Below are 48,089 nucleotides of genomic sequence, written 5' to 3'. Positions count from 1 at the left end.
GCCGGCCTTTGGCCGGCACACCCCTTTGTAGAGTCGAGCCATGCTCGACTGCAGAAAACACCAAGGTAGCGCCGGGCCATGCCCGGCGTTTTGACCCGAGAAGACAAGGAAACACCCATGGCCGACAAGCCCAAGCAGATGCTGCTCGATCCCGGTTTTGAACTGACCCTGCGCCCGATGCGCTACCCGCAGTTCTATGACATGTACCGGAACGCGATCAAGAACACCTGGACGGTGGAAGAGATCAACTTCCAGATCGACATCACCGATCTGCACAGCAAGATGTCGCCGGGCGAGCGTCACCTGATCCACCGCCTGGTCGCGTTCTTCGCCACCGGCGACTCGATCGTGTCCAACAACCTGGTGCTGAACCTGTACCAGCACTTGAACGCGCCCGAAGCGCGCATGTACCTGTCGCGCCAGCTGTACGAAGAAGCGCTGCACGTGCAGTTCTACCTGACCCTGCTCGACAACTACCTGCCGGATCCGGAAGAGCGCGTCAAAGCCTTCGCCGCGGTGGAGAACATCGACTCGATCAAGAAGAAGGCCGACTTCTGCTTCAAGTGGATCGACTCGATCCAGGACCTGAAGCGCATCGAGACCCGTGCCGAGCGCCGCCAGTTCCTGCTCAACCAGATCTGCTTCGCTGCGTGCATCGAAGGCCTGTTCTTCTTTGCTGCCTTCGCCTACGTGTACTACTTCCGTTCGCGCGGCCTGCTGCCGGGCCTGGCCTCGGGCACCAACTGGGTGTTCCGCGACGAGAGCGCGCACATGGAGTTCGCGTTCGAGTCGGTGCGCGTGGTGCGTGAGGAAGAACCGGACCTGTTCGACGACGAGATGAAGCAGCAGGTCTACGACATGCTGGCAGAAGCCATCGAATGCGAAGTGCAGTTCGCCGAGGACGTGCTGTCCGGTGGCGTGGCCGGCATCTCGACCCGCGACATGCGCCAGTACCTGCAGCACTGTGCCGACCAGCACTTCGCCAAGCTGGGCATGGAAAAGAAGTACAACGTGCGCAACCCGCTGCCGTTCATGGAACTGCAGGACGTGCAGGAGCTGACCAACTTCTTCGAACGCCGCGTCTCGGCCTACCAGGTCGGCGTGCAGGGCGAAGTCGCCTTCGACATGAACTTCTGATCGAACCGGTCAGATCTGTCGCAACGAAAAACCCCGGCCAACGCCGGGGTTTTTTGTTGGTAGCGCCGGGCCATGCCCGGCGGAGCCTGCCTGGTGCTACCGGCCGTCATGCTGCACGCGGGCCTTTGTAGAGTCGAGCTTGCTCGACTGCCGTTCGCGCAAAGCGGTCGAGCAAGCTCGACTCTACAATCAGCGTCGCCCTTCCACCGCCATGCGTACCGCCAGCCCGGCCAGCACCGTGCCCATCAGCCAGCGCTGCACCACCTGCCAGGTCGGGCGCGCGGCCAGGAAACCGGCGATGCTGCCAGCGGTCAGCGCAATCATGCCGTTCACGGTCACACTCACCGCGATCTGGGTGGAGCCCAGCACGATCGACTGCATCAGCACACCGCCTTCGCTGTCCGGGTGCAGGAACTGCGGCAGCAGCGACAGGTACATCACCGCCACTTTCGGGTTCAACAGATTGGTCAGGAAGCCCATCGTGAACAGCTTGCGCGGGCTGTCCTGCGGAAGCTCGCGTACCGCGAACGGCGAGCGGCCGCCGGGCTTGAGCGCCTGCCAGGCCAGGTACAGCAGGTACAGCGCGCCGCCGATGCGCAGCGCGTCGTAGGCGAACGGCACGGTCATCAGCAGGGCGGTGATGCCCAGTGCCGCACACAGCATGTAGAACACGAAGCCCAGCGCCACCCCGCCCAGCGAGATCAGGCCTGCCATCGGCCCCTGGCAGATCGAGCGTGAGATCAGGTAGATCATGTTCGGTCCGGGCGTGAGCACCATGGCCAGTGAAACCAGCGCGAAGGCCAGCAGGTCGGAAGTGGCGGGCATGGGCGGTCCTGGCAGTGGGCGTGGCGCAGTGTAACGCCTGCCGCAGGCGCGGCCTGCGCAGGCACCGCTGCTGGGTGACCGTTGCACGTGCATTCCGATGGCCATCACGCCGGTCGCTTAGAATCCGCAGCACCCCACACCGAAGCCCCCGCCATGACCCCCATCCCCGAGACCGTGCCGCCCACCGAAGTGCGCATGGCCGAAATCGTCTTTCCCAACCACACCAACCACCTTGGCACCCTGTTCGGTGGCCAGGCGCTGGCGTGGATGGACAAGGCCGCCTTCCTGGCCGCCGCCCGTTACTCGCGCCGCACCGTGGTGACCGCGCGCAGCGACCAGGTCGACTTCAAGCTGCCGATCCGCATCGGCCAGATGGTGGAAACCATCGGCCGCATCGTCGAAGTCGGCCGCAGCTCGATGAAGGTGGAGGTGGAACTGGTCGCCGAAGACCTGCACAGCGGCGAGCGCAAGCTGTGCACCCGCGGCCACTTCGTGATGATCGCGCTGGACGAGGAAGGCCACCCGATCGCGGTACCGCCGCTGCCGGCGGCCTGACCCGGCCAACGGACCGGCGCTTGCGGGGGCGCCACCGCGCCCCCATCTGGCAGCCATGACCCTGCCACTGACCGACTTCATCGACCGTGCCCAGCGCCTGTTCGTGCTGACCGGCGCCGGTTGCAGCACCGCCTCGGGCATTCCCGATTACCGGGATACCGACGGCCAGTGGAAACGCACGCCGCCGGTGACCTACCAGGCCTTCATGGGCGAGGCAGCCACCCGCCAGCGCTACTGGGCCCGCAGCCTGCTGGGCTGGCCGCGCTTCGGCCTGGCCCGGCCCAACGGTACCCACCAGGCCCTGGCTGCCCTGGAACGGCGCGGCAAGCTGCAGCTGCTGCTGACCCAGAATGTGGACGGCCTGCACCAGCGTGCCGGCAGCCACAACGTGATCGACCTGCATGGCCGCTTGGATCTGGTGCGCTGCATGGGCTGTGAGCGTCGCAGCGATCGTGAAGACTTCCAGCAGCGCTTGCTGGACGCCAATCCCGGCTGGGACGCGCTGGAGGCCGGCATCGCGCCCGATGGTGATGCCGATCTGGAGACCGATTTCTCCGCGTTCGTGGTGCCCGAGTGCCCGTATTGCAGCGGCCTGTTGAAGCCGGATGTGGTGTTCTTCGGCGAAAACGTGCCGCGGGAGCGCGTGCAGGCGGTGCAGGAGCACCTGCAGCAGGCCGACGCCGTGCTGGTGGTGGGTTCATCGCTGATGGTCTATTCCGGCTTCCGCTTCGTGCAGGCCGCAGCCAAGGCGGGGCTGCCGGTAGCCGCGTTGAACCGTGGCCGCACCCGCGCCGACGACCTGCTGCAGTTCAAGGATGAACGGGACTGCGCCGAGGCGCTGGCCGCGTGGGCCTCATCCTGAGCCGAGCACACGCTCGGCTGCACGCCCTCCGCGAAACAGCGATCCATCCAGACGGTTGATTCGCAGGCCGTGCGGCGGTGCAATACGCACCCCCTACGTCGTTCATCACCGTCTTGAGCCAGCTGTTTTCGCCGATCTCGTTCGGCCCCCTGACCCTGTCCAACCGCATCGTCATCGCGCCGATGTGCCAGTACTCCGCCGAAGACGGTCGCGCCAGCGATTGGCACGCCATGCATCTGGGCAACCTGGCGCAGTCCGGTGCCGGCCTGCTGATCCTGGAAGCCACCGCGGTCGAACCGCGCGGCCGCATCAGCTGGGCCGACCTGGGCCTGTGGGACGACGGCACCGAGGCCGCGCTGGCGCAGGTGCTGGCCAGCGTCCGCCGCTGGTCGCCGATGCCGCTGGGCGTCCAGCTGGGCCATGCCGGCCGCAAGGCCTCGGTGAGGCGTCCGTGGGACGGTGGTGGCCAGTTGCCGGCCGATGATGCGCGTGGCTGGGCCACCGTGGCGCCGTCGCCGCTGCCGTTCCATGCCGCCGATCCGGCACCGCAGGAACTGGACGAGGCCGGCATCGCCGAGGTCATCGCCGCCTTCGCCGCCAGTGCGGTGCGCGCCGAGCGCCTGGGCTTCGAGCTGATCGAGCTGCATGCCGCGCACGGTTATCTGCTGCACCAGTTCCTGTCGCCGCTGAGCAACCGCCGCACCGATGGCTACGGTGGCTCGCTGCCGAACCGCCTGCGCCTGCTGGTGGAGGTGTTCGATGCGGTGCGTGCGGCAGTGTCCGACAAGGTCGCGGTGGGCGTGCGCATCTCCGCCAGCGACTGGGTCGATGGCGGCTGGGATCTGGTGCAGAGCGAAGCGCTGGCGCAGGTGATGGACGCGCGCGGCTGCAACTTCCTGCATGTCTCCAGCGGTGGCCTGGACGAGCGCCAGAAGATCACCGTCGGCCCGGGCTATCAGGTGCCGTTCGCAGCGGCGATCAAGGCCAAGGTGCGCATGCCGGTCATCGCCGTGGGCATGATCACCGAACCGGAGCAGGCCGAATCGATCCTGCGCCATCGCCACGCCGATGCGGTAGCCCTGGCGCGCGGCATCCTCTACGACCCGCGCTGGCCGTGGCATGCCGCCGCCGCATTGCGCGACAGCGTGGAACCGGCGCCGCAGTACCTGCGCTGCGAGCCGCGCGATGCGCGCGGCGTGTTCAAGGCGCGCTGAGGCTCACACCCGCCAGGCAGGCGCCATGCCGGCCTGCAGGTGCTCGAACAGTGCGCGGATCTTGGCAGTGAAATCGCGGCGGTCGCTGACGCAGAAATAGACTTCCATCGGTTCGGGGCGCCATGCAGTGTCGGCGCCGAACACCGCCTGCAGGCGGCCATCGCGCAGGTACGGCTCGGCCACGAATGCGGCCAGCCGGGTGATGCCGGCACCGGCTGCGGCCAGCGTCGCCAGCGCATCGATGTCATCGCAGACCATGCTCGGCGGCAGTGCGGCGTCCACGCGCTGGCCATCCTTCAACAGGCCCCATCGCAGCGGCCGGCCATCGGTGGGGAAGCGGTGCAGCAGCCCGCGATGGCCGCTCAGCTCGGAGGGTTGCTGCGGGGTGCCGTGTGCCTTCAGATAGGCCGGCGAGGCACAGAACACGAACGGCACGCGCGCCAGCTGCCGTGCGACGACACCGTCCTCCAGCTGTGCACCGATGCGGATGCTGGCATCCACCGCTTCCGGGCCGTGTTGCACGGCGCGATCGGTCAGGCGCAGCTCCAGCTGCAGTTGCGGGTAGCGCTGCTGCAGCGACGGCAGCAAGGGGGCAAGCACGTGGCGACCAAAGGCGCTGCTGCTGGCGATGCGCAGTGGCCCGGCCGGTTCGATGTCACCAGAGGTGACCATCGCCTGTGCACGCGCCAGGTCGGCTTCGATGTGGCGCACCTGCGCCAGGTACAGCGCGCCGGCCTCGCTGAGCGCCAGCTGCCGCGTACTTCGGTTCAGCAACCGTACGCCCAGATGCGCCTCCAGCCGGTTGATGTTCTGGCCGACTGCGGTGGCGCTGATGCCAAGGATGCGGGCCGCGGCGGCAATGCTGCCGGTCTCTGCGGTGCGGGTGAAGCTGCGGATCAGTTGCAACAGGTTCATGACCGACCAGCTTGCCATGGAGAAACCCAAGTATCGCTTGGGACTGAACCAAGCAGGGCGGTTGCATCGGTGACCATCGATCCCGAGGACAGGCTGCTGCCCTACACTCGGGCGATGCGCCCCGATTCCATCCTCACCCTGTCCTGCCCCGACCGTACCGGCATCGTCTACCGCGTATCCGGCCTGCTGTTCGACCACGGTTGCAACATTCTCGACGCCCAGCAGTTCGGCGACGAGGAGAGCGGCCGCTTCTTCCTGCGCGTGCATTTCGATCGCGATGTCGGCCTGCCGCTGGAGACCGTGCACGCCGCCATGGCCACGCTCGCCGCCGGCTTCGGCATGGACTGGCAGCTGCATGATGGTCGCCGCCGCGCACGCCTGCTGGTGCTGGTCAGCAAGCAGGGGCACTGCCTCAACGACCTGCTGTTCCGTGCCCACAGCGGCCAGCTGAAGGTGGACATTGCCGCAGTAGCGTCCAACCACGCCGACTTCGCGTCATTGGCCGCGTCCTACCAGGTACCGTTCCACCACCTGCCGGTGACCGCAGATACGCGTGCGGTGCAGGAGCAGCAGATCATCGACCTGGTCGAGCGCGAACGCATCGACCTGGTGGTGCTGGCGCGCTACATGCAGATCCTGTCACCCACGCTGTGCCGCGCGCTGGCCGGCCGTGCGATCAACATCCACCACAGCTTCCTGCCCAGCTTCAAGGGCGCGCAGCCGTACCACCAGGCACACGCGCGCGGGGTCAAGATCATCGGCGCCACCGCGCACTACGTCACCGAGGATCTGGACGAAGGCCCGATCATCGAACAGGACGTGGCCCGCGTGGACCACGCGATGGCGCCGCGCGAGCTGGTGCGGCTGGGCAGCGATACCGAATCGCTGGTGCTGGCCCGCGCCGTTCGGCGCCATGTGGAGCACCGCATCTTGCTCAATGGGCACCGTACAGTCGTGTTCCGGTAGTGCCGGGCCGTTCCCGGCGGTCGCCCATCAGATGATCGCGATCCCCGCCTTGCCCAGCGCCTCGCGCACCATCGCGTCGTTGGCGTCGGTCACCGGCTTGGTCAGCTCCCACAGGAACTTCACCCGGAAGCCGGACTTCACTGCGTCCTGCGCGCTCCACAGCACGCAGTAGTCGCGGGCCAGGCCGCATACGTGCACTTCGCGGATGCGGCGCTCGTGCAGCCAGCCTGCCAGGCCGGTGGCCGGGCGCTCGCCATCGGGGCCATGGTTCTCGCGGAAGGCGCTGTACGAATCCACCTGTTGGCGCGTGCCCTTGCGCAGGATCAGGTCGGCCACGGTCCAGTCCACGCCCGGGTGCAGCGCGGCACCGGCGCTGCCCTGCACGCAGTGGTCCGGCCACAGGGTCTGCGGCTGCGCGTGCAGCAGGATGGTCTCGAAGGGCCGTCGGCCGGCGTGCTGGCTCGCGAACGAGGCGTGGTCGGCCGGGTGCCAGTCCTGTGTCGCCACCACGGTGCGGTAGCGGCGCTGTGCCAGCAGATCGGCGATCGGTGCCACCAGCGCATCGCCCTGGTCGCAGGCCAGCGCGCCACCGGGCATGAAGTCCGGCTGCAGGTCGATCACCAGCAGGGCGACATCGGCGGGCAGGGCGGTCATGGCAGTTCCGGTACAGCAGAAGGGGCGACCAGCGTGGCCGCCCCATGCCCACACGTCAATCGCCCTGCGGCGTCTCAGCGTCCTGCCCGTAGTACAGCAGGCCGATCTTGATCCGTTCGCGGCCATTCTCGCGGCGGTGACGGTTGGCATCGCGCAGCGAGTACACGCAGCCGCAGTATTCCTGCTGGTAGAACTGCTCGCGCTTGCTGATCTCGATCATGCGGCTGGCACCGCCGCCCTTGCGCCAGTTGTAGTCCCAGTACTGCAGGCCTTCATAGCGCGATGCGGCACGGATGCCGCAGTCGTTGATCTGCGCCATGTTCTTCCAGCGCGAGATGCCCAGCGACGAACTGATGGTGTCGTAGCCGTGCTCGTGCGCGTACAGCGCAGTGCGCTCGAAGCGCATGTCGAAGCACATCGTGCAGCGGATGCCGCGTTCGGGCTCGTTTTCCATGCCGCGTGCACGGCTGAACCAGTTGTCGGTGTCGTAGTCGCAGTCGATGAACGGGATGTCGTGCTGTTCGGCGAAGCGGATGTTCTCCTGCTTGCGCAGCTCGTACTCCTTCACCGGGTGGATGTTGGGGTTGTAGAAGAAGATCGCGTAGTCGATCCCGGAGGCGGTGATCGCCTCCATCACTTCGCCGGAGCAGGGGGCGCAGCACGAGTGCAGCAGCAGGCGCTGGCCGTTTTCGGGCAGGGACAGGGCGGGGCGTTGGAGCTCGGTCATCGTCAGGTACCGCATGGACCGCCGGCAACGGCGGTGGCCCATGCATCAGCGCGTGGGTCAACAGGGCTGGCCGGATACCGTGAAAAGGACGCACGCGGCCGCAGCGCCTGCACGCGCAGGACAACGACGGCCCCGGCAACCTCCCCGCGGAGATTCCAGGTCGAGTCAGGGGACGGTCGTGTCCCCCGGCCGGGGCCGGTATTCGGGCTGATGGACACGGGCCGCAGCCCACCTACTACCCACCGCTTCCCAGGCGTGAGCCCAGTGCTGTTGGCAGGATTCGTTTCCATTCACCGCTGCGGGGCAGCTCCGGAATGGGCGCGCGAGGCGCCTTCACCGGATTCCCGTTTAAATCCCTGCCGCCATCAATGCCACGGCAGGGATACCTTCGGCGTGCCCACGGTGGACGCGTCGAGGGCAATGGTCAAGGGCCAATGAAAGCGCAGGGCTGTGGCTCGCTTCTCAGGCTGTGAGAGCGCCTCTTGCCATACTGGGCACCGACAGACGGGAGGTGGCTCGTGGCGGCGAAGTACTGCGATCTGGTCATGAAAGGCGGCATCACCAGCGGCATCGTGTACCCCAATGCGGTACTGGCGCTGGCGCGCGAGTATCGATTCAAGAGCATCGGCGGCACCTCGGCCGGCGCCATCGCCGCGGCGGTGGCGGCCGCGGCGGCGTGCGGTGATCGTCGCCAGCAGGCGGGTGAACACCTGCCCGGCGATGCAGGCTATGGCGGGCTGTCGGCGGTGTCGGCGCAGCTGTCGCGGCGCGGCTTCATCTACAGCCTGTTCCAGCCGGCGCGTGGCGCGCGCGCGGCGTATCGCCTGCTGGTGGTGCTGACCGGCAATGCCCGCCTGCCACGCAAGCTGCTGTGCCTGGCCATCGCGGTGTTCGAGATCGCGCCACTGGAGGTGCTGGTGTCGCTGGCGCTGCTGCTCGGCCTGGGCTGGTGGGGCGGCGGTTGGAGCGGCGTGGCCGCCACGCTGCTGCCATCACTGCTGTGCGCGTACGGTGCCGGCGTGGCCGGTGCTGCGCTGCGGGTAGCGCGGGTGGCGCGCCGTAACCTGCTGGGCCTGTGCAGCGGCCTCGGCCGCGATGCACGCACGCCGGCATTGACCGAATGGTTGCACGAGTGCCTGCAGCAGCTGTCCGGCAAGCCGCTGGATGCACCGCTCACGTTCGCCGATCTGCACGATGCGCCGCGCTATGCCGGCGAGCCGGACAGCCCGCATGCGATCAGCCTGCAGATGATCACCACCTGTGTGTCGCACAACGAGCCGCGCACGCTGCCGCTGGGCGGCGCGCAGTTCTGGTTCCTGCGCGAGGAGTTCGAGCAGCTGTTTCCGGCCAGCGTGGTGCAGTGGCTGGTGACGCAGGCCGGCCCGCCAGTGGAGGTGGAAGGGCGCCGGTACTACCACCTGCCGCAGGGCCCGAAGCTGCCGGTGCTGGTGGCCACGCGCATGAGCCTGAGCTTCCCGCTGCTGATCAGCGCGGTGCCGCTGCACGAGCCCTCTCGCCGCGAGCGTCGCTGCGAACCGACCGCACCTGCGGCCGACCAGGAGCACAATGTGGCCGACAGCATGGAAGGGCTGACCAGTGCCGGGCAGACCTGCGGCCCGGTGATCACCGCCTTCCGCATCTGCTGGTTCTCCGATGGTGGCATCAGCAGCAACTTCCCGATCCACCTGTTCGATGCCGCGTTGCCGCGCTGGCCAACCTTCGCCATCAATCTGGTCTACCCGCAGCACGCCGAAGACGTGAGCCACGGCAGCAGTGGCCGTCAGGCGCAGGAACACGCCGTGTTCCTGCCCACCGAGAACCGCCACGGCTGGCAGCGTACCTACCAGTCGATCGCTACGCCGCTGGCGGCCGCAGAACTGGGCCGTTTCCTGTTCGCGGTGGTGGCGACCATGCAGAACTGGCGCGACCTGCTGCAGGCGCGCGCACCGGGCTACCGCGATCGCATCGTGCACGTCAGCCTGCAGGGCGACGAAGGCGGCATGAACCTGGACATGCCACAGGAGGTGCTGACCCGCATCGCCGACAAGGGCAGCCTGGCCGGTGCGCGCTTCTGTTCGTTCTCGTTCGAGAACCACTATTGGATCCGCTGGCGCAACCTGGCCTCGGCCTACCAGCGCTACACGCTGGAAGTGGCGCGCACCGACGACCCGGCGCAGCAGGTACTGGCCTACCGCGCGGCGTACGCGATGGTTGCCAGTGGCCAGCCGACGCCACCGTCGTACAAGCTGGGCTCGGAAGACAAGCGGCTGGCATCGCAGCAGTTGTGGGGGCTGATGGTCGAGCAGGGACGTACCTGGGAGGACCTCGGCCCGGACCTCACCGACGGCGCACCGCGCCCGCTGCCGCAGATGAAGGTGACGCCGATCTACTGACCCGGTAGTAGATCCACGCCATGCGTGGATGGAACCCCATCGAAATCGAATATTTCGAACATTCATCGAAGAGCATCCACGCACGACGTGGATCCACCGTGTCGACCAAGGTCGACACCTACCCACAGCAGCAAAGGATGCCGTTTCGAGAGCTCGCGGAGACCTGTCGAAGGCGGGGTGGGTCCGGTTGCGGGGGCGTGAGCCGCATGGGCCCGAGGCATGCCTCGGGCGGGTTGGGCAGGACGCCCAACCCCGGTCTTGCCGTGTGCGCAGGACTGCGCACACGAGCAAGCGGCGACCGAGCTTACATGGACGTACTTGCAGCGGCCCCCGCAACCGGGCCCACCCCGCCAACCCTCAGGAAACCCGCTTCTGCTGTTGCTTCGGCCGTTGCCGTTGCTTGCGCGTCTGCGGGTGCAGGGCGCAGCCCTGCCGACCAACCCTATACTTGCCGCCGTGACTGAATTCCCTGCCCTCGTTCCGCTGGATGCGCCGCTGCTGGTGGGCTACAGCGGTGGTGTCGACTCCACCGTGCTGCTGCATTGGCTGTGGCGCTGCGCGCAAGCTTCCGGCACGGCGCTGCGCGCGGTGCACGTGCACCACGGGCTGCAGCCCGATGCGGATGACTGGGTGCTGCACTGCCAGCAGCAATGCGACGCCAGGGGCATCGAACTGGCCGTGCACCGCGTGCAGGTCGAGAACGGCACAGGCCTGGGCACCGAGGGTGCCGCGCGACTGGCACGACGCGCCGCGTTCGCGGCCGAACTGCGCGACGGCGAAACCCTGGCGCTGGCACAGCACCAGGACGACCAGGCCGAGACCTTCCTGTTGCGCGCCCTGCGCGCTTCCGGCGTCGATGGCCTGGCGGCGATGTCCACGCACAGCCGCCTTGGCGAAAAGCCTCTATGGCGACCGCTGCTGGCGGTGCCACGCAGTGCACTCCTCGACTACGCCCGCCAGCATGCACTGCACTGGATCGAAGACCCCAGCAACGCCGACGACCACGCCGATCGCAACTTCCTGCGCCTGAAGGTACTGCCGCTGTTGCGCCAGCGCTGGCCGCATGCCGCTGCGGCGATGGCGGGCAGCGCAACGCACTGCGGGCAGACCCGCGAACTGCTTGACGAGGAAGACGCCGAGCTGATCGCACACCTGGAAGTCGCTCCACGCGTGCTGTCGCTGCAGCTGCTTCGCCAGGTCTCAACGGGCCGTGCCGCACGCGTGCTGCGTGCCTGGGCGGCCGGCCACGACGCGGCACCGCTGCCGGCCACCGTGCTGCAGCAGGCGCTGGACGAGCTGCTGCCGGCCGACAACGATCGCCAGGCGCGGGTGCGCTGGCACGATCACGCGATCCAACAGTGGCGCGACCACGCCTACCTGCTGCCGGCCCGGCTGCCTGCGCTTCCCCACGAGTGGCAGGCCGAATGGGATGGACGCGCACCGCTGGCACTGCCCGATGGCGGACAGCTGCGCCTGCAGGGCACCCCGGCCTTCGATCGCCCGCTGCAGGTCCGTGCACGCGCGGGCGGTGAGCGCATTCTGCTGCCCGGTCGCCAGCATTCGCACGCGTTGAAGGACTGCCTGCAACGCGAACACCTCGCCCCCTGGCGACGCGCGCAGCTGCCGCTGATCTTTGATGGCCCGCAGTTGCTGGCCGCCGCCGACGTGGTCATCGCCGCACCGCTGCAGGCCTGGCTGCAGGCGCATGGCGCACAGTTGCAGTGGCGCCCGGGCGGCTGGTGAATTGACCCCCGCGCGCGGCCCGTCCACACTTGCCGCATGGCCAAGAAGTCCCCCGAAAACGCCTCCCCGGTCGCCCAGTTCGAGCAGTCGCTCGAATCGCTGGAGCAGCTGGTGGAGCAGATGGAAACCGGCGAGCTGAGCCTGGAAGCTTCGCTCAGTGCTTACGAACGTGGCGTCGGTCTGTATCGCCAGTGCCAGCAGGCGCTGGAGCAGGCCGAGCTGCGCGTTCGCCTGCTCAGCGATCCGGCGCAGCCGGAAGCATCCGAGCCTTTCGATCCGCCCAGCCATGACGGCTGAGGTTCTGTTCGCGCGCTGGCGCGACCGTATCGAAAGCCAGCTCGACGCCGCGCTGCCCTCGCCTGCCGAAGCACCGCAGCGCCTGCACCAGGCCATGCGCTATTCGGTGCTGGGCGGTGGCAAACGCATGCGCCCGCTGCTGGTCTACGCCAGTGGCCACCTGTTCGGTACGCAGCCGGAAAGCCTGGATGCGGCCGCCATGTCCGTCGAACTCATCCACGCCTACTCGCTGGTGCATGACGACCTGCCGGCGATGGATGACGACGCGCTGCGTCGCGGCAAGCCGACCACCCACATCGCCTTCGATGAAGCCACCGCGATTCTGGCAGGCGACGCGCTGCAGACCCGTGCCTTCGGCCTGCTGGCCGATGCACCGCTGCCGGCCACGCTACGCGTGGCCTGCCTGCAGACCCTGGCCCACGCGTCCGGCGCCGCTGGCATGTGCGGCGGCCAGGCGCTGGATATCGATGCCACCGGCCAGCAGCAGACGCTGGCGGCATTGACCCGCATGCATGCCCTGAAGACCGGCGCGCTGATCCGTGCGGCGGTGCGCATGGGCGCGCTGTGCGGCCAGGCCCACGAACCTCAGCTGGCCCAGCTGGACAGCTTCGCCGACGCACTCGGCCTGGCCTTCCAGGTACGCGATGACATCCTCGATGTCGAGGCCAGTTCCGAGCAGCTGGGCAAGACCGCCGGCAAGGACCAGGCGCAGGACAAGAGCACCTTCCCTGCCCTGCTCGGCATGGACAGTGCCAAGGCCCAGCTGCACGAACTGGCCGCACGCATGCAGTCGATCCTGGCCGGGTATGGCGAAGAGGCCGATGCACTGCGTGCACTGGCGACGCTGGCGGTCGAACGCGATCATTGATCGCTCGCCGGGCACCGCCCGTCGCTCCCCGCACATGAAAACGCCCGGCAATGCCGGGCGTTTTCAATTCCGCATGCCGCCGGTATTACTTGATCAGGCGCAGTGCGAACGGGTAGCGATAGGCTTCGCCGTTGTTGGCCTTGACCGCTGCGATGATGCTGAACACCAGGCTGATGATGCCCACGATCGGGGCCAGGAACACGCCGATGATCACGATGGTCAGGATCATGCTGATGACCATGGCGATGGTCACGGTGATCTGGAAGTTCAGGGCTTCCTTGGCCTGGTCGGTCACGAAGGCCTTGCCCGCGTCATCCTTGTTGATCAGCCAGATGATCAGCGCGCCGATGAAGCCGGTGAAGATGCCCAGCAGGTGCGCGGCCAGGGCCATGGTGCGCTGGTCGGCCGGCACATCGGTGGTGGCCGGCGGCGGCGGGACGTTATCGAATTCGCTCACGACAAAACTCCTTTTTCATTGGGTGGTCTTGACCCACCAGCACCAAGCTGGTTGCGTCAGGCGGGCATAGCTTACGCCATCAATACCATCAATCATTACCGGCGATGGTCATCCGCCCCAGCAGGATCGAGCCGGTCCGGATGTGCGAGCGCGGGTCGACGTCACTGCCGACCGCCTCGATGCTGCTGAACATCTCGCGCAGGTTGCCGGCGATGGTGATGCCATCCACCGGGTACTGGATCTCACCATTCTCGACGCGGAAGCCGCCGGCACCGCGCGAGTAGTCGCCGGTCACCCCGTTCACGCCCTGCCCCATCAGTTCGGTCACCAGCAGGCCATCGCCCATCTGCCGGGCGATGTCCTGCAGGGAGCCCGCGTTGGCGGCCAGCTGCAGGTTGTGCACGCCACCGGCATTGGCGGTGGTCTGCAGGCCCAGCTTGCGTGCCGAGTAGCTGCCCAGCACATAGCGCTGCAGCACGCCGTCACGGACCAGGGCCGAAGCACGCGTGGCCACGCCGTCACCGTCGAAGGCGGCCGAGCGCAGGCCACGGCGCAGGTGGGGCAGTTCCTCGATCTGCATCCAGTCCGGGAACAGCTGCTGGCCAACGCTGTCCAGCAGGAAGCTGGCCTGGCGGTACAGCGCTCCGCCGGACACCGCCGACAGCAGGTGGCCAACCAGGCTGCGTGCTACTTCCGGGGCGAACAGCACCGGCATGGTGCCGGTGGCCATCGAGCGAGGCTGCAGGCGGGCGACGGTGCGCTCGGCAGCACGACGGCCGACCAGGCCCACCTCTTCCAGGTCCTCCCGGGCCAACGCGCTGGTGTACCAGCCATCGCGCTGCATGCCATCGCCCTGGCCGGCGATCAGCGCACAGCCCACCGAATGATGGGTGCCACGCTCACGGCCGAAAAAGCCATGCGAATTGGCGTACACCGACAGGCTCTGCATGCTCGAAACCGAGGCGCCGTCGGAATTGCGGATCTGCGCATCGGCCTCACGGCCTGCGTTCTCGCAGGCCAGGGCCAGGTCCACCGCCTCGTCGGCCTGCAGCGCCCAGGGGTGCCAGGCATCCAGATCCGGGAAGTCGGTGGCCATCAGCGCGGCCTCGGCCAGGCCGGCAGCCGGGTCATCTTCGGTGTGCCGGGCGATCGCACAGGCCTGCTCGACCGTGGCGGCAAGGCTGGCCTCGTTCAGGTCGCCGGTGCTGGCGCTGCCCTTGCGTTGGCCGAAATAGACGGTGACGGCGATACCGCGGTCACGGGTGGACTGCACGGTCTCCACCTCGCCAAGGCGGACATTGACCTCCAGGCCACGATCCTCGCTGCAGCTGACCTCGGCCTGGCTGGCGCCCAGCGCACGGGCGCGGTCGAGCAGCTGCTGGGAGAGGTCGGCCAGCCGTTCCAGCCGGGCCAGGCTGTCGTCGCCGACAGCGACTTCAGGGGCGATCACGTTCAATGCTTTATCCTGTACGGGTTGGGCCCGGCATCACGCCGGGCGACTTTTTTTGAGATCAGGTAGGAACGATGCGCGGACGCGACGAAGAAACCGGTGAATTCCACGACAAGAGCCGCAGCCAGAACCGGCGCGACGCGCTCGACGTCCTGGCCCTGGGCGAGAAGCTGGTGTCGTTGACCCCGGCGCAGCTGGCACGCCTGCCGATCCCGGAAGACCTGCTGCCGCATATCGCCGAGTGCAAGCGCATCACCGCCCACATCGCCCACAAGCGCCAGCTGGCGTTCCTGGCCAAGCACATGCGCCGCGAAGAAGACGCCACGCTGGATGCGATCCGCGACGCGCTGGACGCCAACAGCGAAACCGGCCGCCGCGAAGTGGCGATGATGCACCGCGCGGAAGACTGGCGCGAGCGCCTGCTGGCCGAGGGTGACAAGGCGCTGGCTGCACTGCTGGACGACTACCCGCAGGCCGACCGCCAGCAGCTGCGCACGCTGGTGCGCAATGCGCAGGCCGAGAAGGCCAAGAACAAGCCGCCGCGCGCCTACCGCGAAATCTTCCAGGTGCTGCGCGCCCTGATGCTGCCGGCCGCGCTGGGCCTGAAGGCCAGCGCCGAAGACGCCGCCCCCGTCGACAGCGACGAAGCCGACGAGGACTGAGTCCGCGCCGGCCTGGGCGGTGGCGCTGGCCATCGCCCGGCTCAGGCCTGGGTACCGCCGACCGTGATGCCCTCGATCAGCAGCGAGGGCTGGCCGACACCCACGGGCACGCTCTGCCCGTCCTTGCCACAGATGCCCACGCCCTCGTCCAGGGCCAGATCGTTGCCGACCATGCGCACCTTCTGCATGGTTTCCGGACCGTTGCCGATCAGCGTCGCACCCTTCACCGGCGTGGTGATGCGGCCATCCTCGATCAGGTAGGCCTCAGTGGCCGAGAACACGTACTTGCCGCTGGTGATGTCGACCTGACCGCCACCGAAGTTGACTGCGTACAGGCCCTTCTTCACCGAACGGATCATTTCCTGTGGGTCGTGCTGGCCGGCGCGCATGTAGGTGTTGGTCATGCGCGGCATGGTCAGGTGCGCGAACGATTCGCGGCGGCCGTTGCCGGTCGGCGCCATGCCCATCAGCCGTGCGTTGAGGCTGTCCTGCATGTAGCCGACCAGGATGCCGTCCTCGATCAGGGTGGTGCACTGGCTCGGGTGGCCTTCATCGTCGATGTTCAACGAACCACGGCGTCCGTCCAGCGTGCCGTCATCGACGATGGTCACGCCCGGGGCGGCAACGCGCTCGCCGATGCGGCCCGCGTAGACGCTGGTGCCCTTGCGGTTGAAGTCGCCTTCCAGGCCATGGCCGACCGCTTCATGCAGCAGCACGCCGGGCCAGCCCGGACCAAGCACCACCGGCATCACCCCGGCCGGTGCCGGAACGGCGTCCAGGTTCACCAGCGCCTGGCGCAGCGCCTCGCGGGCAAAGGCCTCGGGGCGGCCGTCGGCGAACAGCTCCTCATACCCGTAGCGGCCACCACCGCCGGCATAGCCGGACTCGCGGCGGCCGTTGTGCTCGACGATCACCTGCACGTTCAGGCGCACCAGCGGGCGCACGTCAGCGCCCAGCACACCGTCGCTGCGGGCGATAAGTACCGTATCGACGCCGCCGGACAGGCTCACCATCACCTGCTTCACGCGCGGGTCGGCGGCGCGCAGGTAGCCATCCAGGCGCTTGAGCACCTCGACCTTGGCCTCGTTGCCGATGCCATCGATCGGGTCCAGCGCCGGGTACAGCGCGCGCGCGTTGCCGCGCAGCAGCGACCGCCCGGACTGGGCGCCACCTTCACGCGAGATCGCACGCGCCGACTGCGCCGCCGTCAGCAGCGCATCGGCATGGATGTCGTCGGAGTAGGCGAAGCCGGTCTTCTCGCCGGAAATCGCCCGCACGCCCACGCCCTGCTCGATGGAATGGGCGCCGTCCTTGACGATGCCGTCTTCCACGCTCCAGCTCTCGCGGCGGGCATGCTGGAAATAAAGGTCGCCGAAGTCCACACCGGGGCCGAGCAGCTGGCCGAAGGTGCGCTCCAGGCCAGCGGTATCCAGGCCGCCGGGGCGCAGCAGGCGGTCTTGGGCAAGCGTCAGGGCGATATCAGTCATGGTTCTCGATCTGGGGATGCGGGGGCGCTCAGGCAAGCCCCGTGAACAGGAAAGCCGCGCTCAACGCGAGCGCGGCAGGCCGGTGACGGTCGGCGGAATGGCCGGCGCCGGTGCCGGTACGGGTGGCGGAGCCTTGTCGCGGCTGCGCTCGATCACTTCCACCTTCGGTTCCTTCCATGGACCGGTCACCTTGTAGGTACGGGCGCCAATCTCGCCCAATGGCTTGGACAATACCGCATTGGTGGCCGCGCCCAGCGCCGCCCCCACCGGGCCACCGGCGACCGCACCCACCACGGTCAGCAGATTGCCTGCACGCGGGTTGACGTCGATGGTCTGGTCAAACTGCTGGTTGCGCAGGTCGGCCTGGCCGCGGATGGTGATGTTGGCTGCAGGGCCTTCGATCAGCACTTTGTCGGTGCGTGCCATGCCCTGGCCGAACTGCATGCTGCCGTCGATCTGGTTGAACGCGAAGCCCTTGGAGAAGAAGTCGCGGAAGTCGAACATCAGGCGCCGCGGCAGCTGGGTGACACTGAGCAGGCCCAGCACCCGGCCGGCTCCCGGTTCCAGCTCCAGCAGCTGGCCGTTGCGCGCGTGCAGGTCCAGGCGGCCCTGCAGGTTGCCCAGCTGGAAGTCCGACGGCCCCCCACTCCACGTGGCCTGCAGCTGCGCCTGGCCGGAACCGCCACGCAGCTGGCCGCCGTAGTCGAGGTTCTGCATCAATCCGCCCAGGTCCTCGCTGCGCACCTGTGCGGTCAGCTCGGTGCGGGCACCACCGGTGCGGCCCAGCCAGCGACCGCTGATGTCGATCTCCTGGTCGGGCGCACGGAAGCGCAGCTCGTCCACGTTCAGGCCATTGGCCAGCGGCCGCGTACGCAGTACCGCCTGGCCCAGCACCACCTTGCCGAACTTCAGGTCGGCGATGTCCAGCGCGAACGGCGGCAGCTTGGCCGGGTCCATGTCGTTGGCGCCGGCCTGTACCCGTGCCGGTGCGGCCGGTGCACCCGGAGCCACCGGCAGGGATTGCCAGTGCACGCGGTCGAGCTGGCCACTGATGGTGCCGCCATCTGCATTGGGGACGGTCAGGCGCCCGGCCAGCGACGGGCCGTCCAGGCGCACATCCAGTGCCTGCGCGCCCGGGCGCAGCTGCAACCGGGTCTGCTCGAACACGCCACCGATCAGCTTCAACTGGCCGACCTGCACGTCCACCGCACGCAGCGGCATGGCGTCGTCATCACTGCCACCACGCGCCAGACTGATCCACTCCAGAGCGTCCAGGGTCGGACTGCGGCCATTGACGGTCAATCCGCTCGGCGGCGGCTCGCGGTCGACATGGTCGCTGCCCAGCGTCACCTGCACACCGGTCTGGTTGTTGTGGCTGCGTGCGGCCAGCGCCAGGCGCTGGCCGAACGCAACGTCGATGCGGCCGGCCCCCATCGGCAGCTGTGCAGCCACGGTGGTCGCCAACGGCTCGGCAGCCGGTTTGTCCAGCGGCGCCGGCAGGTCCAGCCGGGTCCCGACCAGATCGGAGCTCAACCGCAGCTCGCTGGGCGGCGCAGGCGCCCCTGGAGCGACCTTGGGCAGGCTGAACGCGATGGTCCACGGCGAGGTTCCGGTGATGTAGGGCTTGAGCCAGGCCATCTCCGGCGCGCGGTCGATCAGCACGCCAGCATCCAGCGTGGCCGACAGCTGCGATTCGAAGGCCAGTCTGCTGTCGTGCACGTAGCCACCGGCACGCAGGCTCAGGCGACCGTCCTGGCCGAGGTGGCGCACCGACAGCGCCTCGGCATCGAAACCGCCATTGCTGTAGCGCGCCTGCCCCTGCATGTTGTCGAAGGCGAGCTGGAAGCGCTTGTCGACCAGCTTCACGCCGGCCAGATCAACCGTCCCCTGCAGGTGGCCGCCACCTTCATCGTGGTGCAGTGGCTGCAGCAGATCGAAGGTCACATGCGCCGGGCCGGCAGCGGTGAGGTTGTCCAGGGTGTCGCCATAATCCTTGTGCAGCGGGCTCTGCCGCAGCATCGCCAACAGCTTGCCCGCCTCGCTCTGCGCATCGGCGCGCACATACAGCGGCTGCTGCCCGAAATCCGGAATGCCCGCCTCGAACTTCTGCACCGCCACACCGGCCAGATCGCCGCGCCCATGCATGTCGAAGCCGGGGCCGATGAAGGCGATATCGGCGTCGACCTGGCTCATCAACGGCCAATCGTGCTGGAAACGGATGTCACCGTTGGTGATATGGCCGGTGGCCTCGAAGCGGCCATCGTTGTTGTCGAACGGCCAGTCGTCCAGGTCGCCACTGACCAGGCCGATGCCATTGCGCACCTGGCCGCCGGCCAGCGCCATGTCCAGCCAGTCGGTGGCGCCCTTGCTCATCTTGGAGTGGATCCAGAAGCGCTTGGCCGCGGTCATCGGCACGTCGTCCAGCTTGGCCGCCAGCTGCAGCCACGGCCGCGTACCGTCCCCCTGGAACCAGACACCACCGCGCACGTCGGCCGCATAGTCGGTGCCTTCCACGCGCATCGCCGCAGTACCGATACGCCAACCACCGCCCTCGTCGCGCCAGCCCACCACCTGTCCCGCCAGATGCAGGTCATGACGCACACCAAAGCCGGTCGGCCAATCGAACTGCAGCTGCCGTTGCGGCTGCAACTGCAGGCTGAAGCCATCCGCGTCGCCTTCGAAGCGCCCGCCCAGGCCGCGCAGGCCGGGCGAATTGCCCACGCTGGCGAAGCCCAGCGACTGCAGTTCGCCCTGCGCCCACAGCGGGCCATCGCGATCGCCCGCCAGCTGCAACTCGCGCACCTCCAGCTGCGGCCTGGACAGGAACAGCCAGCGACGCAGGCCCGGTTCGAGACGATCGCTCAGGGCCAGCGCACGCAGCGCGGTGCCGGCCTGCACTTCGCCAGAACGGACCCGCAGCTGCTTGCCAAGCTGCAGCTGCAGGCCATCGAGCTGCTGCTCGCCCTCTTCGGTTTTCAGGCGCAGGCGCGGCACCTGCAACGCCCAGCCATCAGCCTGGCGCTGCCAGCGCAGGCGTGCCTGCAACCGCTGCAGCTGCAGCTGCGGAGCCGCCATCGAGGGCATCGGTGCGCCATCGATGCGGACATCACGCAGGTCCGAATCGGTGGTCACCGCCACCGGCGCGAAATCGCGCAGGGTCAGCCACAGGTTGAGTTCGCCCTTGCCTTCGCGCAGGCGCACACCGCCGGCCGCCAGCAGCGGCGACCAGGCATGGAAGTCGACCGGATCGGCGCCCAGCCAGGCCTGGCCATTGCCGCGCACGCGGTCCACGTCCAGCACCGCCGTCAACGGCAGCGCTTCGGTCTGGGCCCAGGCACGCACGCCTACACGCAGGCGGTCGCCATTGACCCGCAGGCGCACGTCGATGCGTGGCAGCGTGGTGTCGATCCCCAGCCCCGGCGCATGCACGCCCAGGCGGCCTCCGATCACCTGCAGCTCGCCCAGCCGGCGCAGCGCATCCAGCGGGTCCCCGCCATTGGCGGCCTGCGGCAGGCCGCGTACCGACCAGCGACCATCCTCGCCCTGCTGCAGGTCGAGCGCCAGGCCACGCAGGCGCAGCTCGGTCAGCGACCGGCCAGGCAACAGGCCGCTGTACATCGATACCAGCACCTCGGCCTCGCCGATCGCCAGGCCCTGGCCGGCGCCGATGCGCAGGCCCTTGAGCTGCAGCAGCGGACCACGCCGGGTCCAGGCGGTCTGCAGCTGGTCGAAACGCACCGGCTGGCCAGCGCGTTCGCTCAGCCAGGCGGCAATCCTGTCGGGATGGCGCTCGGCCAGCGGCAGCAGCTGGCTGAAGGTGCCCACCAGCAGTGCAAGCCCGACCAGGCCCACCGCGCAGGCGGCAATGAAATGACGGCGGATCCTTCGCAGTCGCAGGCGCGGCGGCGCGCTCATCGGCCACCGCCGGCCTGCGGCCGGCGAGGATCAGAGCAGAACGACATCGAATTGCTCCTGCAGGTACTGCTCATCCGCCTGGAAGCGGATGCTCTTGCCGAGGAATTCCTCCAGCTCGGCCACCGCCGCGGATTCCTCGTCGGTGATGCGCGCGACCACCTTGGTCGACGCGATCACCAGCAGGCGCGCGGCATCGAACTGGCGCACGGCACGGGTGATCTCGCGGAAGATCTCGTAGGTCACCGTCTCGGTGGTCTTGATGCTGCCGCGGCCGCTGCACTGCGGGCAGGTTTCCGACAGCTGGCGCTCCAGGCTTTCCACCGTGCGCTTGCGGGTCATCTCCACCAGGCCCAGCGGCGAGAAGTCGTACACCGTGGTCTTGGCATGATCGCGCGCCAGCGCCTTTTCCAGGGTGCGCAGCACCTGGCGGCGATGCTCGGCATCGTCCATGTCGATGAAGTCGATGATGATGATGCCGCCCAGGTTGCGCAGCCGCAGCTGCCGTGCCACCGCCTGTGCCGCTTCCAGGTTGGTGCGGAACACCGTCTCTTCCAGGTTGCGCTGGCCGAGGAACGAACCGGTGTTGACGTCGATGGTGGTCATCGCCTCGGTCTGGTCGATCACCAGGTAGCCACCGGATTTCAGCGGCACCTGCTTGTCCAGCGCGCGGCCGATCTCGTCCTCCACCCCGAACATGTCGAAGATCGGGCGATCACCACTGTACAGCTCGATCTTCTCGGCCAGCACCGGCATGTACTTGGCAACAAAGGCCTGCAACTGCGCGAAGGTCTCCTTGGAGTCCACCTTCACCTTGTCAACGTCCTTGCGGATCAGGTCGCGTACCGATCGCAGCGGCAGGCTCAGGTCTTCATAGATGTTGCTGCACGAGGCCGCTTCGCGGCCACGACGCTCGACCACGTTCCAAACGCGCGACAGGTAGGCGATGTCCTCGGCGATGGCCTCTGCCGGCTGGCCCTCGGCATTGGTACGCACGATGTAGCCGTAGCCTCCGTGCTGCGCCGACAGTTCGGTCACCAGCGCCTTCAGCCGGGCGCGCTCGGTTTCATCCTCGATGCGTGCGGACACCCCCACCACCTTGGATTGCGGCAGCAGCACCATGTAGCGCGAGGGAATGCTGATCTGGGTGGTCAGGCGTGCGCCCTTGGTCCCGATCGGGTCCTTCACCACCTGCACCACGATGTCCTGGCCGTCGCGCAGCAGCTCGACGATCGGCACGCTGGACGGCGGCGGCAGCGTGGTGTTCTCGGTATCGGCACTGGCCACCGGCGCCGGCCGCACCACGTCGTTGGCATGCAGGAACGCGGCACGCTCCAACCCGACTTCGACGAAGGCGGCCTGCATGCCGGGCATCACCCGCTGCACCTTGCCCTTGTAGATGTTGCCGACCACACCCCGGCGCCAACCGCGCTCGATGTGCAGTTCCTGCAGCATGCCGTTCTCGATCACCGCGACCCGGGTTTCGCGCGGGGTCACATTGACCAGGATTTCCTCAGACATCGGCAGCCTCCCTGGCGGCATCGGCAGTTGTGGCCGGCACGCCGCAGCGCGCCAGCAGACGATCGGTATGCAGCAATGGCAGCCCCATGACGCCGGAGTAGCTGCCGGAAAGATGTTCGATCCAGCGCTCGGCCCCGCCCTGGATGGCGTAGGCCCCGGCCTTGTCCAACGGCTCGCCGGTGGCCACGTAGGCGGCGATGTCGGCAGCGTCGATCGGGGCGAAGGTCACTTCGGAAATGACCAGTTCGCTGTCCAGCCCGTCCGCGCCGACCAGCACCACGGCGGTCATCACCTGATGGGTACGCCCGGCAAGGCGCGCCAGCATCGCCCGCGCATCGGCGGCGTCAGTGGGCTTTCCGAACACGTCGCCATCCAGCACCACCTCGGTGTCCGAGCCGAGCACGCGCGCCTGCGGGTCATCGGCCAGCACCCGGGCCAGCCCGGCGCGCGCCTTGTCGGCGGCGACCCGGCAGACATACTGTTCGGCGCTTTCAGCGCGCGCGCGCTGCTCGACGACCTCCAGGTCCAGGGCCTGGAAGGGGCGTCCGAGTCGGGCCAGCAGCTGGTTGCGTCGGGGGGAGCGGGAAGCAAGATAGAGCATCGGCACAGCATAACCTGAGGCCGCCACCTGAATCGTCGGCAACCCGTCCCGGAACGTGCGCAACCCCGAACGGGCTCACAGCGCGTTCATCGCTACGACACCAACCTCAACGGCACAACAAGGAGTTCTCCATGCGCCTGACCGCCACCCCGCTGCTGCTCGCCCTGTCCCTCGCCCTTGGAACCTCGATGACTGCCCATGCCGCCCCGTCGTCGCCGTCGATCGCCGCCCCGGCCGAAGGCACCCTGCTGAACATCTCGGCCAATGCCGAGGCGACCCGCGTGCCGGACGTGGCCACCCTGTCGGCCGGTGTGGTCACCCAGGCCGCCGATGGCAACAGCGCCATGCGCCAGAACGCCCAGCAGATGGACAAGGTACTGGCCGCGATCAAGGCCGCCGGCATCGCCGAGCGCGACGTGCAGACCAGTGGCGTCAGCCTCAATCCGCAGTACCGCTATGCCGACAACGAAGCACCGAAGATCACCGGCTACCAGGCCAGCAACACGGTCAGCCTGAAGGTGCGTGACATCGCCAAGCTGGGCAAGGTGCTGGATGCACTGGCTGCGCAGGGCGCCAACCAGATCAACGGCCCCAGCTTCGAGATCGACCAGCCGGAACCGGTCTACGACGAAGCCCGCCTGGCTGCACTGAAGAAGGCCCAGGCCCGCGCCCAGACCTATGCGAAGTCGCTGGGCCTGCAGGTGCGCCGCATCGTCAGCATTTCCGAGAACGCCGGCGGCGGCTACCGCCCGATGCCGATGATGCGGGCCATGTCGGCCGGCGCAGCGATGGACAAGGCCACCCCGGTCGCACCGGGTGAATCGACCGTCTCGGTCAACCTGGACGTGGTGTTCGAACTGGGTCGCTGATCCCGTTCGCCATTGCCGACAACGGCGGATCCCGCAGGGGGTCCGCCTTTTTCATGCCCGCAGCCGGCGTTGGCTGAAGGCCAGCCCAACGATCGCCCCCCTGCCTCTAGGCAGTGGCCGCCCTGTCGCGCTACTGATGGACTGCCAGCCGCGTGCGGCAACCCCGCCACGGGCCCTGGTGCGTTGAGGACTTCGTCACTGGCATGGAGGTGGACCATGGTTCGTACGTATCCCGTTGCATCCCCGCACTTCGACCCCGCCCGCGTTGCCGCCTGGAGCGCGGCCATCGCCCTGCATCTGCTGGCCTTCCTGTTGCTGCTGATCCCGGCGACCTACCAGGCCGTGCAGGTCCCACGTGACAAGACTGCGGTCAGGCTGATCGAGAAGATCCCGCCACCGCCCACGCCGCCGGTTCCGATCCCGCCGAAAGAGATCGTCCAGGTGATGCCCAAACCCCGGACGCAGCCGGTAGCACCGCCCCTGCCCGCACCTACCGCGACCGTGGAGGAGACCCAGGGCATCGCACTGCCGGCCGCCGAACCGGCCTCGCCCCAGCTGGCACCGAGCATCGATACCTCCACGCCTCTGGCCGGCGCCCAGCTGCAGTACCGCAGCGCCCCGCCGCCGGCCTACCCGCTGGCGGCACTGCGCAACCGCGAGCAGGGGACGGTGCTGTTGCGGGTAGAGGTGGACTCCCACGGGCAGCCGGCGGTGGTCAGCATCGAGCGCAGCAGTGGCTCGCGCAGCCTGGACCAGGCTGCACGCCAGCAGGTGCTCAGGCACTGGCGCTTCGAGCCGGCCCAGCGTGATGGCGTAGCCGTGCCGGCCATCGGCATGGTGCCGGTGCAGTTCTCGCTGCCGGACTGAGGTGATCGCCGGCCCGGCTGCTTGCCGGGCCGGCGCTTCCGTCCGGACGGGTACGGACGGAACAGGATCAACTGTTATTGATTAAGCAAAAATTCACGACTTCGTCACCTGTCGGAAACCTAGATTGGTCCGTCCCGGAATCTTCCGGAGACAGCCCTCAACGCTACGGTTTTCCAGTTAGGAGAGAAGCTGTGAAACACCTGATCCAACGGCCCGCCAGCCGCCGCCGCACCACCCTGGCATCGTCCATCACCCATATCCTTACCGGCGGCACGCTGCTGCTGGTTGGCGCCGTGGCTTCCACCTCCGCTTTCGCGCAGGAAAAGGCCACCAACCTGGACCGCATCACGGTCACCGGTTCGAACATCCCGCGCACCAACACTGAAACACCGTCCCCGGTGCAGGTGGTGACCCGCCAGGAAATCGACCGTACGGGCAAGACCACGGTTGCCGAGTACCTGCAGACACTGACCGCCGACGGTTCCGGCTCCATTCCCAAGACCTTCGGCAACGGCTTTGCCGGCGGTGGTGCCGGCATCTCGCTGCGTGGCCTGGGCGCGGGTTCGACCCTTGTCCTGTTGAATGGTCGCCGCATGGCCACCTACGGCCTGGCCGATGACGGCCAGAAGGTCTTCACCGACCTGAGCACCATCCCGCTCGACGCCGTCGAACGCGTGGAAGTGCTGAAGGACGGCGCCTCGGCGATCTATGGTTCCGACGCCATCGCTGGCGTGGTCAACATCATCCTGCGCAGCGATTTCCAGGGCGCGATCCTCCGGGGCTCCTACGGTTTGTCCGGTGACAGCGATGGCGACGCGAAGAAGGCGACCCTGACCGCCGGTACCGGCGATCTGGCCACCGACGGCTGGAATGCCTTCTTCAGCCTGGATGTCGCAAAGACCGACGCGATCAAGATCAGTGATCGCAAGAACCGCAAGTGGATCGGTACCGGCGATACCCGCCCGTGGGGCTATGGCAACAACGCCCAGTTCCTCGGCGGCGCCTTCCTCAGCGGCAAGACCCGCGGCGGTGTTGGTCCGAACGGTTCGGTGTATGACGATCGCAATGTGACCAAGGACAATCCTGCCTTCCTGGTCGCATTGCCGGGCTGTGCTGGCCTGACCACCATTCCCGGCCAGACCGAGGCTACTGCACAGGCGCAGGGCTGCCTGTGGGATCCGAACCAGCTGTATCGCGATCTGACCCCGGAAGAGAAGTACGTCAACGTGTTTGGCCGTGCCAGCTTCGCGTTTGGTGAAGGTGGCGAGATCTACACCGAAATCGGCTACTCGAAGAAAGAGACCACCTTCAGCAACACCCCGTCCGGCGTATCCGGCAGCTGGGGCTTCCCCGAAGGCCCGGTCAACGGCAACAGTGGCCCAGGCGCAGTGGTGCTGGGCCCGAATCATCCTGACAATCCCATTCCCGGCCAGGCCTCGCGCCTGCGTTATTCGGCGTGGGATGTCGGTCCCCGCGTGACCAACAACACCAATGAGTTCACCCGCTTCCTGGTCGGCGTCAAGGGCAACTGGGGCGACTGGAGCTACGACACCGCCTATCTGCACTCGGGCACTGATCTGGTCAACAAGCGCACCGGCTTCCTCAACTACGACAACGTACGTTGCGCATTGGCCAACCCGAACTGCGCCGGTGGTGTTTGGCGCATCGGTGACAACGCCGGCATGAACTCGCAGGCGCTGTACGACTTCATCTCGCCTGACATCAGTGCCCGAGCCAAGTCCAGCCTGGACATGTTCGACTTCACCGTGTCGCGCAGCCTGATGGACCTGAAGGGTGGCCCGCTGGGCCTGGCACTGGGTACCGAATGGCGCAAGACCAGCAACAGCCTGACCCCGCAGACCTATACCGACCAAGGCCAGATCATCGGTCTGGGCTACTCGGCCTACGACGGCACCCAGAACGTGTACGCCGGCTACGTTGAGCTGTCTGCGCCCGTGCTGGAAACCCTGGAACTGTCCGGTGCGGTTCGCTACGACAAGTACGAGAGCGGTGAAGGCAAGGCGACACCGAAGATCGGCATCAAGTGGACCCCGGCCGACTGGATCGCACTGCGTGGCAGCTACGCCGAAGGCTTCCGTGCACCGAACCCGGCCGAGAACGGAGATGGTGGCCTGGCCGCCTTCTCCAACGCGTCCGATCCGGTACGTTGCCCAGGCGGCAACCCCGCACCAGGTGCGAACGACGACGATTGTGGCGCCCTGCCAGTCGCCATCATCACCCGCCCGAACAAGGACCTGAAGCCGGAAGAATCCAAGAGCTACTCGGTGGGTATCGTCCTGCAGCCCACGTCCACGACTTCGCTGACCATCGATGCCTGGCAGATCAAGCGCACCAACGAAATCGCCCAGGGCAGCACTTCCGAAGCCATTGCCGCCGGCAACGTACTGCGTGACAGCAACCTGCTCAACGGCGTGCCCGGCACCGGCAGCATCCTGGCGGTCAACACGCAGTACATCAATGCTGCATCGACCCGGGTACGGGGTATCGATACCGATATCCGCCAGACCTTCGACATCGGCCCGGGCCAGCTGGAGATGGACCTGCAGTGGAGCCATGTACTCAAGTTCGAGCGCACCGATGCCGACGTGACCGTCGACTACGCAGGTACTCACGGCAACTGCGACGTGACCAACTGCATCGGTACGCCGAAGGACCGCATCAACTTTGGCACCACCTGGAGGCAGGGCCCGTGGAGCGTCAGCGGCGTGGCCAACTACATCTCGAAGATGGACAACAAGGACTTCCGTGGCCCGAATGGATCCTACCTGTTCGCGTATGCGGACGGCACGGACGTCAAGAAGATCTCCTCGTTTACCACCTTCGACCTGTCGGGCCGCTGGAACATCACTGAAGCCTTCGAGCTGAACGCCTCGGTGCAGAACGTGTTCGATCGCATCGCCCCGCTGGATCCGTCCACCTACGGTGGTGTCAACTACAACCCGCTGCACTTCAGTGGTGCCATCGGTCGCTACTTCACCGTCGGTGCCAAGTACACCTTCAAGTAATACAGGCAACACCTTTCAACGCAGCAACTTCGAAGGCCCGGGCAGCTGCCCGGGTCTTCGTCATTCCGCCCCTTGCAGGCATGTTCACGGGCACATGGCTACCGTGTGCACGCGGCATCACCGCCGCAGGGGATCTGCATGGCCGCAACTTCGCAACGCCTGGGCCTGCCCGCGTTGACTGCACTGGTGGTCGGCTCGATGGTCGGCGCCGGCATCTTTTCATTGCCGCAGAACGTGGCGCGCAGCGCCGGGCCTGCCGCCGCGCTGATCGGCTGGGCCCTGAGCGGCGCGGGCATGCTGATGCTGGCCTTCGTATTCCAGGCGCTGGCCAACCGCCGACCTGATCTCGATACCGGCATCTACGCATACGCACGCGAAGGCTTCGGCAACTACATCGGCTTCTCCGCTGCGTGGGGCTACTGGGTCGCCTCGGTGCTCGGCAACGCCAGCTTCTTCGTGCTGATCTTCAGTGGCCTGGGCCACTTCATGCCCGTGTTCGGCGAAGGCAATACCCCGGCCGCCGTGGCCGCATCCTCATTGCTGTTGTGGACCGTGCACCTGTTGGTGCTGCGTGGCCTGCGCACTGCCGCCATCGTCAACGGCCTGGTGACCGTGGCCAAGCTGCTGCCGATCGCCCTGTTCCTGGTCCTGGCCGCCGGCGCGTTCCGCATGGACGTGTTCCGCGCCGATTTCCTCGGCGCGCCTGCACTCGGCGACCTCGGCCAGCAGCTGCGCGGCATGATGCTGGTGACCGTGTGGGTGTTCATTGGCATCGAGGGCGCCAGCATCTACTCGCGGCGCGCCGCACGCCGTGCCGACGTGGGTCGCGCCACGGTGATCGGCTTCCTCGGCGTGTGGCTGCTGCTGGTGCTGGTCAGCCTGTTGTCGATGGGCGTGCTGTCGCAGGCGGAACTGGCCGGACTGCCTAATCCGTCGATGGCCTATGTGCTGCAAGCCATTGTCGGCGAATGGGGCGCGACGGTGATCATCATCGGTTCGATCATCTCCGTTCTCGGTGCATTGCTGGCCTGGGTGCTGCTGTGTGCCGAAGTGCTCTATGCCGCCGCAGGTGACGGCACCATGCCGGCCTTCCTGGGGCGTGAGAACGCGCGCGGGGTGCCGGCCAATGCACTCTGGTTGAGCAACGGGCTGATCCAGTTGTTCCTGCTGCTGGTGCTGGTCAATTCGGGCAGCTATACCGGGCTGGTGCTGCTGGCCGCGTCGATGAGCCTGGTGCCCTACTTCCTGTCCACGGCATTCGGCGTACAGCTGGCCTGGCGTGGGCAGGCCTATGCCGGTGAACCAGGCGTGCGCTGGCGCGATTTCGTGGTCGCACTGCTGGCCAGCGCCTATGCGCTGTGGCTGGTGTATGCCGGCGGCCTGGACAACCTGCTGCTGTCGGTACTGCTTTACGTGCCCGGCGTGGTGTTGTTCGCATTGACCCGGCACCAACGCGGCGAACAGGTATTTACGCGTTGGGAATGGGTACTGTTCGCTGCGATCCTGGTTGTGGCGGTTGCTACGCTGGTGGCGTTCTGGCGAGGCAATCTCGGGCTGTAGACCCGAGCCCAGGCTCGGCTGGGTTCATCCGCAGCAGCCGAGCATGGCTCGGCTCCACAACAGCAGTCGCGCAAGCTCGACGCTACAAAGACGCAAAAAAAAAACCTGCATCTCGCGATGCAGGTTTTTCAAGGTGGCGCCCGAAGTTGGACTCGAACCAACGACCCCCTGATTAACAGTCAAGTGCTCTAACCGGCTGAGCTATTCGGGCAGACGACTAGTATAACCACTCTTCACGCGCGATGGTAGGGGTGATTGGCAATCATTGCGGCAGCCCGATACAGCTGCTCGGCCACCACCAGGCGCACCAGCATGTGCGGCAGCGTCAGCGGGCCGATCGACCACTTCTCATCGGCCAGCGCGGACACCTCCGGCGAATGCCCTTCCGGGCCACCGATCAGGAACGCCAGGTCCCTTCCCTGCCCGCGCCAGTGTTCCAGGCGCAGTGCCAGCTGTTCGGAACTCAGCTGTCGCCCTGGCACATCCAGCGCCACCACATAGGCGTTCTTGGGCAGCGCGGCGATGACCCGCTTGCCTTCATCTTCGGTGGCGCGGCGCGGATCGCGCCCCTTGCCACGCAGGCCGGGCTCGATTTCCACCAGCTCGAACGGCAGCCAGTGCGACAGCCGCTTCTGGTACTCGGCGAAGCCCTGCGCCACCCAGCTGGGGGCGCGTTCACCGGTGGCGATCAGGCGGGCTTTCATCAACGGTCCTCCAAAACGTCGACGGCGCCATCGGCGCCCTCGAAGGGATGCATCAACGCGTGGCTCAGGCCACTTCGTCGTCGCTGGACGGCGGCTGGTCGCCGACGGTCCACAGGCGCTCGAGGGCGTAGAACTCACGCACGCGCGGCAGCATCACATGGACGATCACGTCGCCCAGATCGACCAGCACCCACTCGGCTTCGCGCTCGCCTTCCACGCCCAGCGGCATCACGTCGATGTTCTTGGCGAAGCGCACGACTTCGTCAGCAATCGACTTGACGTGGCGGGTCGAGGTGCCCGAAACGACGATCATGTAGTCGGCAACGCTGGACCGGCCGCGCACGTCGATCTCGACCAGGTCCTTGGCCTTCAAGTCTTCGGTGGCTTGGCGGACGCTGGCCAGCAGTTCCGGCACGGACGGCGGCGGGCTGGGCAGATCGACCTTGATGGTCTGGGGCTGGGTCTGGTTGCTCAAAGTGGATCGACTCGATAAACGTGGGGGCGATTATACGGGGATGGCGCCGCTGCGCCATTCACGGCTTGGCCGGGCGGTACAGCCCGTGTGCAGCCACATAGTCCGCCACGCTGGGTGGCAGCAGGGCGCGCCAAGGGCCGCCGGCGGCGATCTGCGAGCGCACCGCGCTGGCCGATTCCTCGCGCAGCGGGTGGTGCAGGCGCAGGATGCGCCCCGCCGGGCTGGCGAACAGGGCCTGCTCGGTGTCGGCCCAACGCCCTTCCAGCGCCCGGCCCAGCTCGCCATCCACCGCAGCCTGCAATGGGCTGCCCGGGCGCTCCGCCACCACGAAATGAGCCAGCCCGAACAGCGCCTCCCATTCGTGCCAGCGGGACAGGCCAAGCAGACTGTCGGCGCCGACCAGCCAGGCCAGCGGCCGGCTCGGCCCCAGCTCGCCGCGCAGCTCGCGCAGGGTGTCCACGGTGTAGGACGGCCGACCGGAGAAACGTGCCGCGCGATCCAGCTCGCGCCGGTCCAGCAGCAGGCCCGGTTCGTCGCCGATGGCCAGCGACAGCATAGTGCAGCGCTGCTCGGCCGTGGCGCCGGGCACGGCACGGTGCGGCGGATCGGCCGCCGGCAGCATGCGCACGGCAACCTGCAGTTCATCACGGGCAGCCCGCGCGATCGCCAGGTGCCCGAGGTGCACCGGATCGAAGGTGCCCCCGTAGTAGATCCGCAGGCTCATTGCTCAGGCCCGCGCCAGCAGGCGCACGGCACGCGGTTCGGCCACAGCCACCAGCAGGCGCTCCAGCGCCAGCCAAGCATCGCCGTCGGCCCGCCCCTTGGCGATACGGTCGACCAGTCCCGCTTCAGCCACGAAGCGCTCCCAGCGCTTGCTTTCCGGATGCCGCTGCAGCGCGCGCTTGTACGGCGCCTGCCGCGATTCCCAGATGCCGCGCGATTTCATTTCGGCGGCCAGGTTGCCACCACGGGCCTGCACCCGGGCCAGGCCAGCACCGGCCAGCAGCTCGCGGATCACCATCGGCATCAACGCAGCCACCGCCTCACCCTCGCCTCGCAGGCCGGCCAGCATGCGCAGCACCGCCGGCGGTTGCCCGGAGAATGTCGCCTCCACCAGCCGGAACACGTCATAGCGGGCGGCGTCGGCCACCAGCGACTCCATGCGCTCCACATCCAGCGGCTGGCCATCGGCCAACAGCGCCAGCTTGTCGATTTCCTGGGCGGCAGCCAGCAGGTTGCCTTCCACCCGCTCGGCCAGGCGCTGCACGGCGGCCGGGTCCGCGCGCAGGCCCTTGCCACGCAGGCGGCGCTCGATCCAGTCCGGCAGTTCATGCGGCTTGATCGCCCACGCCACCGACAGCACGCCGATGCGGTTGACCGCTTCGGCCCACTTGCCCTGGTGCGCCTTGCTCCATTCGTTGGCGGTGATCATCAACACCACGTCCGGCGCCGGATTGGCGCAGAACTGGCTGATCACCTCGGCACCGTCCTTGCCCGGCTTGCCGCTGGGCAGGCGCACCTCGACCAGGCGACGGGCGCTGAACAGGCTGGGGGCATTGAAACTGGCGTCGAGCTGGTTCCAGTCAAAATCACGCCCATCGGCGTCGAACACTTCACGTTCGCCAATGCCCGAGGCGCGCGCACGCGCGCGGATGGCGTCGGCCGCCTCCAGCACGCGCAGGGTTTCCGGGCCGGCAATCAGGTAGACCGGCGCCAGCGCGGTATCAGCGCCCTGGCTGGCCAGCTGCTCCGGACGCAGTTCCATGCGCGCGGCTCAGTGCTTGGCTGCGGGGACCGGCTCGGCCGGTACCGCGCCTTCGATCGGCTTGTCCTTCGGCGCCGACAGGCTGCCGCCCTTCTCGATCTCGGCACGCACCACGCTGTCGATGCGGCGGATGATCGAGGCGGACATTTCCCGGCGCAGTTCATTGGCCAGGATTTCACGTTCGGTGGTGGTACCGGTGGCGTCGGTCGGCGGCGACACGTAGTCGCGCGACAGCTCGATCACCTGCTGCGGCACCAGTTCGCTGCCGTCTTCGCGACGGAAGATGAAGATCACCGCGTAGCGCAGGCTGTATTCCTGCGCACGGCCCTGCGAGTCGATGGCGATCGGCAGGTCGCCCCAGCGCTCGGACAGTACCTGCAGCTGGGCGCTGGGCTCCTTGCTGTCCTCATCGGCCAGCCTGGCGCCGGAGGCCAGCAGGCTGCGGTTGAGCAGCTTGACCAGTTCGCTGTACGGCGCAGTGGAAACCACCTTCACCGGTGCTGTGTCGGTCGGCAGCATCAGCTTGTTGCGCAGATGGAAACCGCAGCCGGCAAGGCCGAGGACAAGAACGAGGGCAAGCAGGATTCGGGTCATGGAGACAGTCTGGCGGAGCCGGGCGATCACGGCAACACATAGCGTGCCCGAAGCCGCGTGAATGCAGGGCCATCAAACGCCGGGCCCTGCACCGGAATGGTACCGGCCACCACGCGGGTGGCCGGTACGGGGTACATCAGGCGGCGACGATGTTCACGATCTTGCCCGGCACGATGATGATCTTGCGCACCGTCAGGCCTTCCATGAACTTGGCCGCGTTGGGCTCGGCCAGGGCCAGTGCCTCGACCTGCTCGCGCGCGGCGTCGGCCGCCACGTCGATGGTGCCACGCAGCTTGCCGTTGACCTGCACGGCCAGGGTCAGCGCGTCGCGCACCAGCGCACCGGCATCGGCCTGCGGGAACGGCTGGTCTTCCAGCAGGGTCTCGCCATGGCCCAGCACCTGCCACAGGGCATGGCTGGCGTGCGGGGTGATCGGGTTGAGCAGCAGCACGATGGCCTGCAGCGCTTCCTGGCGCACCGCGCGCCCCTGCGCACTGCCGTCCTCGAACTTGGCCAGCGCGTTCATCAGTTCCATCACCGCGGCAATGGCGGTGTTGAAGCTGTGGCGGCGGCCATAGTCGTCACCGACCTTGCCGATGGTCTCGTGGGTCTTGCGGCGCAGTGCCTTCTGGTTGGCATCCAGTGCTGCAACATCCAGCGCCGGAGCGGCGCCATCGGCAGCATGCTTCTGCACCTGGGCCCACAGGCGGCGCAGGAAGCGGGCCATGCCATCCACACCGGCTTCGTTCCACTCCAGCGACTGTTCCGGCGGCGCGGCGAACATCGAGAACAGGCGCACGGTGTCGGCGCCGTACTTGTCGACCATCGCCTGCGGGTCCACGCCGTTGTTCTTCGACTTGGACATCTTCTCGGTGCCACCGACCACCACCGGCTGGCCGTCGGCGATCAGGGTCGCGCCGGTGATGCGGCCGCGCTCGTCGCGCTGCACTTCCACATCGGCCGGGTTGATCCAGTCCTTCGAGCCATCCGGGTTCGGACGGTAGTAGGTCTCGGCAATCACCATGCCCTGGCACAGCAGATTGCGCGCCGGTTCGTTGCTGTCCACCATCCGCGCGTCGCGCAGCAGCTTGTGATAGAAGCGGAAATACATCAGGTGCAGGATCGCGTGCTCGATGCCACCGATGTACTGGTCCACCGGCAGCCAGTAGTTGCCGCGCTTGTCGACAGCATCACGGGCACCCGGCGAGGTGTAGCGGGCGTAGTACCAGCTCGACTCCATGAAAGTGTCGAAGGTGTCGGTCTCGCGCTCGGCCGCACCGCCACATTCCGGGCAGGTGGTCTTGCGCCATTCCGGATCGGTCTTGATCGGCGAACCGGTACCCGAGAATGCCACGTCCTCCGGCAGCACCACCGGCAGCTGTTCTTCCGGCACCGGCACCGCACCGCACTTGGCGCAGTAGATCACCGGAATCGGGCAGCCCCAGTAGCGCTGGCGGCTCACGCCCCAGTCGCGCAGGCGGTAGTTGACGCGGCGCTGGCCCTGGGCCTTGCGCTCGAATCGTTCGGCCAGGGCTTCGAAGGCACCCTGGAAATCCAGGCCATCGAACTCGGCCGAGTTGACCAGCTCGAAGGCACGGCTCTTGTCGCTGTACCAGTCCTGCCAGCGGCTGCCATCCCAGGTGCGCTCTTCTTCGGTGCGCGCATCCTTCAGCGCGATCACCTGCTTGATCGGCAGGCCGTACTTGTTGGCCACTTCGTTGTCGCGCTGGTCATGACCCGGCACGGCCATCACCGCGCCGGTGCCGTAGCCCATCAGCACGAAGTTGGCGACCCACACCGGCACCGGCTCGCCGGTGACCGGATGCAGCGCACGCAGGCCGGTGTCCATGCCGCGCTTTTCCTGGGTTTCCAGTTCCGCCTCGGACACGCCACCCTGCTTCAGGTCGGCCAGCATCGCGGCCAGTTCCGGGTTGTTCTTCGCCGCATGCAGCGCCAGCGGATGTTCGGCGGCGATCGACACGAAGGTCACGCCCATCACGGTATCCGGACGGGTGGTGAACACGCGCAGCGGATCCAGCACGCCGCCGTCAACGTCACGTACATCGAACTGGATTTCCAGGCCCTCGGAGCGGCCGATCCAGTTGCGCTGCATGGTCTTGACCGAATCCGGCCAGCCGTCCAGCTCGTCCAGGCCGTCCAGCAGTTCCTGGGCGTAATCGGTGATGCGCAGGAACCACTGCGGGATCTCGCGCTTCTCGACCAGGGCGCCGGAGCGCCAGCCGCGGCCGTCAATCACCTGCTCGTTGGCCAGCACGGTCTGGTCGACCGGGTCCCAGTTCACCACCGCATTGCGGCGGTAGGCCAGGCCCTTGCGCATCAGGCGGGTGAACATGCGCTGCTCGTGGACGTAGTAGTCCGGGCGGCAGGTGGCGAACTCGCGCGACCAGTCAACGGCATAGCCCATGGCCTTGAACTGGCCACGCATGTGCTCGATGTTCTTGTAGGTCCAGGCCGCCGGTGCGGTCTTGTTCTTGATCGCGGCGTTTTCCGCCGGCAGGCCGAACGCGTCCCAGCCCATCGGCTGCAGCACGTTGTGGCCGGTCATGCGCTTGTAGCGGCTGATCACGTCGCCGATCGTGTAATTGCGCACGTGGCCCATGTGCAGCGCACCGGACGGGTACGGAAGCATCGACAGGCAGTAGTACTTCGGCTTGTCCGAAGTCTCGTCGACTTCGAAGGCACGGGTGGCGTCCCAGTACTGCTGGGCGGCGGATTCAACCTGCTGCGGGTCGTAGGCGTTGGTTTCAGCGCTGGTCATGGAACACGCGGATGCGGCGGCAAAGCGGTACAGCGTACCGCAGTGCGGCAAACGTCTCCAATCCCGCCCGCTGAAGGCCGGCTCCGCGAGCGCCCGAGGCCGGTCTCAGCGCGGCCGCGACAACGGCAGGGCCAGGGCCAGCCAGGCCGTCCAGCAGGCGAACGCAAGCCGTTGTGCCAGCGGCGCCGCCAACACGCCCTGCAGGGCAAACGCCGCCAGCGCGGCCAGTACGCCACAGGCGAGCGCCACTGCGCCCAGCGCGCGGCCATGCGCCAGGCGCAACTGCGACGTGCCCAGCAACAGGGTTCCGGCAACGAAACCCAGCACCCAGATCATCCAGGCGCTGGCATGCAGCTGGCTGGCCGGCCCGTGCAGGTCATCCATATCCAGCGGCAGCAGCCCCATCGCGGCGAACGCCAACCCGGCCAGCAGCAGCATCTGGCTGCCCACCCGGGGCGCCCAGCCGGCGGTTGCCGACAGCCCTCGGCGCAGGCACTCGGCCACAACCACCGCCAGCAGGCCCGGCAGCACCAAGCCCAGCAGATTGAAGGCCAGCGCATGCGGCACCCCCTGTGCACCCAGCAGCGCCACCGGGTGGCGAGCCTGTGCGTAGCCATCCAGGCCGGCGCCGAAACCGAGCACCGCCAGCACGAACAGCAGTGCGGCGACCAGACCGGACAGGCGCAGCAACGGGGACAGGGACGACATGCAGGCTCCGGAAAGGACGGCGACAGGAAGGCGGCATTGTCAGGCATTTACTACAACCCGGGTTGAGACCGGCATCGATCGTCACCATAGAATCGGTCTCCAGACGCCAAACGATGCTTCCCCCCATGACCGAGACGACCTACGTATTCGACGCCACCACTGCGACCTTCGAGGCCGAAGTCCTGCAGAAGTCGCTGCAGACGCCGGTGCTGGTCGACTTCTGGGCCACCTGGTGCGGGCCGTGCAAGACCCTCGGGCCGATGCTGGAAAAGCTGGCTGCCGAGTACAACGGCGCCTTCGAACTGGCCAAGGTCGACGTCGACAAGGAACAGCAGATCGCCGCCGCCTTCCAGATCCGCTCGGTGCCGACCGTGTTCCTGGTCAAGGGCGGCCAGCTGGTGGACGGCTTCCCGGGGGCCATCCCGGAAGGCCAGCTGCGTGAATTCCTGGCCCAGCACGGCATCGTGCCGGCCGACATCGGCGACGCCGTCGCCGAAGACGAAGCGCCGCTGGACCCGCAGGCGCAGGTGGACGTGCTGCGCGCGCAGATCGCCGCCGAGCCGGACAAGGACGAGCTGAAGCTCGACCTGGCGCTGGCCCTGCTGCAGATCGGTGGCGTGGATGAAGCCGGTCTGCTGATCGATGGCCTGCCCGCCAACCTGGCCACCGACGACCGTGCCGTGCGTGCACGCGCCCGGCTGGCCTTCGCCTCGGCCCTGAAGGACGCCCCGGCCGCCGAAGTGCTGGACGCGCGCATCGCCGCCGATGGCAAGGACCTCAAGGCACGCCACCTGCGTGGCGTACAGCTGCTGCTCGGTGGCCACGACGAAGTCGCGCTGGCCCAGTTCCTGGAAATGCTGCGGATCGACCGCACGTTCGAGGACGGACTGCCGCGCAAGGCCCTGATCGACGCCTTCAATGTGATCTCCGACGAGGACCTGGTCGGCCAGTACCGCCGCCGGATGGCCTCCCTGCTGTTCTGAACGGGAACCCACTTCGTTCAGAATCCCTGCACTGAACGCGGGCAATAATGCGCGGGATGGCGGCCGTACGGTCGCCACGATCCGTTCGGGGGGATGAGGTCGGGGCCATGGGGTCTTGCAGCTGCGCCCCCGCATTGCCGGGATTGCAAACTGTGACCTTCGTCCGCTCGCTGTCGTTCGCCATGCGCTTCCAGGGCGCGCTGCTCTGCGCTCTTCTCTTCCTGCCGGCCATGGCCGCCGCCCAGGACTGGAACTACCGGGTCCGTCCCGGCGATACCCTGTGGGATCTGGGAGGCCTGTACCTCAAGCCCTCGGTGCGCTGGCAGCAGCTGCAACAGCACAACCGCATCGACAACCCCTACCAGCTGCCACCGGGGCAGCTGCTGCGCTTCCCGATCAGCTGGCTGCGCATCGAACCGGCACCTGCCCGCGTGCTGTCGGTGCGCGGCAAGGTCGAACTGTCAGGCGCCGATGGCAGTGCCTCGCGCGCGATACTCGCCGGGGAACAACTTCGCATCGGTGACACCGTGCAGACCGAAGGCGACTCCAGCGTCACGCTTGAATTCGCTGACGCCTCGCGCCTGCAGCTGCGCGAGTACTCCCGGCTGCGCCTGGACCAGCTCAGCCGCTACGGCCACACCGGCATGGTCGATACCCGCCTGCGCCTGCAGCAGGGCCGCGCCAGCAATCGGGTGACACCTGCCCGTGGCCCGGCCTCGCGCTACATCATCGATGCACCTACGGCGACCAGCAGCGTGCGCGGCACCGTCTTCCGGGTCAGCGCCGGTGACACCGGCCAGGTGGCTGCCACCGAAGTACTACAGGGCAAGGTGCAGGTCGGCAACACCCACGGCAAGCGCCTGGTCCAGCCTGGACAGGCCAGCCGCAGCAGCAGCGCCGATGCCGCACCGGACGCTGTCTCCGCCCTTCTTCCAGCGCCGCAGCTGCGTAGCGACGAGGTGCGCCTGGCGCCCCTGCCGACCCTGCTTGCCTGGGACCCCGTCGACGGCGCCGCGCGCTACCGCGTGGAAGTTGTACAGGCAGCGACGCCGGAAATCCTGCTGTTTGCCGCCACCACCGCCGACACCCGGCTGGCGATCGGTGACCTGCCCCCCGGCCAGCTGCGCATCCTGTTGCGCGCGGTGGATGCACAGGGCGTGGAAGGCCTCGACGCCAGCGCCGATTTCGAACTCAGCGACCAGCCCCCGCCGCCGCTCACCGTGGCCCCCCTGCATGGGCAGACCGTCAACAGCGACCGCCCGCGCTTCCGTTGGAGCCAGGCGCCGGGCGCGCGCAGCAGCGTGCTGCAGATCGCTGCCGAGCCGAGCTTCGTGCAGCCACTGCAGGAACAGAGCACCCCAGGTACCGACCTGCGCCTGGCGCAGCCGCTGCCGCCCGGCGAGTACTTCTGGCGGGTGGCGTCGCGCGACGGCAACGGCCATCAGGGCCGCTACGGCCAGGCCCTGCCCCTGCAACTGAGCAATGAACCGGTCGACCCTGCCCTGCAGCCGCCTGAGGCCGCGCATGGCGAACTGACCCTGCGTTGGCAGGCCGGCAGCGAAGGCCAGCAGTACCGGGTGCAGGTGGACCGTCGTGGCGACTTCAGGGCGCCCCTGGTCGACCAGACCGTGAGCGAGCCGCAGGTCAGCTTCAAGCGGCCGTGGAGCGGCACCCTGCATGTGCGTGTGCAGTACATCGACGACGATGGTCATGCGGGTGAGTACTCACCGGCCCAGCAGATCAAGCTGCCCTGCCGCCTGTGCTACGGCGCCGGTGGTGGCGCCCTGCTGCTGTTGCTGTTGTTATGAGGCGCTCGCCGCTGCCGTGGCCGAAGCGGATCCTGCTGGCACTGCTGGCCGGGGTGCTGACGGTGATCGCCAGCCAGGGCCAGTGGCTGTGGCGACAGGACGAAGCGGCCTACGACGCCATGGTCGGCAACTGGGACTACCGCCCCGACCCCAGCGTGCTGATCGTGGCCATCGACGAGGGCAGCCTGCAGCGCATCGGCCAATGGCCCTGGCCCCGCTCGATCCATGCCCGCCTGCTCGACCGGCTGACCGATGCCGGTGCCGAGCGCGTCGCACTGGACCTGATGCTGTCCGAACCTGATCGCCGCGACAGCCGCCAGGACGATGAACTGGCCGCCGCGATACGCCGCAACGGCCGGGTGGTGCTGCCGGTACTCGCGGCACCGGCCGCCGGCGACCGCATGGCCGAGGAAATGCTGCCGATTCCGCAGATCGCGGCCAGTGCCGCAGCGATCGGCCACACCGATGTGGAAGTGGATGGCGATGGTGTCGCGCGCGGCGTGTACCTGCGTGCCGGCATCGGCCAGGCCCACTGGCCAGCACTGGGCCTGGCGCTGGCCGACCTGCCGGCGGGCGCGGTGCACGGCCTGCCCGACCCCGACCCGGAGATCGGTTCGCCCTATCAATGGCGGCGCAACGACTACGTGCGGGTGCGTTATGCCGGACCGCCCGAACGCCTGCCGCAGGTGTCCTATGCCGATGTGCTGGATGGTCACGTGGACATGGCGATGCTGCACGGCCGCCGCATCGTGGTGGGCATGACCGCCAGCGGCATCGCACCGCGGCTGCTGACCCCGACCACCCGCGAGTTCTGGATGAGCGGCAGCGAGTACCAGGCCAACATCGCTTCGATGCTGCTGCAGCACAAGCAGATCGACCTGCTGCCCCGTCTCTGGCAGCACGCCATCAGTGGCGTCCTGGTGGCACTGTGCGTGATCCTGCTCGGCCTGCGCCTGCCATGGCTCGCGGCGCTGTGCTCGCTGCCGCTTCCACCGCTGCTGAGCTGGTTGCTGTTGCGCGCCGGTGACCTGTGGTGGGCACCGGCCAGCGCCATGCTGGGCATCCTGCTGGTGCTGCTGGCCTGGGCGACCTGGCGCGTCTCGGCCTGGCACCGCCTGGCCAACCGCGATGCGCTGACCGGTCTCGGCAATCGCCTGCGTTTCGAGCAGTCGCTGCAACAGGAATGCGATGCCGCGCGACGCAGTGGCAAGTCCTTGAGCCTCGCACTGATCGACGTTGACCATTTCAAGCGCCACAACGACCACCACGGCCATCAGGTCGGCGACCGCGTGCTGCGCGATGTTGCACGCCTGATCGGTACGCATGCGCGACGCCCACGCGACATGGCCGCGCGCTACGGTGGCGACGAGTTCGCACTGGTGCTGCCCGATACCCCGGCCGAGGGCGCGCGCCAGGTCATCGAGGACCTGATCGCCTGCGTGCGTGCACTGCCGGCGCCCGGTGACGGCAGCGAAGCAGGCGTCACCCTCACCATCGGCGTGTTCACCCGCGTACCCGACGGCACGCTGCAACCACACCATTTCGTCGAAGGCGCCGACACCGCGTTGTACCAGGCCAAGGCCAACGGCCGCGACGGGTATGTCATCGACGGCGAGGCGTGACCCTCGCCGCCCGGGGTGCAACATACGCATGCGAATGGTTAGACTGGGCGCCTCGCCCTGCGCCCCCGGACCCGCATGAACGCCCGCCTGTTCCGCTTCGGTATCAATCTCTGGCCGCCGTTCCTGTTCACCGGCATCCACGTCACCCGGGTCTCGCCGGACTACCGGCAGATCGACGTCGAACTGCGCATGCGGCCCTGGAACCGCAACTACGTCGGCACGCATTTCGGCGGCAGCCTGTTTGCGATGACCGATCCGTTCTGGATGCTTGGCCTGCTGCACATCCTCGGCCGCGACTACTACGTGTGGGACCGTGCCGGTGCCATCGATTTCCTCAAGCCCGGCAGAGGCACCGTACGTACGTCGTTCCGCATCGATGACGCACTGCTGGACGAACTGCGCGCCGAAGCGGCCGCTGGTGACAAAGTGCTGAGATGGTTCAGCAATGATGTCGTCGATGAAAGCGGCGAAGTGGTCGCCCAGGTGCGCAAGCAGGTCTACCTGCGGTTGAAGCCGCACGCACGCTGAGCGCGCTTCAGTCGCGTCCCGCAGCAGTCGAAGCCGATTCCTTCTGCAACGGCACCGACAGCCACGGGTTCTCTTCAGCGCTGCGCGCTGGAGAGCGACGCGGCACCTGCAGGTGGCGGCCGTCGGCCGACAGCTGCGGCGCCCGCACCGGCGAGCGGAACTGCACCGGCAGCCGCTGCAGTGCGTCCACCGGATCATCCGTCTGCTGCCGCAGCCAACGCTGCGCCCCCAGCAGCCGCACCATCGCCGCGGCATCCTGTGGCCGTGACGAATAGGCAGGATAGATCGGCGCGGCGATATCGGTCAGCACGCAGCCCATGACGTTCGACAGGCAGCCGAAGTCATGCTGCGGTGGCGCCGGCACTGGCAACGGGCGATCCGCTTCCAGCGCCGATGTGGCTGCCGCGCCACAGGCCCAGCCAAGATTGCCGGCCGCGCGGGCCAGGGTGCTGCTGCGATCCAGCACCAGCACGCCGCCGAACTCCCGCGCCGATGTCTCGATCGCCGCCCGGCTCATCGCGTACTCACCCTGCATGGCACGGCACAGGCTCTGTTCCTCGGCCCGCAGCGGCTGCATGGCCTGTTCGCACTCCGCCGGCAAGGGGTGGTCGGCCGGCAGTTCGACCAGCATGTCGGCCAGCAGCTGGGCATTGGCCTGCACCAGGCTGGCACCGATGATGCTCTCGACCAGATAGCTGCTGCCGGGCAACAGCCGCCGGCCCAGTTGCAAGCCACGGCAGGCACCTCGCAGGGCACCGTCGATATCGCCCTGCACGTACGCCAGCGCGCGTGCACTGGTGGCGTCCATCACCACGCCATAGGTCGGCAACGGAACCAGAACGCCCTCGCCCTTCGGCGGGAACGGCGACATGAAGTAGTCCGCTTCGGCCAGCTGATCCAGCCGCGCATGCAACTGCTGGTGCCCGGCATGGGCCTCCACGAAGCGTTGCGGGTCCGCGCGGACCTGGGCGAGGCAGCCGCTGGCGGCCGGCCCGCAACTGGCACCGGGCCGCGAACGCAGCTCGGCATGGTTGGCCACCAAGTGTGTCTGGCCGCCGCTGCTGCCCCGCAGGTCGGCCTCCCAACGGCGCACGTCCTCGGCCAACGCCTGCTCGCGCTGGCGGGCATCCAGATCGTCGAACGGCAGCGTCCACAACAGGGCATAACCGTTGTGGCCAGTCGCCGGCAGGCGTGCTTCCAGTCGCTGCTGCGCCTGCAGCCGCGATTCGGGCACCGGCCACATGCGCGAAGCGCACCACACCATGATGGCCAGCACCAGCAGGCCTGCCAGGGTCCAGCCCAGTCCGCGCAGAATCTTCAACACAGCTTCCCTTCCATGTGCCGTTGCCACAGTCGATTCCCCAGCGTAATCGACCGGCAGTGACCGCTACAATGCGCGCATGTCGCTCGAAGCCCCCGCCCTGGTCCCCCGCCCCTCCCTGCAGCGCCTGTTCCTGACCGGCCTGCTGACCCTGCTGCCGATCTGGCTGACCTGGGTCGTGGTCAAGTTCGTGTTCGTGCTGCTGTCGGGCATTTCCAGCCCCTTGGTGGTACCGCTGTCCGAGCAGATCGCGACAAGCTTCCCGCACTACCTCGGCTGGGTCCGCGCCGAATGGATCCAGGACACCATCGCCCTGCTGGCCACCCTGCTGGTGATCCTGGCGGTGGGCGTGGCCAGCCGCCGCGTGCTCGGCCAGCGCCTGCTGCGCTGGGTGGGCGCGGTCATCAAGCGCATTCCGCTGGCCAGCATCATCTACGACAGCGCCAAGAAGCTGCTGGACATGCTGCAGACCGAGCCGGGTAGCACCCAGCGCGTGGTGCTGATCGACTTCCCGCACCGCGACATGAAATCGGTCGGCCTGGTCACCCGCGTGATCAAGGAACACGGCACCGACCGTGAGCTGGCCGCGGTGTATGTGCCAACCACGCCGAACCCGACCTCGGGCTACCTGGAAATCGTGCCGGTGGAACTGCTGACGCCGACCGACTGGACCGTCGACCAGGCCATGAGCTTCATCATTTCCGGCGGTGCCGTGGCGCCGTCCAACGTGCCGTTCACCCGTGCCGGCGAACGCACCGGCGAACGCACCGAATGACCCCGGCGCCGATCGAGCGCCCGCTGCAGGACCGCGCGGTCCTGCTGTTCATCGTGCTGGCCGCGTTCTTCTGCGGCAATGCGGTGCTGGCCGAGCTGATCGGGGTGAAGATCTTCGCGCTGGAAGACACCCTGGGCATCGCTCCGCTGAACTGGAACCTGTTCGGCCAGACCGGCTCGCTCAGCTTCACCGCCGGCACCCTGTTGTGGCCGGTGGTGTTCATCATGACCGACACCATCAACGAGTTCTTCGGCAAGCGCGGCGTGCGCTTCATCTCGTGGCTGGCGGTGGTGCTGATCGGCTACGGCTTCCTGTTCGCCTTCGCGGCCATTTCGCTGGCGCCGGCCAGTTGGTGGGTCACGTCGATGGATGGCCACGGCGTGCCGGACTACCAGGCGGCATTCGCAGCGGTGTTCGGCCAGGGCATGTGGACCATCGCCGGTTCGCTAGTGGCCTTCCTGCTCGGCCAGCTGATCGACGTGGCGGTGTTCCATCGCATCCGCCAGGCCACCGGCGAGCGCCACGTGTGGCTGCGTGCGACCGGGTCCACCGCGATCTCGCAGGTGGTGGACAGCTTCGTGGTGATCTGGATCGCCTTCGTGCTCGGACCGCAGCACTGGCCGACCTCGCTGTTCCTGGCCGTCAGCAGCGTCAACTACATCTACAAGATGGGCTTTGCGATCGCCCTGATTCCGTTGCTGTACCTGATGCGGCGTGCCATCACCCGCTATCTGGGTGCCGAGCGAGCCGCATCATTGCGCGCCGCCGCTGCGGCTGACTGAAGCCCCAGCAGCAAAAAGCTGACTGCGCCTTCACGCTGGCCGTACGCGGCCGGATCGTGCAAGCTCCACGGTCTGTGTTCCACGGAAGCTCCTGATGCCGCATCCCACCCGCGCCCTGGCCGCCGCCATCGCCGCGTTGTTCCTGTTCAGCGCCGTGCCGTCGGCCGAAGCTGCGAAAAAGAAGGCCAGCCGTCCTGCCGCCGCGCAGACCCGCCAGGCCGCCAAGCCCAAGGCCCGGCCTGCCCGCGCTACCGCGCCGGCCCGTGGCAGTTCGGCGCGCCGCGCCACGCCGCGTCCGGTCGCACCGGCCCGCGCCGTACCCAAGCAGGTGCAGCTGGAGCGCCTGTATGACGAATACTGGGATGCCTCGATGCGGTTGAATCCGCTGCAGGCAACCTTCCAGGGCGAGGCCCGCTACAACGACCAGCTGCCCAACATCCTGTCCGCCGCGTGGCGCCAGCAATCGCACGACTTCACCACCGAGTGGCTGGGCAAGGTCGAGAAACTCGGCAGCGACGGCCTGCAGGGCCAGGACCTGCTCAGCTACGAGATCTTCGTGCGCGACGCGCGCGCTTCGCTGGCCGCCGAGCGCTACCCGAGCTGGATGATGCCGATCAGCCAGTACTACAACGTCGGCAGCATCATGGCGATCCTCGGTGCAGGTGCCGGCGCGCAGCCGTTCAACACAGTGCAGGACTACGACACCTGGTCGCGCCGTTCGCTCGGCATTCCCGAGCTGTTCGACCAGGCCATCGACAACATGCGCCAGGGCATGAAGGCCGGCGTGGTGCAGCCACGCGACCTGATGGAAAAAGTGCTGCCGCAGCTGGATGCAGTGATCAAGCCGACCGCCGAAGAGAGCATCTTCTGGTCGCCGATCCGCACCATGCCGAACACCATCGCGGCCGAGGACAAGGCCCGCATCAGCGCCGAATACAAGCGCATGATCGAACTGCGCATCATGCCGGCCTATCGCGCCCTGCGCGGTTTCATCGCCACCGAATACCTGCCCGCCTCGCGCACCAGCAGCGGCCTGGGCGCACTGCCCGATGGCCAGGCCTGGTACGCCAACCTGATCGTGCAGACCACGGCCAGCGACCAGACCGCCGCGCAGCTGCACGCGCTGGGCGAACAGCGCGTGCAGGAACTGCAGGCGCAGATCGCCACGGTGATGAAGGACGCCAAGCTGCGCGGCACGCCGGCCAAGCTGCTGCGCAGCATGCGTAACGACCGCCAGTTCCAGTACGGCGACGCCAATGCGTTGATCAACCGCTATCGCCAGGTGCAGCAGCAGGTCAACGCACGCCTGCCGCAGGTGCTCGATACCCTGCCCAAGTCCACGCTGGACGTGCGCGCGGTGGAACCGGAGCGTGCACTGACCGCCGCAGCAGCGGCCTACCAGCCGTCTGCGGCCGGGCAACCGGGCGTGCTGTACGTGAACACCCGCGACCTGCCCAGCCGCAAGCGCTGGAACGTGCCGGTGCAGTACCTGCATGAAGCGATCCCCGGCCACCACCTGCAACTGGGCCTGCAGCAGGAGCTGGCCAAGCTGCCGCGCTTCCGCCGCCTGGGTGGCGATCTCGCCTTCGTCGAAGGCTGGGGCCTGTATGCCGAAACACTGGGTGAGAACCTGGGCATCTACACCGATCCCTACGACCGCATCGGCTACCTGTATTCGCGCCTGCTGCGCGCTGCCCGCGTGGTGGCCGACACCGGCGTGAACGCCCAGGGCTGGAGCAAGCAGCAGGCCGTGGCCTACCTGCAGAAGACCGTGGACATGAGCAGCGATGACGCCAACGCCGAAGTCGAGCGGATCATGGCCCAGCCCGGCCAGGCGCTGTCCAACGTGGCCGGCCTGACCACCATTGTCGCCCTGCGCGACAAGGCCAAGGCACGCCAGGGTGCCGCCTTCGACCTGCGCCGCTTCCACGCCGAACTGCTGAAGGATGGCTCGATGCCGCTGGACGTGCTGGACCGCAAGATGGAGCGCTGGATGGCGCAGCCGGCCAGCGCCACACCCGCGCCTTCACCCTGACCCCTCCGGAGCCGCCATGCGCCCTGCCGTCGTCCTGTTCGCCGCCGTGCTGGGCCTGCTGCCGCTGGCCACCTCCGCCGCACCGGTGCTGACCCCACCGGATGCGGGCATCGACGGCCTGATGCAGGCCCACGATGGCCAGGTACCCGGCGCCGCCGTGCTGGTACTGCACGACGGGCAACCGGTATTCCGCCGCGGCTACGGCCTGGCGGTGCTGGAGGACGGCACCACGGTCACCGCGGCCAGCAACTTCCGGCTGGCCTCGGTCAGCAAGCAGTTCACCGCTGCGGCGGTGCTGCTGCTGGTGGAGGATGGCCGGCTTGGGCTCGACCAGCCGGCCCGGCAGTGGCTGCCCGAGTTGCCGCCGGCTGCAGCGGCCATCACGATCCGCCAGCTGCTCTCGCACACCAGCGGCCTGCTCGACTACGAAGACCTGATGGACCCGGCGGACACACGGCAGGTACACGATGCCGATGTGCTGGCCCTGCTGTCGCGCCAGGACCGGCTGAACTTCGCACCGGGCACGCAGTACCGCTACAGCAACAGCGGCTATGCACTGCTGGCAATGATCGTCGGCCGCGCCTCCGGCCAGGATTTTGCCGCCTTCCTGCAGCAGCGCGTCTTCGCGCCGCTGGGCATGGCCCACACCGTGGCCCACCAGGACGGTGTCGATACGGTGCCAGCACGTGCCTATGGCTACAGCTGGATCGACGGTCGCTGGCAACGCACCGACCAGAGCACCACCAGCGCCGTGCTCGGCGATGGCGGCATCTATTCCTCGCTGGACGACCTCGCCCGCTGGGATGCCGCGCTGTATGACGACCGCCTGCTGTCGAAGGCCTCGCGCCGCGCGATGTTCAGCCCGGCCACGTCGACGCCTGAAGCCGACGTGCCGCACTACGGCTTCGGCTGGCGCCTGAACGGGCCGGTGCAATGGCACAGCGGCGAGAGCATCGGTTTCCGCAACGTGATCGTGCGCCATCCGGAGAAGCACCTGACCGTGATCGTGCTGACCAACCGCAACGACCCCGAACCCTATCCGCTGGCGCTGAAGATCGCCCAGCGCTGGCTGGACACCCTGCAATGACCCGCGATGCCGACGCCCTGCTGGGCATCCACCACGCCGCACTGATCTGCAGCGACTACGCACGCTCGAAGGACTTCTACGTGCGCATCCTCGGCCTGCGCGTGCTGGCCGAGAACCACCGTGCCGCGCGCGATTCCTGGAAGCTGGACCTGGCCCTGCCCGACGGCGGCCAGCTGGAACTGTTCTCCTTCCCCTCGCCGCCACCCCGGCCCAGCCGCCCGGAAGCCCAGGGCCTGCGCCACCTCGCGTTCCGCGTCGTCCGGCTGGAACCCTTCATCCAGCGTCTGGCCGCACATGGCGTGGTGTGCGAACCGATCCGCGTGGACGAATACACCGGCCGCCGCTTCACCTTCTTCGCCGACCCCGACGACCTGCCGCTGGAGCTGTACGAAGTCGGTTGAGCGTTCTTCAATCGAGATTCATCCACGCATGGCGTGGATCTACCGTGTCGACCTTGGTCGACACCTACCAACAGCCGCAGAAATCTGTCAGAGGCGGGGCGGTGTGGGTGGGCAGGACCGTTGGCGCCATGGATGGCGCCATCGAGCCCCCATG

41 protein-coding genes, 1 tRNA gene and 1 riboswitch are annotated in these 48,089 nt (G+C 67.7%); of the genes, 23 read left to right on the top strand and 19 right to left on the bottom strand.

The window, feature by feature from the left end; genetic code table 11:
* The first annotated feature begins 117 nt into the window (after positions 1-117).
* Positions 118-1,137, top strand: a complete 1,020-nt coding sequence (locus tag R1L06_RS15190) for a ribonucleotide-diphosphate reductase subunit beta (protein WP_008264781.1) — start codon at positions 118-120, stop codon at positions 1,135-1,137.
* 189 nt (positions 1,138-1,326) lie between these two features.
* Here R1L06_RS15190 and R1L06_RS15185 read toward each other — a convergent pair whose 3' ends face one another.
* The gene (locus R1L06_RS15185; RefSeq protein WP_317218123.1) at positions 1,327-1,962 is read right to left on the bottom strand and encodes a LysE family translocator; all 636 of its coding nucleotides are present in this window, start codon (positions 1,960-1,962) and stop codon (positions 1,327-1,329) included.
* 153 nt (positions 1,963-2,115) lie between these two features.
* Here R1L06_RS15185 and R1L06_RS15180 point away from each other — a divergent pair, with 153 nt between their 5' ends.
* The 3 genes from R1L06_RS15180 (at position 2,116) to R1L06_RS15170 (ending at position 4,593) form a co-directional block, all read left to right on the top strand.
* A complete protein-coding gene (locus R1L06_RS15180; RefSeq protein ID WP_004153688.1) occupies positions 2,116-2,517 on the top strand; it encodes an acyl-CoA thioesterase in 402 nt (133 codons plus the stop codon).
* 55 nt (positions 2,518-2,572) lie between these two features.
* Positions 2,573-3,379, top strand: coding sequence for an NAD-dependent protein deacetylase (locus tag R1L06_RS15175; RefSeq protein WP_317218122.1), 807 nt, complete (start codon positions 2,573-2,575; stop codon positions 3,377-3,379).
* 113 nt (positions 3,380-3,492) lie between these two features.
* Entirely contained in the window at positions 3,493-4,593 is a 1,101-nt protein-coding gene (locus R1L06_RS15170) for an NADH:flavin oxidoreductase/NADH oxidase (protein ID WP_180838045.1), read from the top strand.
* Positions 4,594-4,596: 3 nt separating this feature from the next.
* Here the strand turns inward: R1L06_RS15170 and R1L06_RS15165 are convergent, their stop codons facing one another.
* Positions 4,597-5,508 (bottom strand): LysR family transcriptional regulator, encoded by a 912-nt coding sequence (locus R1L06_RS15165; RefSeq protein ID WP_049399772.1) that lies wholly within the window; start codon positions 5,506-5,508, stop codon positions 4,597-4,599.
* Between the two features lie 114 nt (positions 5,509-5,622).
* Between R1L06_RS15165 and purU the strand changes: the two genes are divergently transcribed.
* Positions 5,623-6,474: a formyltetrahydrofolate deformylase gene (gene purU, locus R1L06_RS15160; RefSeq protein WP_317218124.1), complete on the top strand. Its 852-nt coding sequence runs from the start codon at positions 5,623-5,625 to the stop codon at positions 6,472-6,474.
* 27 nt (positions 6,475-6,501) lie between these two features.
* Here the strand turns inward: purU and pncA are convergent, their stop codons facing one another.
* Positions 6,502-7,128, bottom strand: a complete 627-nt coding sequence (gene pncA / locus R1L06_RS15155) for a bifunctional nicotinamidase/pyrazinamidase (RefSeq protein WP_014035610.1) — start codon at positions 7,126-7,128, stop codon at positions 6,502-6,504.
* Between the two features lie 55 nt (positions 7,129-7,183).
* Positions 7,184-7,870, bottom strand: a complete 687-nt coding sequence (locus tag R1L06_RS15150; RefSeq protein WP_373695428.1) for an epoxyqueuosine reductase QueH — start codon at positions 7,868-7,870, stop codon at positions 7,184-7,186.
* A gap of 161 nt (positions 7,871-8,031) precedes the next feature.
* Positions 8,032-8,246: riboswitch (cobalamin riboswitch) on the bottom strand.
* A 154-nt stretch (positions 8,247-8,400) separates the two neighbouring features.
* On the opposite strand from R1L06_RS15150, the gene R1L06_RS15145 reads away from it, so the two are divergent.
* The 4 genes from R1L06_RS15145 (at position 8,401) to R1L06_RS15130 (ending at position 13,156) form a co-directional block, all read left to right on the top strand.
* Positions 8,401-10,248, top strand: a complete 1,848-nt coding sequence (locus R1L06_RS15145) for a patatin-like phospholipase family protein (RefSeq protein WP_317218120.1) — start codon at positions 8,401-8,403, stop codon at positions 10,246-10,248.
* 456 nt (positions 10,249-10,704) lie between these two features.
* The gene (tilS, locus tag R1L06_RS15140) at positions 10,705-11,991 is read left to right on the top strand and encodes a tRNA lysidine(34) synthetase TilS (protein WP_317218119.1); all 1,287 of its coding nucleotides are present in this window, start codon (positions 10,705-10,707) and stop codon (positions 11,989-11,991) included.
* A gap of 36 nt (positions 11,992-12,027) precedes the next feature.
* Complete coding sequence (locus tag R1L06_RS15135; protein WP_005410522.1) at positions 12,028-12,288, top strand: exodeoxyribonuclease VII small subunit; 261 nt, start codon at positions 12,028-12,030, stop codon at positions 12,286-12,288.
* Positions 12,278-13,156, top strand: a complete 879-nt coding sequence (locus tag R1L06_RS15130) for a polyprenyl synthetase family protein (RefSeq protein WP_317218118.1) — start codon at positions 12,278-12,280, stop codon at positions 13,154-13,156. The genes R1L06_RS15135 and R1L06_RS15130 overlap by 11 nt, the downstream gene beginning before the upstream one ends.
* A gap of 85 nt (positions 13,157-13,241) precedes the next feature.
* On the opposite strand, the gene R1L06_RS15125 is transcribed toward R1L06_RS15130, so the two are convergent.
* Positions 13,242-13,613: a DUF4870 domain-containing protein gene (locus R1L06_RS15125; RefSeq protein ID WP_010482972.1), complete on the bottom strand. Its 372-nt coding sequence runs from the start codon at positions 13,611-13,613 to the stop codon at positions 13,242-13,244.
* Positions 13,614-13,701: 88 nt separating this feature from the next.
* Positions 13,702-15,069 carry a metalloprotease PmbA gene (gene pmbA / locus R1L06_RS15120; RefSeq protein ID WP_317218117.1) on the bottom strand — a complete coding sequence of 456 codons (1,368 nt, stop codon included), beginning with the start codon at positions 15,067-15,069 and terminating at the stop codon, positions 13,702-13,704.
* 68 nt (positions 15,070-15,137) lie between these two features.
* On the opposite strand from pmbA, the gene yjgA reads away from it, so the two are divergent.
* Positions 15,138-15,725 carry a ribosome biogenesis factor YjgA gene (yjgA, locus tag R1L06_RS15115; protein WP_317218116.1) on the top strand — a complete coding sequence of 196 codons (588 nt, stop codon included), beginning with the start codon at positions 15,138-15,140 and terminating at the stop codon, positions 15,723-15,725.
* A gap of 41 nt (positions 15,726-15,766) precedes the next feature.
* On the opposite strand, the gene tldD is transcribed toward yjgA, so the two are convergent.
* The 4 genes from tldD to R1L06_RS15095 are packed head-to-tail and all read right to left on the bottom strand — an operon-like array spanning position 15,767 to position 23,246.
* Positions 15,767-17,212, bottom strand: a complete 1,446-nt coding sequence (gene tldD / locus R1L06_RS15110) for a metalloprotease TldD (RefSeq protein WP_049398683.1) — start codon at positions 17,210-17,212, stop codon at positions 15,767-15,769.
* Positions 17,213-17,272: 60 nt separating this feature from the next.
* A complete protein-coding gene (locus R1L06_RS15105; RefSeq protein WP_317218115.1) occupies positions 17,273-21,127 on the bottom strand; it encodes a YhdP family protein in 3,855 nt (1,284 codons plus the stop codon).
* 30 nt (positions 21,128-21,157) lie between these two features.
* Positions 21,158-22,645, bottom strand: coding sequence for a ribonuclease G (rng, locus tag R1L06_RS15100; RefSeq protein ID WP_010482960.1), 1,488 nt, complete (start codon positions 22,643-22,645; stop codon positions 21,158-21,160).
* Entirely contained in the window at positions 22,638-23,246 is a 609-nt protein-coding gene (locus R1L06_RS15095) for a Maf family nucleotide pyrophosphatase (RefSeq protein ID WP_317218114.1), read from the bottom strand. The genes rng and R1L06_RS15095 overlap by 8 nt, the downstream gene beginning before the upstream one ends.
* Positions 23,247-23,377: 131 nt before the next feature.
* On the opposite strand from R1L06_RS15095, the gene R1L06_RS15090 reads away from it, so the two are divergent.
* From R1L06_RS15090 to R1L06_RS15075, 4 genes are all read left to right on the top strand, one after another.
* Complete coding sequence (locus R1L06_RS15090; protein ID WP_006382138.1) at positions 23,378-24,115, top strand: SIMPL domain-containing protein; 738 nt, start codon at positions 23,378-23,380, stop codon at positions 24,113-24,115.
* A gap of 216 nt (positions 24,116-24,331) precedes the next feature.
* Entirely contained in the window at positions 24,332-24,982 is a 651-nt protein-coding gene (locus tag R1L06_RS15085) for an energy transducer TonB (RefSeq protein ID WP_317218113.1), read from the top strand.
* Positions 24,983-25,173: 191 nt separating this feature from the next.
* Positions 25,174-28,008 carry a TonB-dependent receptor gene (locus tag R1L06_RS15080; RefSeq protein WP_317218112.1) on the top strand — a complete coding sequence of 945 codons (2,835 nt, stop codon included), beginning with the start codon at positions 25,174-25,176 and terminating at the stop codon, positions 28,006-28,008.
* A gap of 138 nt (positions 28,009-28,146) precedes the next feature.
* Entirely contained in the window at positions 28,147-29,568 is a 1,422-nt protein-coding gene (locus R1L06_RS15075; RefSeq protein WP_317218111.1) for a basic amino acid/polyamine antiporter, read from the top strand.
* A gap of 134 nt (positions 29,569-29,702) precedes the next feature.
* On the opposite strand, the gene R1L06_RS15070 is transcribed toward R1L06_RS15075, so the two are convergent.
* From R1L06_RS15070 to R1L06_RS15035, 8 genes are all read right to left on the bottom strand, one after another.
* Positions 29,703-29,779: transfer RNA gene (locus R1L06_RS15070), tRNA-Asn, on the bottom strand.
* 22 nt (positions 29,780-29,801) lie between these two features.
* Entirely contained in the window at positions 29,802-30,272 is a 471-nt protein-coding gene (gene rlmH, locus R1L06_RS15065) for a 23S rRNA (pseudouridine(1915)-N(3))-methyltransferase RlmH (protein WP_317218110.1), read from the bottom strand.
* Between the two features lie 64 nt (positions 30,273-30,336).
* The gene (rsfS, locus tag R1L06_RS15060; protein WP_005418109.1) at positions 30,337-30,747 is read right to left on the bottom strand and encodes a ribosome silencing factor; all 411 of its coding nucleotides are present in this window, start codon (positions 30,745-30,747) and stop codon (positions 30,337-30,339) included.
* Between the two features lie 58 nt (positions 30,748-30,805).
* Complete coding sequence (nadD, locus tag R1L06_RS15055; protein WP_317218109.1) at positions 30,806-31,471, bottom strand: nicotinate-nucleotide adenylyltransferase; 666 nt, start codon at positions 31,469-31,471, stop codon at positions 30,806-30,808.
* A gap of 3 nt (positions 31,472-31,474) precedes the next feature.
* Entirely contained in the window at positions 31,475-32,512 is a 1,038-nt protein-coding gene (holA, locus tag R1L06_RS15050; RefSeq protein ID WP_032128985.1) for a DNA polymerase III subunit delta, read from the bottom strand.
* 9 nt (positions 32,513-32,521) lie between these two features.
* Complete coding sequence (locus R1L06_RS15045) at positions 32,522-33,106, bottom strand: LPS-assembly lipoprotein LptE (RefSeq protein WP_032128984.1); 585 nt, start codon at positions 33,104-33,106, stop codon at positions 32,522-32,524.
* A 136-nt stretch (positions 33,107-33,242) separates the two neighbouring features.
* Positions 33,243-35,885: a leucine--tRNA ligase gene (leuS, locus tag R1L06_RS15040; protein ID WP_121504589.1), complete on the bottom strand. Its 2,643-nt coding sequence runs from the start codon at positions 35,883-35,885 to the stop codon at positions 33,243-33,245.
* Positions 35,886-35,990: 105 nt separating this feature from the next.
* Positions 35,991-36,593 carry a DUF998 domain-containing protein gene (locus R1L06_RS15035; RefSeq protein ID WP_317218108.1) on the bottom strand — a complete coding sequence of 201 codons (603 nt, stop codon included), beginning with the start codon at positions 36,591-36,593 and terminating at the stop codon, positions 35,991-35,993.
* A 125-nt stretch (positions 36,594-36,718) separates the two neighbouring features.
* Here R1L06_RS15035 and trxA point away from each other — a divergent pair, with 125 nt between their 5' ends.
* From trxA to R1L06_RS15015, 4 genes are all read left to right on the top strand, one after another.
* A complete protein-coding gene (trxA, locus tag R1L06_RS15030) occupies positions 36,719-37,576 on the top strand; it encodes a thioredoxin (RefSeq protein ID WP_317218107.1) in 858 nt (285 codons plus the stop codon).
* A gap of 107 nt (positions 37,577-37,683) precedes the next feature.
* Positions 37,684-39,384, top strand: coding sequence for a FecR family protein (locus R1L06_RS15025; RefSeq protein WP_049421053.1), 1,701 nt, complete (start codon positions 37,684-37,686; stop codon positions 39,382-39,384).
* On the top strand, positions 39,381-41,006 hold the full coding sequence (locus R1L06_RS15020; RefSeq protein WP_317218106.1) for a CHASE2 domain-containing protein: 1,626 nt from the start codon (positions 39,381-39,383) through the stop codon (positions 41,004-41,006). Before R1L06_RS15025 ends, R1L06_RS15020 begins: the two co-directional genes overlap by 4 nt.
* Before the next feature lie 75 nt (positions 41,007-41,081).
* Positions 41,082-41,534: a DUF4442 domain-containing protein gene (locus R1L06_RS15015; RefSeq protein ID WP_032128978.1), complete on the top strand. Its 453-nt coding sequence runs from the start codon at positions 41,082-41,084 to the stop codon at positions 41,532-41,534.
* 7 nt (positions 41,535-41,541) lie between these two features.
* Here the strand turns inward: R1L06_RS15015 and R1L06_RS15010 are convergent, their stop codons facing one another.
* The gene (locus R1L06_RS15010) at positions 41,542-42,858 is read right to left on the bottom strand and encodes a hypothetical protein (protein WP_317218105.1); all 1,317 of its coding nucleotides are present in this window, start codon (positions 42,856-42,858) and stop codon (positions 41,542-41,544) included.
* A 76-nt stretch (positions 42,859-42,934) separates the two neighbouring features.
* On the opposite strand from R1L06_RS15010, the gene R1L06_RS15005 reads away from it, so the two are divergent.
* The 5 genes from R1L06_RS15005 (at position 42,935) to gloA2 (ending at position 47,935) form a co-directional block, all read left to right on the top strand.
* Positions 42,935-43,630, top strand: a complete 696-nt coding sequence (locus R1L06_RS15005) for a DUF502 domain-containing protein (RefSeq protein WP_317218104.1) — start codon at positions 42,935-42,937, stop codon at positions 43,628-43,630.
* The gene (locus R1L06_RS15000) at positions 43,627-44,412 is read left to right on the top strand and encodes a queuosine precursor transporter (RefSeq protein ID WP_049437362.1); all 786 of its coding nucleotides are present in this window, start codon (positions 43,627-43,629) and stop codon (positions 44,410-44,412) included. Before R1L06_RS15005 ends, R1L06_RS15000 begins: the two co-directional genes overlap by 4 nt.
* A 94-nt stretch (positions 44,413-44,506) precedes the next feature.
* A complete protein-coding gene (locus R1L06_RS14995) occupies positions 44,507-46,447 on the top strand; it encodes a DUF885 domain-containing protein (RefSeq protein WP_317218103.1) in 1,941 nt (646 codons plus the stop codon).
* Positions 46,448-46,463: 16 nt separating this feature from the next.
* The gene (locus R1L06_RS14990) at positions 46,464-47,534 is read left to right on the top strand and encodes a serine hydrolase domain-containing protein (RefSeq protein WP_317218102.1); all 1,071 of its coding nucleotides are present in this window, start codon (positions 46,464-46,466) and stop codon (positions 47,532-47,534) included.
* Entirely contained in the window at positions 47,531-47,935 is a 405-nt protein-coding gene (gloA2, locus tag R1L06_RS14985; RefSeq protein ID WP_317218101.1) for an SMU1112c/YaeR family gloxylase I-like metalloprotein, read from the top strand. Before R1L06_RS14990 ends, gloA2 begins: the two co-directional genes overlap by 4 nt.
* The last annotated feature ends 154 nt before the right edge of the window (positions 47,936-48,089 follow it).

This window comes from Stenotrophomonas mexicanensis, from assembly GCF_032911605.1.
GTDB lineage: Bacteria > Pseudomonadota > Gammaproteobacteria > Xanthomonadales > Xanthomonadaceae > Stenotrophomonas > Stenotrophomonas maltophilia_A.
Note: the sequence above shows the minus strand (reverse complement) of the source record. Positions and strands in the feature narration are given on the sequence as shown.

Bases quoted from the DNA above. Each gene is read 5' to 3' on its own strand.
- R1L06_RS15190 (WP_008264781.1), top strand. From the start codon at position 118: ATGGCCGACAAGCCCAAGCAGATGCTGCTCGATCCCGGTTTTGAACTG.
- R1L06_RS15185 (WP_317218123.1), bottom strand. From the start codon at position 1,962: ATGCCCGCCACTTCCGACCTGCTGGCCTTCGCGCTGGTTTCACTGGCC.
- R1L06_RS15180 (WP_004153688.1), top strand. From the start codon at position 2,116: ATGACCCCCATCCCCGAGACCGTGCCGCCCACCGAAGTGCGCATGGCC.
- R1L06_RS15175 (WP_317218122.1), top strand. From the start codon at position 2,573: ATGACCCTGCCACTGACCGACTTCATCGACCGTGCCCAGCGCCTGTTC.
- R1L06_RS15165 (WP_049399772.1), bottom strand. From the start codon at position 5,508: ATGAACCTGTTGCAACTGATCCGCAGCTTCACCCGCACCGCAGAGACC.
- purU (WP_317218124.1), top strand. From the start codon at position 5,623: ATGCGCCCCGATTCCATCCTCACCCTGTCCTGCCCCGACCGTACCGGC.
- pncA (WP_014035610.1), bottom strand. From the start codon at position 7,128: ATGACCGCCCTGCCCGCCGATGTCGCCCTGCTGGTGATCGACCTGCAG.
- R1L06_RS15150 (WP_373695428.1), bottom strand. From the start codon at position 7,870: ATGCGGTACCTGACGATGACCGAGCTCCAACGCCCCGCCCTGTCCCTG.
- R1L06_RS15145 (WP_317218120.1), top strand. From the start codon at position 8,401: ATGAAAGGCGGCATCACCAGCGGCATCGTGTACCCCAATGCGGTACTG.
- R1L06_RS15135 (WP_005410522.1), top strand. From the start codon at position 12,028: ATGGCCAAGAAGTCCCCCGAAAACGCCTCCCCGGTCGCCCAGTTCGAG.
- R1L06_RS15130 (WP_317218118.1), top strand. From the start codon at position 12,278: ATGACGGCTGAGGTTCTGTTCGCGCGCTGGCGCGACCGTATCGAAAGC.
- yjgA (WP_317218116.1), top strand. From the start codon at position 15,138: ATGCGCGGACGCGACGAAGAAACCGGTGAATTCCACGACAAGAGCCGC.
- tldD (WP_049398683.1), bottom strand. From the start codon at position 17,212: ATGACTGATATCGCCCTGACGCTTGCCCAAGACCGCCTGCTGCGCCCC.
- R1L06_RS15105 (WP_317218115.1), bottom strand. From the start codon at position 21,127: ATGAGCGCGCCGCCGCGCCTGCGACTGCGAAGGATCCGCCGTCATTTC.
- rng (WP_010482960.1), bottom strand. From the start codon at position 22,645: ATGTCTGAGGAAATCCTGGTCAATGTGACCCCGCGCGAAACCCGGGTC.
- R1L06_RS15095 (WP_317218114.1), bottom strand. From the start codon at position 23,246: ATGCTCTATCTTGCTTCCCGCTCCCCCCGACGCAACCAGCTGCTGGCC.
- R1L06_RS15090 (WP_006382138.1), top strand. From the start codon at position 23,378: ATGCGCCTGACCGCCACCCCGCTGCTGCTCGCCCTGTCCCTCGCCCTT.
- R1L06_RS15085 (WP_317218113.1), top strand. From the start codon at position 24,332: ATGGTTCGTACGTATCCCGTTGCATCCCCGCACTTCGACCCCGCCCGC.
- R1L06_RS15075 (WP_317218111.1), top strand. From the start codon at position 28,147: ATGGCCGCAACTTCGCAACGCCTGGGCCTGCCCGCGTTGACTGCACTG.
- rlmH (WP_317218110.1), bottom strand. From the start codon at position 30,272: ATGAAAGCCCGCCTGATCGCCACCGGTGAACGCGCCCCCAGCTGGGTG.
- nadD (WP_317218109.1), bottom strand. From the start codon at position 31,471: ATGAGCCTGCGGATCTACTACGGGGGCACCTTCGATCCGGTGCACCTC.
- holA (WP_032128985.1), bottom strand. From the start codon at position 32,512: ATGGAACTGCGTCCGGAGCAGCTGGCCAGCCAGGGCGCTGATACCGCG.
- R1L06_RS15045 (WP_032128984.1), bottom strand. From the start codon at position 33,106: ATGACCCGAATCCTGCTTGCCCTCGTTCTTGTCCTCGGCCTTGCCGGC.
- leuS (WP_121504589.1), bottom strand. From the start codon at position 35,885: ATGACCAGCGCTGAAACCAACGCCTACGACCCGCAGCAGGTTGAATCC.
- R1L06_RS15035 (WP_317218108.1), bottom strand. From the start codon at position 36,593: ATGTCGTCCCTGTCCCCGTTGCTGCGCCTGTCCGGTCTGGTCGCCGCA.
- trxA (WP_317218107.1), top strand. From the start codon at position 36,719: ATGACCGAGACGACCTACGTATTCGACGCCACCACTGCGACCTTCGAG.
- R1L06_RS15025 (WP_049421053.1), top strand. From the start codon at position 37,684: ATGGGGTCTTGCAGCTGCGCCCCCGCATTGCCGGGATTGCAAACTGTG.
- R1L06_RS15020 (WP_317218106.1), top strand. From the start codon at position 39,381: ATGAGGCGCTCGCCGCTGCCGTGGCCGAAGCGGATCCTGCTGGCACTG.
- R1L06_RS15015 (WP_032128978.1), top strand. From the start codon at position 41,082: ATGAACGCCCGCCTGTTCCGCTTCGGTATCAATCTCTGGCCGCCGTTC.
- R1L06_RS15005 (WP_317218104.1), top strand. From the start codon at position 42,935: ATGTCGCTCGAAGCCCCCGCCCTGGTCCCCCGCCCCTCCCTGCAGCGC.
- R1L06_RS15000 (WP_049437362.1), top strand. From the start codon at position 43,627: ATGACCCCGGCGCCGATCGAGCGCCCGCTGCAGGACCGCGCGGTCCTG.
- R1L06_RS14995 (WP_317218103.1), top strand. From the start codon at position 44,507: ATGCCGCATCCCACCCGCGCCCTGGCCGCCGCCATCGCCGCGTTGTTC.
- R1L06_RS14990 (WP_317218102.1), top strand. From the start codon at position 46,464: ATGCGCCCTGCCGTCGTCCTGTTCGCCGCCGTGCTGGGCCTGCTGCCG.
- gloA2 (WP_317218101.1), top strand. From the start codon at position 47,531: ATGACCCGCGATGCCGACGCCCTGCTGGGCATCCACCACGCCGCACTG.